General features: G+C 72.2%; 43 protein-coding genes and 1 riboswitch. Of the genes, 26 read left to right on the forward strand and 17 right to left on the reverse strand.

Features of this window, described 5'->3' with window-relative positions; all coding sequences use genetic code 11:
• On the reverse strand, positions 1-595 hold a 595-nt coding region (locus VGL20_10145; protein ID HEY2704040.1), incomplete at its 3' end, for an SLC13 family permease.
• Between the two features lie 169 nt (positions 596-764).
• Between VGL20_10145 and VGL20_10150 the strand changes: the two genes are divergently transcribed.
• Both VGL20_10150 and VGL20_10155 read left to right on the forward strand, forming a co-directional pair.
• The gene (locus VGL20_10150; protein HEY2704041.1) at positions 765-1433 is read left to right on the forward strand and encodes a response regulator transcription factor; all 669 of its coding nucleotides are present in this window, start codon (positions 765-767) and stop codon (positions 1431-1433) included.
• Positions 1430-2662: a HAMP domain-containing sensor histidine kinase gene (locus VGL20_10155; GenBank protein HEY2704042.1), complete on the forward strand. Its 1233-nt coding sequence runs from the start codon at positions 1430-1432 to the stop codon at positions 2660-2662. Before VGL20_10150 ends, VGL20_10155 begins: the two co-directional genes overlap by 4 nt.
• Positions 2663-2674: 12 nt before the next feature.
• On the opposite strand, the gene VGL20_10160 is transcribed toward VGL20_10155, so the two are convergent.
• Both VGL20_10160 and VGL20_10165 read right to left on the reverse strand, forming a co-directional pair.
• Positions 2675-3427 carry a hypothetical protein gene (locus VGL20_10160; protein ID HEY2704043.1) on the reverse strand — a complete coding sequence of 251 codons (753 nt, stop codon included), beginning with the start codon at positions 3425-3427 and terminating at the stop codon, positions 2675-2677.
• 53 nt (positions 3428-3480) lie between these two features.
• Positions 3481-4638, reverse strand: a complete 1158-nt coding sequence (locus tag VGL20_10165; GenBank protein HEY2704044.1) for a VIT1/CCC1 family protein — start codon at positions 4636-4638, stop codon at positions 3481-3483.
• A gap of 97 nt (positions 4639-4735) precedes the next feature.
• Here VGL20_10165 and VGL20_10170 point away from each other — a divergent pair, with 97 nt between their 5' ends.
• On the forward strand, positions 4736-5173 hold the full coding sequence (locus tag VGL20_10170; protein ID HEY2704045.1) for a hypothetical protein: 438 nt from the start codon (positions 4736-4738) through the stop codon (positions 5171-5173).
• A gap of 8 nt (positions 5174-5181) precedes the next feature.
• Here the strand turns inward: VGL20_10170 and VGL20_10175 are convergent, their stop codons facing one another.
• Positions 5182-5508 (reverse strand): putative quinol monooxygenase, encoded by a 327-nt coding sequence (locus VGL20_10175; protein ID HEY2704046.1) that lies wholly within the window; start codon positions 5506-5508, stop codon positions 5182-5184.
• 58 nt (positions 5509-5566) lie between these two features.
• On the opposite strand from VGL20_10175, the gene VGL20_10180 reads away from it, so the two are divergent.
• The 4 genes from VGL20_10180 to VGL20_10195 all read left to right on the forward strand — a co-directional run bounded on the left by VGL20_10180 (position 5567) and on the right by VGL20_10195 (position 10290).
• Positions 5567-6016, forward strand: coding sequence for a MarR family transcriptional regulator (locus VGL20_10180; protein HEY2704047.1), 450 nt, complete (start codon positions 5567-5569; stop codon positions 6014-6016).
• Positions 6013-7728 (forward strand): MFS transporter, encoded by a 1716-nt coding sequence (locus tag VGL20_10185; protein ID HEY2704048.1) that lies wholly within the window; start codon positions 6013-6015, stop codon positions 7726-7728. Before VGL20_10180 ends, VGL20_10185 begins: the two co-directional genes overlap by 4 nt.
• A 39-nt stretch (positions 7729-7767) precedes the next feature.
• Positions 7768-8955 (forward strand): DNA polymerase IV, encoded by a 1188-nt coding sequence (gene dinB / locus VGL20_10190; GenBank protein ID HEY2704049.1) that lies wholly within the window; start codon positions 7768-7770, stop codon positions 8953-8955.
• 873 nt (positions 8956-9828) lie between these two features.
• Positions 9829-10290, forward strand: coding sequence for a MarR family winged helix-turn-helix transcriptional regulator (locus tag VGL20_10195; GenBank protein HEY2704050.1), 462 nt, complete (start codon positions 9829-9831; stop codon positions 10288-10290).
• Between the two features lie 23 nt (positions 10291-10313).
• On the opposite strand, the gene VGL20_10200 is transcribed toward VGL20_10195, so the two are convergent.
• From VGL20_10200 to VGL20_10225, 6 genes are all read right to left on the reverse strand, one after another.
• Positions 10314-11132: a CbtA family protein gene (locus VGL20_10200; protein ID HEY2704051.1), complete on the reverse strand. Its 819-nt coding sequence runs from the start codon at positions 11130-11132 to the stop codon at positions 10314-10316.
• A complete protein-coding gene (locus VGL20_10205) occupies positions 11132-11353 on the reverse strand; it encodes a CbtB domain-containing protein (GenBank protein HEY2704052.1) in 222 nt (73 codons plus the stop codon). Before VGL20_10205 ends, VGL20_10200 begins: the two co-directional genes overlap by 1 nt.
• Before the next feature lie 51 nt (positions 11354-11404).
• Positions 11405-11528: riboswitch (cobalamin riboswitch) on the reverse strand.
• A 410-nt stretch (positions 11529-11938) separates the two neighbouring features.
• Positions 11939-12229, reverse strand: a complete 291-nt coding sequence (locus tag VGL20_10210; GenBank protein ID HEY2704053.1) for a GlsB/YeaQ/YmgE family stress response membrane protein — start codon at positions 12227-12229, stop codon at positions 11939-11941.
• A 100-nt stretch (positions 12230-12329) separates the two neighbouring features.
• On the reverse strand, positions 12330-13976 hold the full coding sequence (locus VGL20_10215; GenBank protein ID HEY2704054.1) for an ABC transporter permease subunit: 1647 nt from the start codon (positions 13974-13976) through the stop codon (positions 12330-12332).
• The gene (locus tag VGL20_10220; GenBank protein ID HEY2704055.1) at positions 13966-14892 is read right to left on the reverse strand and encodes an ABC transporter ATP-binding protein; all 927 of its coding nucleotides are present in this window, start codon (positions 14890-14892) and stop codon (positions 13966-13968) included. The genes VGL20_10215 and VGL20_10220 overlap by 11 nt, the downstream gene beginning before the upstream one ends.
• 12 nt (positions 14893-14904) lie before the next feature.
• Positions 14905-15588, reverse strand: coding sequence for a TetR/AcrR family transcriptional regulator (locus tag VGL20_10225; protein ID HEY2704056.1), 684 nt, complete (start codon positions 15586-15588; stop codon positions 14905-14907).
• 132 nt (positions 15589-15720) lie between these two features.
• Between VGL20_10225 and VGL20_10230 the strand changes: the two genes are divergently transcribed.
• The 3 genes from VGL20_10230 (at position 15721) to VGL20_10240 (ending at position 20533) form a co-directional block, all read left to right on the forward strand.
• Positions 15721-16149, forward strand: a complete 429-nt coding sequence (locus tag VGL20_10230; GenBank protein HEY2704057.1) for a helix-turn-helix domain-containing protein — start codon at positions 15721-15723, stop codon at positions 16147-16149.
• Between the two features lie 165 nt (positions 16150-16314).
• The gene (locus VGL20_10235) at positions 16315-17778 is read left to right on the forward strand and encodes an aldehyde dehydrogenase family protein (protein ID HEY2704058.1); all 1464 of its coding nucleotides are present in this window, start codon (positions 16315-16317) and stop codon (positions 17776-17778) included.
• Positions 17779-17785: 7 nt separating this feature from the next.
• Entirely contained in the window at positions 17786-20533 is a 2748-nt protein-coding gene (locus VGL20_10240) for an AAA family ATPase (protein HEY2704059.1), read from the forward strand.
• Between the two features lie 5 nt (positions 20534-20538).
• Here VGL20_10240 and VGL20_10245 read toward each other — a convergent pair whose 3' ends face one another.
• Together VGL20_10245 and VGL20_10250 are read right to left on the reverse strand one after the other, a co-directional pair.
• Positions 20539-21489 (reverse strand): L,D-transpeptidase, encoded by a 951-nt coding sequence (locus VGL20_10245; GenBank protein ID HEY2704060.1) that lies wholly within the window; start codon positions 21487-21489, stop codon positions 20539-20541.
• 144 nt (positions 21490-21633) lie between these two features.
• Positions 21634-22269, reverse strand: a complete 636-nt coding sequence (locus VGL20_10250; protein ID HEY2704061.1) for a sensor histidine kinase — start codon at positions 22267-22269, stop codon at positions 21634-21636.
• A gap of 172 nt (positions 22270-22441) precedes the next feature.
• On the opposite strand from VGL20_10250, the gene VGL20_10255 reads away from it, so the two are divergent.
• Together VGL20_10255 and VGL20_10260 are read left to right on the forward strand one after the other, a co-directional pair.
• Positions 22442-23041, forward strand: coding sequence for a helix-turn-helix domain-containing protein (locus VGL20_10255; protein ID HEY2704062.1), 600 nt, complete (start codon positions 22442-22444; stop codon positions 23039-23041).
• Between the two features lie 116 nt (positions 23042-23157).
• Entirely contained in the window at positions 23158-23430 is a 273-nt protein-coding gene (locus VGL20_10260; GenBank protein ID HEY2704063.1) for a hypothetical protein, read from the forward strand.
• A gap of 28 nt (positions 23431-23458) precedes the next feature.
• Here the strand turns inward: VGL20_10260 and VGL20_10265 are convergent, their stop codons facing one another.
• Entirely contained in the window at positions 23459-24043 is a 585-nt protein-coding gene (locus VGL20_10265) for a TetR family transcriptional regulator (protein ID HEY2704064.1), read from the reverse strand.
• 157 nt (positions 24044-24200) lie between these two features.
• Here VGL20_10265 and VGL20_10270 point away from each other — a divergent pair, with 157 nt between their 5' ends.
• The 5 genes from VGL20_10270 (at position 24201) to VGL20_10290 (ending at position 28305) form a co-directional block, all read left to right on the forward strand.
• Positions 24201-25154 carry an oxidoreductase gene (locus VGL20_10270; GenBank protein ID HEY2704065.1) on the forward strand — a complete coding sequence of 318 codons (954 nt, stop codon included), beginning with the start codon at positions 24201-24203 and terminating at the stop codon, positions 25152-25154.
• Entirely contained in the window at positions 25151-25459 is a 309-nt protein-coding gene (locus tag VGL20_10275) for a hypothetical protein (GenBank protein ID HEY2704066.1), read from the forward strand. The genes VGL20_10270 and VGL20_10275 overlap by 4 nt, the downstream gene beginning before the upstream one ends.
• A gap of 1 nt (position 25460) precedes the next feature.
• On the forward strand, positions 25461-26426 hold the full coding sequence (locus VGL20_10280; protein HEY2704067.1) for an aldo/keto reductase: 966 nt from the start codon (positions 25461-25463) through the stop codon (positions 26424-26426).
• 95 nt (positions 26427-26521) lie between these two features.
• Positions 26522-27544 carry an ABC transporter ATP-binding protein gene (locus VGL20_10285; protein HEY2704068.1) on the forward strand — a complete coding sequence of 341 codons (1023 nt, stop codon included), beginning with the start codon at positions 26522-26524 and terminating at the stop codon, positions 27542-27544.
• Positions 27545-27546: 2 nt separating this feature from the next.
• Positions 27547-28305: an ABC transporter permease subunit gene (locus VGL20_10290; GenBank protein ID HEY2704069.1), complete on the forward strand. Its 759-nt coding sequence runs from the start codon at positions 27547-27549 to the stop codon at positions 28303-28305.
• Between the two features lie 54 nt (positions 28306-28359).
• On the opposite strand, the gene VGL20_10295 is transcribed toward VGL20_10290, so the two are convergent.
• From VGL20_10295 to VGL20_10305, 3 genes are all read right to left on the reverse strand, one after another.
• A complete protein-coding gene (locus tag VGL20_10295) occupies positions 28360-28926 on the reverse strand; it encodes a YdeI/OmpD-associated family protein (GenBank protein HEY2704070.1) in 567 nt (188 codons plus the stop codon).
• A gap of 94 nt (positions 28927-29020) precedes the next feature.
• Entirely contained in the window at positions 29021-29734 is a 714-nt protein-coding gene (locus VGL20_10300; protein ID HEY2704071.1) for a GntR family transcriptional regulator, read from the reverse strand.
• Between the two features lie 5 nt (positions 29735-29739).
• The gene (locus tag VGL20_10305; GenBank protein HEY2704072.1) at positions 29740-31515 is read right to left on the reverse strand and encodes an FAD-dependent monooxygenase; all 1776 of its coding nucleotides are present in this window, start codon (positions 31513-31515) and stop codon (positions 29740-29742) included.
• Between the two features lie 131 nt (positions 31516-31646).
• Here VGL20_10305 and VGL20_10310 point away from each other — a divergent pair, with 131 nt between their 5' ends.
• Genes VGL20_10310 through VGL20_10320 form a run of 3 tightly spaced genes read left to right on the forward strand, consistent with a single transcriptional unit; the run spans position 31647 to position 34403 of the window.
• Positions 31647-32585, forward strand: coding sequence for a VOC family protein (locus tag VGL20_10310; GenBank protein ID HEY2704073.1), 939 nt, complete (start codon positions 31647-31649; stop codon positions 32583-32585).
• A gap of 4 nt (positions 32586-32589) precedes the next feature.
• Positions 32590-33429, forward strand: a complete 840-nt coding sequence (locus tag VGL20_10315; GenBank protein ID HEY2704074.1) for a fumarylacetoacetate hydrolase family protein — start codon at positions 32590-32592, stop codon at positions 33427-33429.
• A 17-nt stretch (positions 33430-33446) separates the two neighbouring features.
• Positions 33447-34403, forward strand: coding sequence for an LLM class flavin-dependent oxidoreductase (locus tag VGL20_10320; GenBank protein HEY2704075.1), 957 nt, complete (start codon positions 33447-33449; stop codon positions 34401-34403).
• Positions 34404-34543: 140 nt separating this feature from the next.
• Here VGL20_10320 and VGL20_10325 read toward each other — a convergent pair whose 3' ends face one another.
• A complete protein-coding gene (locus VGL20_10325) occupies positions 34544-35281 on the reverse strand; it encodes an ABATE domain-containing protein (GenBank protein HEY2704076.1) in 738 nt (245 codons plus the stop codon).
• Positions 35282-35385: 104 nt separating this feature from the next.
• Here VGL20_10325 and VGL20_10330 point away from each other — a divergent pair, with 104 nt between their 5' ends.
• The 6 genes from VGL20_10330 to VGL20_10355 all read left to right on the forward strand — a co-directional run.
• Positions 35386-35691: an antibiotic biosynthesis monooxygenase gene (locus tag VGL20_10330; protein ID HEY2704077.1), complete on the forward strand. Its 306-nt coding sequence runs from the start codon at positions 35386-35388 to the stop codon at positions 35689-35691.
• A gap of 73 nt (positions 35692-35764) precedes the next feature.
• A complete protein-coding gene (locus tag VGL20_10335) occupies positions 35765-38509 on the forward strand; it encodes a LuxR C-terminal-related transcriptional regulator (protein ID HEY2704078.1) in 2745 nt (914 codons plus the stop codon).
• A gap of 95 nt (positions 38510-38604) precedes the next feature.
• The gene (locus tag VGL20_10340) at positions 38605-39051 is read left to right on the forward strand and encodes a nuclear transport factor 2 family protein (GenBank protein HEY2704079.1); all 447 of its coding nucleotides are present in this window, start codon (positions 38605-38607) and stop codon (positions 39049-39051) included.
• A gap of 15 nt (positions 39052-39066) precedes the next feature.
• Complete coding sequence (locus tag VGL20_10345) at positions 39067-39834, forward strand: enoyl-CoA hydratase/isomerase family protein (protein HEY2704080.1); 768 nt, start codon at positions 39067-39069, stop codon at positions 39832-39834.
• A gap of 19 nt (positions 39835-39853) precedes the next feature.
• Entirely contained in the window at positions 39854-42451 is a 2598-nt protein-coding gene (locus tag VGL20_10350; GenBank protein ID HEY2704081.1) for a molybdopterin cofactor-binding domain-containing protein, read from the forward strand.
• Between the two features lie 63 nt (positions 42452-42514).
• Positions 42515-42804, forward strand: a 290-nt coding sequence (locus VGL20_10355; GenBank protein ID HEY2704082.1) for a hypothetical protein, incomplete at its 3' end; no start/stop codon positions are given.

Consider the following 42804-nt stretch of genomic DNA (forward strand, 5'->3'; position numbering starts at 1 on the left):
GCAGAGCCGGGTTCTCCAGCACCAGCACGAGCACGACGGTCGCCCCGACCGCGGCCAGCCCCAGACCCAGAACCGGCCGATCCCGTCCCGCCGCACCCGCCCGCGGCGGCGCGGGCCGGCGCTCGAGCGCGGCGATCACCACCGCCGTCACCACCACGGCCACGAGCCACGGGAGCCACATCCTCGCGAGGAACCGTCCGCCGGTGAGGTGGAGGTGGCCGAGTACGATCAGGTTGGTGAGGTTCGAGCCGGGGAGCAGCAGCGAGCCCGCGTTCGCGAGCAGCAGGGAGCCGTACAGCAGCCGCGCCTCACCGTCCCCCCGGCTGCGCGCCGCGTGGATCAGCACCGGTGTCAGGAAGGCGACCGAGGTGTCGAGGTTCAGCACCGCCGTCACCGTCGCGACGAGGACGACGGAGCCGGCGAAGAGGAGGCCTCGGTGGCGCGCCGCCCGGGCCAGGGCCCGGCCCGCCGACGAGAACAGGCCGTCGTCGTCGGCGACCAGGCCGATCAGCAGCAGGCCGGCGACGAGCACGAAGGCCGGCCACGCCTGGGCTGCGGCCGAGAGCGCCGCCGGCGCGATGGACGGGTCGGTCACACCGTGCAGGATGCCCGACCGGTCACCCGCTTCAGGTTTCCGCAAGCGAGCGCCGGTACCGTCGGGCCATGGGCGCCGGCCCCGCCGACGGCAGGGTTGCGCACAGGCCGGGCTATGATGCGGCGACGGTGACGTGGTGGGTGTGGAGCGTCGATCGACCGGGGACGGGATGCGCCTGCTGATCGCAGAGGACGACGCACCGATGCTGTCGGTGCTCGTCCGCGGGCTGACGCACCACGGATACGCGGTCGACGCAGCCGAGCGCGGCGACGACGCCCTGGAGCTGCTCGTCGCCAACCCGTACGCGGCCGCGGTGGTGGACTGGCGCATGCCGGGGATGTCCGGACGCGACGTGGTGGCCACGGCCCGCCGCCGGGGGGTCACGACGCCGGTGCTGATGCTCACCGCGAGGGACACCACCGCGGACCGGGTGGAGGGCCTCGACGCGGGCGCCGACGACTATCTGGTGAAGCCGTTCCAGTTCGACGAGCTGATGGCGCGCCTGCGCGCCCTCCTGCGCCGGCCGCCCAACTCCACGGAGCCGGTGCTGCGGCGTGGCGCGGTCACCTTCGATCCCTCGACCCGCGAGGTCACGGTCGCGGGGTCCCCGGTCGCGCTCACCCGGCGCGAGCTCAGCATCCTCGAGGTGCTGCTCCGACGGGCGCCCTGGGTGGTCACCCGCGCGCAGATCGGCAGCAACGCCTGGCAGGAGGAGGCCGAGGGCGCCAGTCAGAACGCCATCGAGGTCCACATCGCGAGGCTCCGCGGCAAGCTGAGCGGCGGACGGGTGCGGATCGTGGCGGTGCGCGGTACCGGGTACCGCGTCCTCGACGAATGAGCTCCCGATCGGCCAGGCACGTCCGTCGCCGTGCGCTGCGCGTCGCCGCGCTGGCGACCGCGATGGTCGCGGCGATCCTCGTCGCCCTCTGCGCCGGCACCGACATCCTCGTCGTCCGCAACCTCACCGATGCGGCGGACCATCGGCTGGCGGAGCGGATCGACCGGCTCCAGGGTCCGGGGCAGCCCACCCCGGACGCGATCCTCGGGGCCGTGCCGGCCGACCACGATCACGACTACGACCAGCCGGTGCTGACCTGGCTCATCAGCGGCAGCCGGGTGGTCGCCGGCCCCGGGGCGCCCCCACTCGCCTCCGGCCTCCGGGCGGTGACCGCTCCGGTGACCGTTTCGATCGCGGGGACCAGCTTCCGGATCGCGGGGGTCGAGGCGCCGACCGGGCACCTGGTCGTGGCCACCACCCTGGCGCCGGTCGCCCAGGCCCTCGGCGGCGCCATCACCGGAGAGGTCCTCTTCGGCGCCCTGCTGCTGCTGCTCGCCTTCGGCGGGGCGCTGGTCATCGGGCGCCGTGTCGCCGCACCGGTCGAGGAGATGCGGCAGCGCCAGCTCGCGTTCACCGCGGACGCGTCCCACGAGCTGCGGACGCCGCTCGGCGTCATCGAAGCGGAGGTCTCGCTGGCACTGAGCGAGGCGCCCCGGATCGACGTCTACCGGGAGGCGCTGGAGCACGTCGCCGGCGAGTCCGAGCGGATGCGGCGGCTCGTGGACGACCTCCTGTGGCTGGCGCGCTTCGACGACCGTCCGCCGCCCCCCGGTGCCGAACCCGTCGACGTCAGCGCCGTGGTCGCCGGCGCCGCCGAGCGCTTCGGCGCCGTGGCCGCGTCGCGCGAGCTGCAGCTGCTGGTGCAGGTTCCCGACGAGGTCGCGACCATCGACGCTCCGCCGGAGTGGATCGACCGTCTCGCCGCGGTGCTCATCGACAACTCCTGCAAGTACTCACCCCCGGGCGGCGCGGTCGGCGTCACCGTCGAGGGGCGCGGTGCGCGGGTTCTGCTGTCGGTCACGGACGAGGGGGAGGGGATCGCCCCGGCCGAGCGTGAGCGCATCTTCGACCGCTTCCACCGGGCGACCTCCACCGGCGACGGGGCCGGGCTCGGCCTCGCCATCGCCGACTCGATCGTGCAGGCGACCAGGGGTCGCTGGGAGGTGGTCCCCGGACCCGGCGCCACCGGCACCCGGTTCACCGTGACCTGGCCGCGCGCGGCCTGCTGAGGGCGCCGCGGGTCACCCCGCCCTGAGGACGATCCCGGGCGGCGGCGGTGTGCCAACGACGGTGTCGCCGCGAGGGTGGTCCCGCCCGCGCTGCGGAGCCTGGGACCCGGGCACGGTCGCGATCGCGAGCACCAGGCCGAAGACGACCGCACCGGCGACCGCGCCCCGGCGGCGGCCCGCCGCTCTCGCCGGACGTCCCGGGTCGGACCCCTCGGGTGCCGGCCTGGCCGCCCGCGCCGTGCGCCACGCCCGGGGCAGGTACGCGAGCAGGTGGATGGCGACGGCGGCGCAGAACACCACGGCGGCGTCGGTGTGCAGCGTGCTCCACGGCTGAAGCCGGCTGTGATCGATCCACATCACCACCCCGCTCACGAACAGCAGCGCGGTGGAGCCGACCAGGACCGGTGCCAGCAGCCGCAGCGCCGGTGCCGGCGGGCCCGCCGTCCGATAGCGGGCGCTCCCCAGGTAGTACCGCGCTGCCCGGTAGCCGGTGCTGGCGAGCTTGAGCAGCACCAGGGGGAGCAGCAGGAAGCCGGCGAAGTAGTGGACCCGCCAGAGCTGGCCGAAGACCAGGCCGCTGCCGGTCACCACCAGCAACGGCAGGAGGAGGACGAGACCCGTGACCGCCGTCAGCCGCGTGTTCTCGCGCACCCCGGGGTCGGCCGGTTCGTGATCGTGGGAGGCGATCGCCCCGCTCCGGCCGGGCAGCTGTCGCAGCGCGCGGCGGACCGCGGCCTCGCGCCGGTCGGCGGCGGGCGTGTCCATTGACGGCCACCGTACCCGCCCAAGCTTTCGGATCCCTGACGAACGCGAGCCGTTCAGGACACGGAGACGCCGATCAGCCGGCCGATCCCGAAGGTGACGGCGGCGGCGAGCAGGCCCAGGATCAGCTGGCGGGTCCCCGAGAAGAGCGCGGAGCGGCCGGTGAGCAGGGTGATCGCGGCGCCGATGGCGAAGAGGCCCACGGCGGCGCTGGCGATGCTGATCACCGCAGCGAGCGTCCCGGTGGTGACGAGGAAGGCGATCAGCGGGACGATCGCCCCCATCGCGAAGAGGAGGAACGAGGCGCCGGCAGCGACGTAGGGCGAGCCGGTGAGCACGTCGGGATCGAGACCCAGCTCCTCACGGCTCAGGGTCTCGAGGGCGGTCGAGCGGTCCGCCATCATCCGCCCGGCGACGGTGCGCGCCTCGTCGGGCGACAGCCCCTTGGCCTCGTAGATGAGCGCGAGCTCCTCCCGCTCCTCCTCGGGCGCCTCGTCGATCTCGTCCGCCTCGATGCCGATCTGGCGCTGCGCCAGCTCGCGCGCGCTCTGCACGGAGACGTACTCGCCCATCGCCATCGAGCAGGCGCCGGCGAGGAGACCGGCGAGGCCGGTGATCACGATCGCACGGTTCTGCAGCTGGGCACCGGCCACGCCCATGACCAGGCTGAGATTGGAGGTGAGCCCGTCGTTGGCTCCGAGCACGGCGGCGCGCAGCGCGTTCCCGCCGATGGCGCGATGACGGCCCTCGAGGCGCGCGATCGTCGGTCCCGCGATGCCGCGGCCCCCCGGACCCGCCAGCAGTGACAGCACCCGTGCATGGGACCGCTCCTCTGCGCGCATCGGCGTGGTCGCGGTCTCGGGCTGGTCGTCGTAGACATGCTGGTCGAGCTCCTCGAGCGTGGCCACGGAGGGGAGCACGAACCGCGGCCCCAGCCGCCGTGCCAGGAAGCGGAGCACGCGCGCGCGGCTGGTCGGTGCCGGAGGCGGCGGCGACACCCCGCTGTCGCGGAGCTTCGCCTCCCAGAACCGCGCGTGCCGGGTCTCGACCTCGGCGAGCCGGCGATACAGCTCGGCCAGCTCGGGAGAGGGCTCGCGCTCGGCCATCGCCTCGTAGATGGCCGCGCTGTCGATCTCGTCCTGGAGGTTGCGCAGGTATCGCGCGACCGCGGTGTCGGTGCTCTCGCGCGAGCCGACGGGTTCCCGCTCGTCCATGCCGCACACTCCTCTTGATATCAGCGATATCATGTCATATGATGGCTGTGGCACCGGGCAGCCCGTGCGCGCCACGGCGCGCCACCATGAGACGGGGGTGGACATCATGTGGAGCGCAGACCAGGACAAGAATGCCGCGGCGGCGTGCGCTGCCGGAGCTGCGGCGCAGAAGGCGACCGCCGCCAGCCGGACCGCTCACGAGGTGGCCGAGGAGGTCGCCGGCGCCGCCACCCTCGCCGCCGCGCTGGCCGCCCAGGAGACGGCGGCGCTCGCCCTGGCCGCGGCGGTGACCGGTCACGAGAGGACCATCGCCGCGGCCGCGCTGCACCGGGCTCAGCTGGCCGCGGCCGCGGCCGCGACCGCCGCCGCCAGCGGGGTGGTGGAGAGCGTCGCCCAGGGCGCCGCCTCGCGGGCCGGCGCCGCCGCCGACGACGCCACCCACGCGGTCGACGCCGCCGCCCGGGCGACCGAGCAGCTGCCGCCGTCGGCGGATCGCATCCGTGCCGCGGCCAGGATGCTGCGGGAGGGCGCGTAGGCCGGGGCTCAGACCTGGCTCGCGAGCTCCGACATCTCCGACCACCCCTCACCGGGCAGCTCGACGTTGACGATCCTGGGCGCCCCGGCGAGGACCCCGGGGACCCAGGTGATGAACTCGGTGAAGTGCTCGGTCCGGGTGTGCCCGTCGCTCGCCTCACGGGACTCGAAGCTCTCGACCATGGTGAAGCGGTTCGGGGTCTCGACGCTCTCGAAGCACTCGAACTCGGGGCCGCCCGGCTCCTGCCGGACCGCCTCCGTGTAGCGCCCGATCCCGGCCAGCCAGTCCTCCCGCCGGTCGGGACGGATCTGCATCTGGACGACGATGAAGATCATGGCAGGTCCTCCGTTGAGCAGATAGTTACATCAGCCTGATTAATGTATCCTTAGCACAGTGCAGGATATCAGGCCACCCGCGGATGGCAATGCCGACCTCGGAGCGGCGCTGGGGCTCGCCGTCGGCCGCATCGCCCGGAGGGTGCGGCAGGCGCACTCGGTGGGGGACGTGACCCTCTCCGAGGTGTCCGTGCTGTCCCGGCTGAACCGTGACGGCGCGGCGTCACCGGGGTCGCTCGCCGAGCTGGAGCGGGTGCGTCCGCAGGCGATGGCGTCCACCCTGGCCACGCTCGAGGAGCGCGGTCTGGTGAGCCGGCGGCCGGACGCCGCCGACGGCCGCCGCGTGGTGATGACGGTGACGGCCGCGGGCCGCAGGCTCCTCGCCGACCGGCGCTCCGAATCGGTGCGCCGCCTGACCACCGTCCTCGAGGACGAGTTCACTCCCGCGGAGCGACGGAGGCTGCTCGCGGTGCTGCCGCTGCTCGACCGGCTCGCGGAGCGGCTGTGAGGGCCGACGGGGCCGGACGCTACCGGTGGGTGGCGCTGTCCAACACGACGCTCGGTGTGCTGATCGCCACCATCGACAGCTCGATCGTGATCATCTCCCTGCCCGCCATCTTCCGCGGCATCGGCCTCGACCCGCTGGCCCCCGGCAACATCGGCTACCTGCTCTGGATGATCCTCGGCTACATGCTGGTGTCGGCGGTGCTGGTGGTGGCGCTCGGCCGTCTCGGCGACATGTTCGGCCGGGTGCGCATGTACAACGTGGGCTTCGCGATCTTCGCCTGCGCCTCGCTCGCCCTCTCGCTCGATCCGCTGAGGGGTGGCGGCGGCGCGCTGTGGCTGATCGGCTTCCGGATGGTGCAGGCCATCGGAGGGGCGATGCTGACGGCGAACTCGGCGGCGATCCTCACCGACGCGTTCCCCGCCCGGCAGCGCGGGATGGCCCTCGGCATCAACCAGATCACCGCCCTCGCCGGCATGTTCCTCGGCCTGCTCGCCGGTGGTCTGCTGGCCGCCATCGACTGGCGTGCGGTGTTCTGGGTCAGCGTTCCGGTCGGGGTGGTCGGCACCATCTGGTCCTACCGCAGCCTGCGCGAGACCGGTTCCCCCACGCCGGGGCGCATCGACTGGGCCGGCAATCTCACCTTCTGTGCGGGGGCGGGCGCTCTGCTGGTGGCGATCACCTACGGCATCCAGCCCTACGGGGGTCACTCGACCGGCTGGACCAGCCCCTGGGTGCTGGGCGGCCTGGGGCTGGGCGTGGTCCTGCTCGCCGTGTTCTGTGTCGCCGAGACCCGGATCGCCGAGCCGATGTTCGACCTCGGACTGTTCCGCATCCGTGCCTTCGCCGCCGGTAACCTGGCGGCGCTGCTCACCTCGATCGCCCGCGGCGGGCTGCAGTTCATGCTGATCATCTGGCTGCAGGGCATCTGGCTGCCGCTGCACGGGTACGCCTTCGAGCGCACCCCGCTGTGGGCGGGCATCCTCATGCTGCCGCTGACCGCCGGGTTCCTCATCGCCGGTCCGCTCTCCGGGTATCTGTCGGACCGCTTCGGCGCGCGGCTGTTCTCCAGCACCGGGCTGATCCTGGTGGCCGCCGCGTTCGTCGGCCTGCTGCTGCTGCCGGTGGACTTCCGGTATCCGGACTTCGCGGCGCTGCTGCTGCTCAGCGGGATCGGGCAGGGGATGTTCTCCTCCCCGAACACGTCGGCGATCATGGGCAGCGTGCCCCCGGGACGGCGGGGGGTGGCGTCGGGCATGCGCTCGACGTTCCAGAACTCGGGGACGGCGCTGTCGATCGGGCTGTCCTTCTCGCTGATGATCGCCGGCCTGGCCGGGTCGCTGCCGCACTCGCTGAGCAGCGGCCTGCAGGAACAGGGCGTCCCCGCGGGCACGGCCGGGCAGGTGGCGGCGCTGCCGCCGGTGAGCACGCTGTTCGCCACGTTCCTCGGCGACGACCCGATCCGCAACCTGCTCGGCCCGAGCGGGCTGCTGCACACCCTGCCGGCGCACGACGTGCAGACCCTCACCGGGACGCGCTTCTTCCCCGAGCTGGTCGCCGGCCCCTTCCACCACGGGCTCGTCGTCGTCTTCAGCGTGGCCACGGCGATGGCCCTGGTCGCCGCGCTCGCCTCGGTGCTGCGCGGCCGCCACCACCGGATCGACGTCCAGCCGGCCATCGTGGCCGCCATGGGCGGGGCGACCCCTCCGGCCTGACCGGCAGGACACCGCCCCGCCGTGTGCGAACATCCGTTCGTGGACGAGGGAACGATCCTGCACGCGGACCTCGACGCGTTCTACGCCTCGGTCGAGCAGCGGGACGACCCGCGCCTTCGCGGCCGGCCGGTGATCGTCGGCGGCGGGGTCGTTCTCGCCGCCAGCTACGAGGCGAAGGCGTACGGGGTGCGAACCGCGATGGGCCTGATCGAGGCCCGCCGCCTCTGCCGGTCGGCGATCGTCGTCCCGCCGCGGATGTCCGCCTACTCCGAGGCGAGCGAGGCGGTCTTCGAGGTGTTCCGGCGGACCACCCCCGTGGTCGAGGCGCTGTCGATCGACGAGGCCTTCCTCGACGTCCGCGGGATGGGGCGGGTCTCGGGAACGCCCTCGGAGATCGCGGTGCGGTTGCGCGGCGACGTCCTCCAGCGGGTCGGCCTGCCGATCTCGGTCGGCGTGGCCAGGACCAAGTTCCTCGCCAAGGTGGCCAGCGCCGTGGCGAAGCCGGACGGACTGCTGGTCGTGCCGCCCGACGACGAGCTGGCCTTCCTCCATCCGCTCCCGGTCGAGCGGCTCTGGGGCGTCGGCCGGGTGACCGCGGGCAGGCTCCACGACGCCGGGATGACGACCGTCGGCGACGTCGCCCTGCGTGCCGAGGCCACCCTGGTCGCAGTTCTCGGGGCGGCGACGGGCCGCCACCTCCACGCCCTCGCGCACAACCGGGATCCGCGGCCGGTGGAGGTGGGGCGCCGCCGCCGCTCGATCGGCTCGCAGCGTGCCCTCGGGCGGGCGCCGACCTCGTCCGACGCCCTGGATGCCGTGGTGGTGGGCCTGGTCGACCGGGTCACACGACGGATGCGCGCCGCCGGGCGCGTGGGCCGCACCGTCGTGCTCCGCCTGCGCTTCGACGACTTCTCGCGGGCGACGCGGTCGCACACGCTGCCCGCGGCGACCGCGCACACCCAGACGATCCTCGCCACCGTGAGGGCCCTCCTGACCGCGGCGACGCCGATGATCGAGCGCCAGGGCCTCACCCTGGTGGGACTGGCGGTGAGCAACCTCGACGAGGACGGCGCCGTCCAGCTCGCTCTTCAGCTCGACCGTCAGAGTGGCGCCGCCCTCGACACCGCGCTCGACACGGTGCGTGACCGGTTCGGAGCGACCGCGGTCACGCGGGCCTCGCTGCTCGGACGCGACCCGGGCCTGTCGATGCCGCTGCTCCCGGACTGAGGCCGTGCGAGCCGGTCACCGGCCCGGCGTCAGGCCGAGATATCGGAGGATCGCCGCGGTCTCGGCCAGATCGGCCGCTCTCTGGCCGTCCCCGGTGCGGGAGCCGTCCGCGGGCCCCTCCACACGGCACGCCACCGTCGTCTCGTGCCACCGCCGGCACAGCGGGCAGGTCCGAATCGTCGCCATGGTCATGTCCTCGTGCTTCCGTGTCCGTCCCACACCGGTGCATACGCGGTCGGTTACCGGTCGGGTCAGACGACGTGAGCCCCGAGGCCCTGCCGCAGGCGGACTGAGAGCCCTCGGTGGTGGCGGGTCGAGGTCCGGCAGCTCCGGCCTGGTCGTGCACCACCAGCACCGGGACGCGGCTGTGGTGCAGGATCGCATGGCTGACGCTGCCCAGGAGGATCGAGGCGGCGTCGCCCCGGCCCTTCGAGCCGACGACGAGCAGGTCGTGTCCCCCCGACCTCGCCTCCTCGAGGATCGCGTCCGCGGGCCGGCCGTCCACCAGCAGGGTGCGGAGGTCGACACCGGGCGGGACCAGGGCGGTCGCCGCGTCCAGGGTCTCCTGCGCCGCGGTCCGCGTGGTGCCGACGAGGTCCTCGATGGTCCGCTGGCTGAGGCCTCCGGGCGCCATCGTCATCAGCCAGGGGACCTGCGAGCTGTAGACGGTGATGAGCGTGAGCCTCGCCCGCTCGGCCCGGGCGATGTCGACCGCCTCCCGGACCGCCGCGCGCGCATGTCTCGAGCGATCGACTCCCACGAGGATGCTCGTGAACATGATCTGCCTCCCAGGGTCTCTGCTGTACATCTCACATGATGCATCATTGGAGATGCTATTGCAACGATGCATCCCTCGGGATCTACACTGCGCCGATGCGGGTCGGAGAGCTCTACCAGCTGGGACGGCGCCTCCAGGACGTGGCCGAGAGGGCGATGGGCTCGGGGCCCGCGCTCGACCTCACCCCCGCGGAGCGGATCGTGGTCGTCGACCTGCTCGACCATGGCACGTCCACGATCAGCAGGGTGTCGTCGCGGACCGGGTTCGCCCAGAGTCGCGTGTCGACGGTGGTCGCCGCGCTGCGTGAGCGCGGCTGGATCGAGACGTCGGTGTCCGAGGCCGACCGCCGCCACACCCACGTCGCGCTCGCCGAGGACGGGCGGCGCCGGGCCACCGAGGCGAGGACGAAGGTCGCCACCCCGGCGCTGACCGCGGCACTCGCCGGCATGAGCGCCGACCGCAGGGGAGAGGTCCTCGCGGCCCTCGAGGAGGTGCACCGAGCGCTGGCACCGCCCGGCGCCGCGATCACCGCCACGAGACCACGGCGTCGCGGCTGACGCCCGCGGCGAGTACGCTCCGGTCAGCCTCGGGAGGCGACCCGGTCCCGCGATGCGAGGGGCTGCGGTGCGCGGGCCGCCGCCGCCTGGGTCAGCAGGCCGAAGGTGGCGCCGATCACCAGCCACAGCAGGACCTGCACGCCGACCGACCGGAGCCGGAAGTCCCAGAGCAGGTCCGCGGGCACGCGGATCGGGTCGGTGTTGGCGGGCAGCGCCACGTACTCGGCGACCAGCGTGGCGGTGAGGATGAGGGCGGCGGCGATCTGTCGCACCGCGACCCCGGCGCCGCGCTCGCGCAGGTGGAGGGCGAGCCGCCACGCCGACCACACCCCGAGGCAGCCGATGGCGATGGCGAGAACGTAGGCGTAGGTCCGACGGTCGATCGTCGCCGGATCGCCGACACCCGGGGGGTTGGCGGGGAAGCGGAGGAAGGGGAGCACGTACACGCCGGTGCACATCGCCGCGGCGAGCCCGACCGAGCGCTGCCATGGCGTCCGGGGCGCGGTGCGCCGTCCCACCACCAGGTAGGCGACCGCGAAGAACCCCCCCGCAGCCAGTCCGAAGAGGGTGGTGGCGAGGACCAGCCCGAGGTGCTGGGTCTGGCGGGAGAAGACCTCGGGAGGCGGTGCGGGCACCTCCCTCACCGCGGCGGCGACGTCACCGTGGTGGTGGAGGATCGCCGCCTGCAGGGCCTGCTGGTGCTCGGCGGTGACCCGCTGCGACTCGAGGCCGACCGCCCGATCGATCACCGGCTCGACGAGGAGGAACGCGGCGACGCCGACGATGAACCCCGCGATCAGGCCCGCGACCACCCCGCGCAGGAGGTGGGCGCGGACGCTCATCAGTGGCAGGGGAACCCGAGCAGGTGGCGGCCGTCGTGCATGAGCTCGTGCATGTAGTTCGCCGAGCGCGAGGCGGCGCCGAGCAGCGGCTGGAGCAGCGCTCCCTGGTCGTAGCCCACGGCGTACACGGCGAGGACGAGGAGCGCCATCAGCGGCCAGGCCCATCGCGGAATCCCGGGAACAACGGATGCGGCGCTCGTCGGGGGATTCACCATGTCCATGGCAGCCTCCTCGGGGTCTCCGCCCCGTGATCGGAAGAGGTCCGCCGGCGTCAGTATCCTGGCTCCCGGATCGGCGCTCCCCCCGGCCTTCCAGCCCCGTCGGGCCGTGACCATGGGTGGGAGGAGCTCCCCGGCTACAGTGGCGGGACCGCGTCGGATTCCGACCGACTTCCTGCCCACCGGCGGTGTCGGGCGAGAGGGTAGCACGGGCCGTGGGGCCCGGCCAGCCCCCCGCGGAGCGGTGGGACGGGCTCCGCACACGCCGTGCACGACCCCCTCGGGTCGTGCAGCGGCGCTGCGAGGAGTGAGCATCTCAGCGTGCGTTGACCTGTGGGAGAACGGTGGCACGCCGCCTGCCGTTCGGCGTGCCACCGCGGCGCGTTGCAGCCCCCGGCGAGGACGTCCTAGGTCCGTCGCCCTCCGAGGGCGACCCAGTCACCCCGATAGACCCTCATGGTCGGATCGATCTGGAGAACCATCGCGCTGTTCCTCTGATGAATCCGCGGTTCCAGCAGGGGTGAAGTCTGACCCCGGACCGGCACCGGCACATCCCGCAACCGGCTAGTTGTCGGGCCCGCATCCGGGTCAGCGCCCGAAGGTCGCGGTCGCCCCCCGTCCGCCGCCGGAGCCGCGTCGCAGCGCCCGGACCAGGCCGAGCAGGAGGCAGGCGCCGACGAAGGCGACGACGCACTCGCCGACGAAGCTTCCGGCCACGTCGCTGCGGGTGATCGCGTGGAGGATCAGCCCGCCGATGACGGCGCCGACCAGCCCCACGACCATGTCGCCGAGGAGGCCGAGGCCTCGGCCCTCGACGACCCGCCCCGCGAGTGCGCCGGCGATGAGCCCGACGAGAAGCCAGGCGATCACGTGACCCATGGTGATTCCTCCGTGCCACCGGTGTGCGTCTGTGTGCCTCCAGCGTGCTCAGAACCGAGGCGACGGCACATCACGCGAGCTGGTGGTCGGCGGACCCGGGCTATGCCGGGATGTCCTTGCGCGTGAACCGCAGCGCGCCCAGGCCCAGTGCCAGAACGCTGACGGCGAGGACGCCCGCGATCGAGGCCGGCGCCAGGCCGTGCAGCAGCGGGGTGCCGTAGTAGTAGAACGGCGACAGCCGGAGCGTCGCACCGGGCAGGCTCAGCTCCGGGCCGATGTAGCTGATGAAGAACCAGGCCAGCAGCAGGAAGCTGAGCAGCCCGGTGTCGGCCGCGGTGCGCAGCCAGCCCGACGACAGGTAGCCGAGCGCGGCGATCAGCAGCCCCAGCGGGATCATCCCCAGGGTCGCCGCCACCAGGTGGCCAGGGTCCAGCCTCAGGCCGGTGGCCGCGGCGGCCGCGGCCGAGGCGGCCAGGGTGATCACGCCGATGATCACGGTGGCGGTGGCGAGCGCGGCGAAGCGGCCCAGGATCACCGAGAGCCGCGACTGAGGGGTGGCGAGCACCAGCTCGAGGCGGCCGTTCTGCTCGTCCGCGGACCAGCGGTTGACCTGGGTGACCGCGAACGCCATCAGGAGCAGCGGCAGGAGGCCGAACAGGGTGCTGAGAAGGCCGGCGTCGAGGCTGGCGCCGCCGCCGCCCAGGTCCCGGATCAGCGTCTGCATCGCCGACCCGGCGAGGAGGCTGGTCATCCTCGTCTCCAGCTGCTGGGCGGCGATCACCATCCACCCGGCGAAGCCGGCGATGCCCAGGGTCCACCACACCGCCGGCATCGCGATCAGGCCGAGGCTGCGCGCGTAGACCGAGCGCAGCGACCAGTCGTGGACCGGCAGCGCCCGGCTCCGGTCGCGATGGCGTTCCGGCAGCCGCAGCCAGCGCGGCAGCGGCACCGTCCCGCCCACGTCGCGGCGTGCGAAGAGCCACACCGCCGCGACCCCCGAGGCCATGGCGAGGCCGAGCAGGATGAGGATGGCGCCGGCGTCGGCGCCGTGGGCGGGGACCAGGGGCTTGCTGAGGTTGTAGAGGAAGACGGGGGAGACCCGCGAGATCCACTCGGTGCCGGCGATCACCCGGTGGACCATGTCGAGGACGATGGCGACCAGCAGCAGCGCCGAGGTCACGCCCGCCGCGGTGCTCCGCTGCCGCGTGAACTGCGAGATCAGCAGGGCGAGGCCGCCGAACACCGCGCAGACCATGGCGAGGTTCAGCCCGAAGAGCAGCGCGCCGCCGAGCCCGAAGTCGGCGCCGAACCTGCTGCCGCCGGCGAACGCCAGCAACCCGATCAGCAGCCCCATGCAGAGCAGCGCCGTCCACATCGCCACCAGCTTCTCGAGCGCCACCAGCGTCCGCCGCTGCGGAAGCGAGAGCAGCACCTCCAGCGAGCCGCTCTCCTCCTCACCCCGCAGCATCCGGCTGGCGGCGAGGATGGGCCAGATCGCGATCAGCAGGATGAAGACGCCGATCTTGAAGGTCGCGTAGCCGCCGATGGTGTCGACCGCGACCACGTCGGCGTTCCAGGCGAAGGTGCGGGCCAGGCCGACCAGCTGCTCCCGCGCCTGCGGAGTGGTGAGCAGCGTCCCCACGGTCGCCATCGGCGACACCACCACCAGCCCCATCCCGATGCCCCAGCCCAGGATGGCGACGCGGTACTCGTGGAGGCTCTTGAGATAGACGTTCCTACGCCACATCCCGGGCCTCTCCGCCACCCGGGCCGTCGCCCTCGTAGTAGCGCAGGAAGATGTCCTCCAAACTGGGCTCGTGACTGCTGAGCGAGACCACCGGATAGGTGGCCGCCGCCTTGATCACCGCGTCCGGCGCGCCCTGCATCGCGATCCGCAGCGCATGGACGCCGGCCACCTCCTCGACCCCGGCCACGCCGTCCAGGGTTGCGAACACCGCGGCGGGAACGGCGGCGCCGAACGTGATCGTGATCTCGTAGCGCTTGATGTCCTTGATCTCGGCCATGCCACCGACCAGCACCAGGCGGCCGTCGCGGATGATGCCCACCCGGCTGCAGAGGTGCTCGACCTCACCGAGGACGTGGGAGGAGAGGAAGACGGTGCTGCCCGCCTCTCGCGCCTCGTGCACCATCCCGGCGAACTCCTGCTGGATCAGCGGGTCGAGCCCGTTGGTCGGCTCGTCGAGGATGAGCAGGCGCGGGCGGTGCATGAATGCCTGCACCAGCACCACCTTGCGCCTGTTCCCGGTGGAGTACTGGCGGAACTTCCGGCCGGCGTCGAGGTCGAGCCGCTCGATCAGCCGCCGGAGATGCGCCTGGTCGACACCGCCGCGGAGGTGGGCGAAGTACTCGAGGATCTGCCCACCGGTGAGATCGGGGTCGAGCGCGGGCTCGCCGGGTGCGTAGCCGGTCAGGCGCTTGACCTCGAGCGACTGCTCCCAGCAGTCGAGGCCGGCGACCCGCGCGGTGCCTGCGTCGGCGCGCAGCAGCGCCATGAGCAGCCGGATGGTGGTCGTCTTGCCGGCGCCGTTGGGGCCCAGGAAGCCGAAGACCTCACCCTCCTCCACCCGGAGTGAGACGCCGGCGATGCCGCGTTTCCCCCGGTAGCTCTTGGTGAGCTCCTCGGTCTCGATGATCGCTGCCATCGGTGTCTCTCCTCAGCCGAACCAGAACCGCAGGGTCGCCTCGTCGGTGAGGGTGACCGACCCCGTGGGGACGCCCAGGATCCGCTCGAACGCCTCGGTGAAGGCCGCATGGGTCCGCCGCACGACCTCGAAGGTGACGGTGCCCGCCCGGCGGCCGAGGAGGTGCTCGAGGGCCAGCTCCTGGTAGCCCTGGAGGAGGCACACCAGGATCGTGGCCGTCTCGTCGGGGGATGAGGTGGTGATCACGCCCTCGTCGACGCCCTGGGTGATGACCGCGGACAGGAGCGGCTGCAGGTGGGTCCCGGACATGCGGCGGACCTTCTCACGGACGATCGCGTTGCCGTCCGAGTTCCACACCTCGACGATCGCCAGGGTCAGCTCCCTCTGCTCGGCCTTCCACCGGGCGATGGCCCCGAACACCCTCTCCAGCTTCCGCAGCGCGGGCAGGTCGGGGTCGGCCAGGAGCGGGGCCACGGCCACCATCGCGCCGTCGGCGAAACGGTCGACCACGGCCTCGAGGAGCGCCTGCTTGGAGTCGAAGTAGTGGTAGAGGGCCCCCCGTGAGGTGTCGAGCGCGTCGAGCACGTCCTGGATGCTCATCCGCTCGTAGCCCTTGGTCTGGATGAGCCGCTGGGCGACGTCGAGGTACGCCTCCCGGCGGACCCGGTGTGCCGCCTCGTTGACCGTCCTCGGCATGCCGCCAATAATAAACCGATCGTCGGTCTATGTATATTTCCCGGTCTCCGCACGTGCCGGGCCCAGGCCACGCCGTCCGTGAGGATGCCTGGTTATTCGACATGCCATCCTGTATCTGCGATACTCGTCATCGTGGCGATGTATGGGATGGGCCAGGCGGCTGAGCTGCTCGGGGTCAGTCCCGACACCGTGCGACGCTGGGCCGACGCAGGCCGGCTGGCGACGCTCCGCACCCGGGGTGGTCACCGCCGTGTCAGGGGAGAGTCGCTCGCCGAGTTCGCCGCGTCGCAGGCGGCCGGTCATCAGCCCACCGCGATCGTCTCGGAGTCCGCGCGCAACCGCTTCACCGGTCTGGTGACCCGGGTGGTCCGGGATACCGTCATGGCCCAGGTCGAGATCCAGGCCGGCCCCTTCCGGGTGGTGTCCCTGCTGAGCCGGGAGGCCGCGGACGAGCTGGACCTCGCTCCCGGCGTTCTCGCCGTCGCCTCGGTGAAGGCGACCAACGTCGTCGTGGAGCTTCCCGCCCAGAGGGAATCGGAGCGGACCGGCACGCAGAGCTAGGGAGATTCCATGGTCAGGGCTGTCCGTGTTCTCGGCCTCGTCGCCCCGGCGCCGAGGTCTGGGTGTCGGTGAAGGCGACGGAGGTCGCGGTCTTCCCCTCCTGAGTATCGTGTCGGGGCCGGCGGGAATCGCGCCGGGGTCCACACCCGGCAGGAGGTCGCGACGATGACGGAGACCGGAACCCGTGGCGGCGTCGCCAGCGCCCTCCACCGCGACGCGCTCTTCGTCGACGGCGCCTGGGTGCCGTCCAGCGGGACGGGACGCCTCGAGGTGCTCGGAGCCGCCACCGAGGAGGTGATCGGCAGCGTGCCGGAGGGCACCGTCGCCGACGCCGAGCGGGCCGTGGCCGCCGCCGCCCGCGCCTTCCCGGCATGGTCGGCGACCGCGCCGGCGGAGCGCGCCGAGCTGCTGCGCCGACTCCAGGCGGGGCTGGCGGCGCGTGCCGACGAGCTCGCCCGGCTCATCGCCACCGAGGTGGGAATGCCGCTGCGGATGTCGACGATGATCCAGGCCGGGCTGCCCGCGATGGTCGCCGGCCTGTACGCCCAGCTGGTCGAGGACTTCGCCTTCGAGGAGCGCGTCGGCAACTCCCTGGTGGTGCGCGAGCCGGTGGGCGTGGTGGCCGCCATCACGCCGTGGAACTACCCTCTCCACCAGACCGTCGCCAAGCTCGCCCCGGCGCTCGCCGCCGGCTGCACGATGGTCCACAAGCCCAGCGAGGTGGCGCCGCTGAGCGCCTTCGTGCTCGCCGAGGTGCTCGACGAGATCGGCCTCCCGCCCGGCGTGTACAACCTCGTGACCGGCACCGGGCCGGTGGTCGGCGAGGCGCTCGCCACCCACCCCCAGGTCGACATGGTGTCGTTCACCGGGTCGACCCGGGCGGGCCGGCGCGTCGCCGAGCTGGCCTCGCAGTCGGTGAAGCGGGTCGCCCTCGAGCTCGGCGGCAAGTCGGCGAACGTCCTCCTCGACGACGCCGACCTGGCGCGCGCGGTGGGCAGCGGCGTCGGCAACGCGTTCCTCAACAGCGGGCAGACCTGCACCGCGCTGACCCGCCTGGTGGTGCCCCGCGACCGCCAGGACGAGGTCGTGGCCCTGGCGGTGAAGGCGGCCGAGCGGCTGCCCCTCGGCGACCCGCTCAGCGAGGACTCCCGGCTCGGGCCGCTGGCCTCCGCCGCGCAGCGCGAGCGGGTTCGCGGGTACATCGAGCGCGGTCTCGCCGAGGGGGCGCGCATCGTGACCGGCGGCGCCGAGGCGCCCGAGGGGCTGCCGCGCGGCTACTACGTGCGTCCCACGATCTTCGCCGACGTCACCCCGGAGATGACGATCGCCCAGGAGGAGATCTTCGGACCGGTGCTGGCGATCATGCCCTACGACGACGAGGAGGACGCGCTGCGCATCGCCAACGGCACCGTCTACGGCCTCGCCGGCGCGGTGTGGTCGGCCGACGAGGAGCGCGCCCGCGCCTTCGCCCGGCGGATGCGCACCGGCCAGGTCGAGGTCAACGGCGGCAGCTTCAACCCGCTCGCCCCCTTCGGTGGCTACAAACAGTCGGGACTCGGACGCGAGCTGGGGCGGTGGGGCCTCGAGGAGTTCCTGGAGACCAAGTCCATGCAGCTGCGCGCCCTGTAGGCCGCGCATGCCGCCGGTGAGCCCGGGGAGGCTGCGCGACCGCCGCAGCGAGTGCGACGCTCTCGACGGCCTGCTCGGCGCCGTCCGCGAGGGGCGGAGCGGCGTGCTGGTGCTCCGGGGCGAGGCGGGGATCGGCAAGACGGCGCTCCTGGACCATGCCGTCGACACCGCGTCCGGCTGCCGCGTCGCCCGAGTCACCGGCGTGGAGTCCGAGATGGAGCTGTCGTTCGCCGGGATGCACCAGCTCTGCGGTCAGATGCTCGACCGGCTCGATGACCTGCCCGGACCCCAGCGCGCCGCCCTGGACTCGGCCTTCGGGCTGACCGCGGGCGCGGCACCGGACCTCTTCTTCGTCGGCCTCGCCGTGCTCAGCCTCCTCGCCGGCATCGCCGAGGAGCAGCCGCTGCTCTGCGTCGTGGAGGACGCCCAGTGGCTCGACCAGGCGTCGGCCCAGGTGCTGGCCATCGCCGCACGCCGGCTCCACGCGGAGTCGGTGGTCATGCTCGTCGCCATCCGCGAGCCCTGTGCGGCGCCCGCGTTCGAGGGTCTCCCGGCGCTGCTCGTCGACGGGCTCCCGGTGCGCGACGCCCGCGAGCTGCTCGACTCGGTCACCCCGGGCGGGCTCGACCCGCGGGTGCGCGACCGGATCGTCGCCGAGACCCAGGGGAACCCGCTCGCGCTGCTCGAGCTGCCCCGCGGCCTCGAGCCGGCGCAACTGGCCGCCGGGGTCGGCCTCCCGGGCACGCCGCGCGTCCCCGACCGGATCGAGGAGAGCTTCGCGCGACGGGTCGAGCAGCTGCCCGCCGCGACCCGGCTGCTGCTGCTCGCGGCGGCGGCCGAGCCCACCGGCGAGGCGGCGCTGCTGTGGCGGGCGGCGGCCGGTCTCGGCATCGGCGTCGAGGCGGCGGCTCCGGCCCGGGCGGAGGGCCTGCTGGAGCTCGGCGCGCGCGTCGCCTTCCGCCATCCGCTGGTGCGCTCCGCGGTGTACCGGGCGGCGTCGCCGGAGGCGCGCCGCCGCGTCCACGGGGCCCTCGCCGGCGCCATCGACCCCGATCTCGATCCCGAGCGCCGGGCATGGCACCTCGCCCACGCCGCGCCCGGCCAGGACGACGCGCTCGCGGACGAGCTGGTGCGGCTGGCGGGCCGCGCCCAGGGTCGAGGCAGCGTGGTGGCGGCGGCGACCCTGTTCGCGCGCGCGGTCGTCCTCACCGCCGACCCCGCCCGCCACGGCGAGCGGGTGCTCACCGCCGCCGAGGCCCACCTGTTCGCGGGATCTGCGGTCGCGGCGTCGGGGCTGCTCGACACCGCGGACCCCGGCCGCCTCGACGAGCTCGGACGCGCCCGGCTCGAGCGTCTGCGCGCCCGGATCGCGTTCGTCACCGGGCGTGGCCGCGATGCGCCGCCCCTGCTCCTCAGCGCGGCGCGCCGGCTCGAGGCGCTCGACGTCCGGCTGGCACGGGAGACCTACCTCGAAGCGCTGGAGGCGGCGACCTTCGCCGGCTCGCTGGCGAGCGGGCGCGGGGTGCTGGAGGTGGCGGAGGCGGCGCGTGCCGCCCCGCCGGCGCCGGGCCCGCCGCGGGCGAGCGACCTGCTGCTCGACGGTCTCGCCGCCCTCCTCACCGAGGGGTACGCCGCCGGCGTGCCCACGCTGCGGCGGGCGCTCGGCATGCACCGCGACAGCGACGACCTCCGCTGGCTCGGGCTCTCGGTGCGCATCGCCACCGACCTGTACGACGACGACGCCGTGCTGACCCTCGCCACCCGCGAGGTGCAGCTCGCTCGCGCGAGCGGCGCGCTGACCGTGCTTCCGCTGGCTCTCACGTACCTGGCCGGGTGGACCGTGGCCAGCGGCGACTTCGCCGGGGCGAGGTCGCTGATCGAGGAGGCGAGCTCGATCACGGCCGCGACCGGGAGCCCGCCGATCACCTCCGCCGAGCTCTACCTCGCCGCCTGGCGCGGCCACGAGGCGGAGCACGCCCGGCTCGCCGCAGAGATCCGCCGGGACGCCGAGGCTCGGGGCGAGGGCTGGGCGATCGCCACCATCGAGTACGCGACCGCGATCCTCCACAACAGCCTGGGAATGCATCGCACCGCGCTCGCCGCCGCACAGCGCGCCTGTGCGACCGGCGAGACCATCGCGAGCGGCTGGGCGCTCCCCGAGCTGGTCGAGGCGGCGGTGCGAGGTGGTCAGCGCGAGCTGGCGCTCCCGTACCTCGAGCGGCTGTCGGAGCTCGCTCGATGCAGCGCGACCGAGCTGGCACTGGGATTCCGCGCCTGCTGCCTGGCATTGATGGCGGAGGGACGCGACGCCGAGGACCTCTTCGGCGAGGCGGTGGACCGGCTGGGCCGCACCCGGGCGACGCCCCACCTCGCCCGCGTCCATCTGCTCCACGGCGAGTGGCTGCGCGGCGAGCGCCGGCGGCTCGACGCCCGCCGGCAGCTGTGGATCGCGCACGGGATGTTCGTGTCGATGGGCGCGGAGGCCTTCGCGACCAGGGCCGCGCGCGAGCTGCTCGCCACCGGTGAGCGCGTGCCCGAGGCGAGGGTCGAGACCCGCAGCCGCCTCACCGCGCAGGAGGCGCAGATCGCGCGGCTCGCCCACCACGGCCTCTCCAACCCGGAGATCGGCGCCCGCCTCTTCCTCAGCCCGCGCACGGTGGAGTACCACCTCCGGAAGGTCTTCACCAAGCTCGGCATCGGCTCACGCATCGAGCTCGGGCGGGTCCTCCCGGGCGTCGACGTGGATCCCGGATGAACCCCTCAGGACACCGACCGAGCGGGCGCGCTCGACCCTCCCCTCCCGGCGAACTGATCGAACGGCATCTGCCAGTCGCCCTCGCCGTCCTCCCCGGTCGCCGGCTTTGTGGATCCCCGCACCATCACGATGTCTCCGGGACGGCTGAGGTTGAAGAATGCCTCGGCATGCTCGGGGCTGAGATTGACGCACCCGTGGGAGACGTTGGTGACGCCCTGGGCCGCGAGCGACCACGGTGCTCCGTGCACGTAGTACCCGTCGGTCGAGATCGCGGTGTTCCAGTACACGTGCTCGTAGTACCCGTCCCAGGCCTCGCGGGGGATGCCGATGGACGTCGAGTCCATCAGCACATCCTGGTTCTTGTACCGGACGTACAGCGTCCCGTTGATCGTCTGCAGGTCGGAGCGACCGGCGCTGAGCGGCCACGTGCCGACGAGCCGGTCGCCGTCGTACACCCGCATCCGGTGGGTCACGGTGTCGACGATCGACACGTGCTTCGCTCCGATCGTGAAGGTCCTCCACCAGCTCTCGTGTCCCGGCGCACCGCCGCCGGCGGGAACGCCGTCGAGGTCCGCGGTCACGGCCACCCGCGTCCCGGGCGACCAGTACGACGCGGGACGCCAGTGCACCTCGTCGGCGGCGAACCAGTGCCATGCGCCGGCGACGGCGGGCACGGAGGTCACGCGAATGTGATCGACGAGCTCGCGCCGGTGCTCGGGCGCCACGTCCGCACCGAATCGGATGATGATCGGCATTCCCACGCCGACCGTGTCCCCGTCCTGGGGACGCATCGTCGTCCCCGGCGCGCTCACCTGGGGGGCGGCGACGGCACCGGTGGCCGGCAGGCTTCGACCCTGTCCACCGCCCGCGGCCTGGTCGCCACAGCCGGCGACGGCGACGGAGAGGGTGCCGAGGAGCAGCACCGGGAGGCGATCGGGGAATGGGAAGGGCGTCATCAGGAGGTCCCCGGGATGCAATCGTTCGGCCCGGAGTGTACATGCCGGCACCCGACGCCCTGGTATGTCAGTCCGCGGGGACCTCATCGACCGTGACCTCCGCCGCGTCTGGCTCAGCAAGCTCCGTCGGTCGGGGGTGGACGGCTAGCGCCCCGAACCGACCGGGATCCGCGCCTCGACCACCGTGCCCTGTCCCGGCGCGCTCATGACCGTGAGCTGACCGCCCGCGAGCTCGGCGCGCTCCCTCATCGAGCGCAGCCCGAAGCGGCGAGCTCCGGCCTGCAATCCCGTGGCGCGCTCTCCCGCCACCTCGAACCCCCCGCCATCGTCGACGACCCGGAGGCAGAGGGCACCACCGTCCTCCCGCAGCGAGACCTCCACCGTGCTCGCCCCGCCGTGCTTGCGCACGTTGGTCAGCGCCTCCTGGGCGATGCGGTAGAGGCCGAGCGCGACCTCGAGGGGCGGCTCGGACCTGAGGCGGACGCTCATCCGCAGCTCGAGGCCGGCCCGGAGCGCCTGATCACGCGCGGCGGCACGGAGCGCCGCCGCCAGTCCCTCCTCGAGGTGGTCGGAACGGAGCTCGAAGACGATCGAGCGGAGGCGCTCCGACGCATCCCTGGCGAGTTCGCGCTGGTCCTCGACCACCCGACGCTGCCGGGGGTCCAGGATCTCCTCGCACAGGAGGTCGAGGCGGAGCGCCATCGCACCCAGGGTCTGCAGCGTGTCGTCGTGGATGTCGCGCGCGATCCGCCTGCGCTCCTCCTCCATGGCCGCGGCCATGCGCCGGCAGTCGCTGTGATCGGAGGCCGCACCGCGTGGATGCCCGGCGTCCACCGGATGCGGTGAACGTGGCACGCTCGTCGCAGGCCGTTCCATCGTCTCCCGCCGTTGTGAACCGATCGTTGCAGAATATACTCTACGACCGGTTCCGACCGCTCAGAGAGATGCACGCATGACGCGACCACGGGGGTACGACCTCGACGCTGTGGTGGAGGCGGCCAGGGGCGCCTTCTGGGAGCGTGGCTACCAGGACACGGGCATCGCCGACCTGGAGCGGCTCGCCCGCGTCAACCGGTCCAGCCTCTACAACGCCTTCGGGAGCAAGGAGGGCCTCTTTCGCGACTCCCTCAATGCCTACATCCGGGAGTTCATCAACCCCCTCCTCACTCCCATGGAGGCTCCGGGGGCCGGAATGCGGGATGTCGAGGGGTTCTTCACCCGGCTCGCCGCCCTGTTCCGTGACGCCACCTCGCCCGCCCGGCACGGCTGCCTGTGGGTGAACACGATCGCCGAGTTCGCAGGCCGCCCCGCGCCGGTGGACGCCCGAGCCGCCGAGCTTCGGGATCGCCTCCGGGCGGCGTTCTGCAACGCACTCGGGGGCACCGGGTCGCGCCGCACCCGAGGCTCCGCGGTGGTCCGGCGGAGGGCTCAGATCCTCGGGCTGGCGACCTGGGGGGTGTGGATCGGCGCCCGCGACGATCCCGCGGATGCGGCGCTGCTCTGCGACGCCCTGGTCGCCGAGGTCCGGTCCTGGAGGTGCTCCCCGTCATAGTTGTGGCCGGTCATGGCCACATGTGGCGGCCCTGGCGCCGGGTAGCCGAAAGTCATGACGGAGCATGGTCAGGTCTGGTGATGGCAGGCCCGCAGCCTCCACCTAGACTCGCCGCGATGGCACTCCTCGACCACCACGCCACCCCCGAAGACCAGGCGACCACGTTCGCGGGCCGGACCCGCTACCGCGTCCAGGATGCCGGCCCGGCATGGTGGCCCTGGCGCTGGCGGGTCTGCGCCGTCCGCCCGACGGGTGCTCACGCTGTCCCCGTCGCCCTGCCCGTGGGCCGCCGCATGCGGCGCGAGGAGGCCGAGCACGAGGCGGCCTGGCAGAACGCGTGCGAGACCAAGCGCCTCAACAAGGCCCTCCTGCTGGGGGTGCGCGCGTGACCGCGTCGAACCGATCGCATCCATGGATTCAGCCCGGTTCCCTCGCGCTGTGGCGCAGGCCGTCGACGAGCAGGTCGAGGAGCCGACCGGCCTGCGCGCGCTGCGCCGGCTCGCCGGCGGCAAGGGACAGGCCGCTCAGGCCCAGGAGCACGTCGTTGGGCTCGACATCCGACCTCAGGGTGCCGGCGGCGACACCGGCGTCGAGGAGCGGGGTGATGGCCGCGATCAGCCGGTCGCGGCTCTCGGCGTACGGGTTCCCACCCGAGGCGATGACGGCGCGGAGCGCCCCGGCCATGCCGCGCTTGGTGGTCATGTAGTCGATGAAGCGATCCATCCAGGCGCGGATCGCCTGGTCCGGCGGCAGTGACCGCAGGAGCTCGGGCACCGCGTCGCACAGACGGGCGAGCTCCTGGCGATAGGCCGCCTCGACCAGCGTCTCGCGCGTCGGGAAGTGGCGGTAGAGCGTGCCGATGCCGACGCCGGCCGCCCTCGCGACGGCGTCGAGGGTCACGTCCGCCCCGTCGCTCGCGAAGGCGCGCACCGCGGCATCGAGCAGCCGGGCACGGTTGCGCAGGGCGTCGGAGCGCACCGCTCGGCCGCCGGTCTCCGACACGGGGTCCTCCTCTCGAGCCTGCATCGTTGGTGGGGCGCGGGTTGCGAAACGGAGGTGGCTCCGGTTAGACTGTGGCGTAACGGAGGCTCCTCCGATTCAGAGCATACCGGGTTCCGGCCCGGTCCGCACCGCCGGACCCACGGGAGAGAGCATGAATGTGACCGCGCCTGTCAGCACGCCCATCGTCGCCGGCACGACCCCCGCCGGGACGAAGGTCTGGCTCGTCACCGGCAGCTCCCGCGGCCTCGGCCGTGCCCTGGCGGAGGCGGTCCTCGCCGCCGGTCACCGGCTCGTGGCCACCGCCCGGGATCCCGGCCGGCTCGCCGACCTCGTCGAGCGGTACCCGGACCGGGCCGTCGCCGCCGCCCTGGACGTGACCGACCGGGCCCAGGCCGAGGCCGCGATCCGGGCCGCGGTCGACAGCTTCGGCCGTCTCGACGTCCTCGTGAACAACGCGGGGTACGCGAACGTGAACGCGATCGAGGACTTCACCGAGGAGGACTTCCGCGCCCAGATCGAGACCAACCTCTGGGGTGTCATCACCGTGACCCGCGCCGCCCTGCCCGTTCTGCGCCGGCAGCGCAGCGGTCACATCATCCAGATCTCGTCCGTCGGCGGCCGCGACACCGCCCCCGGGGTCGGCCCGTACCAGACCGCCAAGTGGGCGGTCGAGGGCTTCTCCGGCGTTCTCCAGAAGGAGGTCGCGCCGCTGGGCATCCAGGTGACCCTCATCGAGCCCGGCGGGTTCCGCACCGACTGGGCCGGGTCGTCGATGACCGTGCACGACATCCGTGAGGACTATCGCCCCACCGTCGGCAGGCTCGCCGAGCTGCGGGGGTCCGGAACGACGGCGATGGGTGACCCCGTCAAGGCCGCCGGGGCGATCCTGGCGATCAGCGAGGTGCAGGCGCCCCCGCTGCGGCTCCTCCTCGGGAGCGACGCCTACGCGATGGCCCGCGCCGCCGACGAGGCCAGGATCGCGTCCGACGAGGAGTGGAAGGAGCTGACGCTCTCCACCGACGCCGACGACGCCGAGCTGCGGCTCGACGAGCTGCGCCGGCTGACCGGGAGCCCGGTCCCCGGACCGGTGCACCCAGGAGGAACGACATGACCCCGGTGGCGACCACGACTCTCGAGCTGAGCTTCTTCGACAACCTGTCCGCGGGCCGGCTCGACCTCGCCCTGGCATCGATGGCCGACACCGCCGGCTGGTGGGTTGCCGGCGGTCCGGAGCAGTTTGCGCTCGCGGGCTCGTGGACCAGGGCCGAGTTTCTCGAGATGCTCGCGGTGATGGGAGCGGCGATGCCCGATGGCGTCCGGGTGTCCATCGACTGCCGCCTCCTGCGTGGGGTCTCCGAGGTTGCGGTGACCGCCACCTGGGATCTCGACTCCCTCGACGCTGCGGTGAGCCGGTAGCGTGGCGCGAACATCGACGATCACCGTCGGCGGCGACCTGCAGGTCGGACGCGTCGGCTACGGCGCGATGCGGCTCACGGGCCCGAAGCGCTGGGGCGAATACCCCGACCGCGACGGCGGAATCGCGCTGCTGCGCCAGGCCGTCGAAGCGGGTGTGACCCTGATCGACACCGCCGATGTCTACGGACCCCACACCAATGAGCTGCTGATCCGTGATGCGCTGCATCCCTACCCCGAGCACCTGGTCATCGCGACCAAGGGAGGCTTCGTCCGCGGTGGCGCGGAGTACTCGTCGCTCGAGGCGATCGGCAACGCCAACTACCTGCGACAGTGTGCCCACCTGAGCGCTCGGCGCCTCGGTGTCGAGCAGATCGACCTGTACTACCTGCACAGCGGATGGGCGACGGATGCGTCGTTCGAAGACCAGGTCGGCACCCTTGCGGAGCTGCGCCAGCAGGGCCTGATCCGCCATGTCGGTCTCTCCAACGTGACTCCCGACCAACTGCGTGCCGCACGTCGGATCGTCGACATCGCCGCCGTCACCGCCCTCTACAACGTGATCGCTCGCCAGCATGCCGCGCTTCTCGACGCGGCCCTCGAGGCGGGCGCTGTCTTCTCCCCGTGGCAGCCGGTGTCACTCACCGCGCCGGGCTCAGCCACCGACACCGGCGGTCCCGGGGCGGTCCGTCGCGTCCTCGAGCCCATCGCCGCCCGGCACGAGGCGACCCTGTCGCAGATCGCGCTCGCCTGGCTGCTGGCACGCTCGCCGGCGATCATGCCGATTCCCGGCACCACGAGCATCGCACACCTGCGCGAGAACCTCGCCGCGCAGGAGATCGAGCTCAGTGGTGAGGAGATTCAGTCGATCGACAGCGTGCAGCTCGACCACGGACAGCTCGCGACCGTCCACGAGGGGCGGAGCGGCGTGCTGATGCTCCGCGAGGGCCCGAATTTGACAATTCCGTAATCACGGCGCATGATCCACCGGCCAGCGGACCCCGGTGCCGCGGTCACGGCTGGAGGACGGCGTCGGTGCGAACAGACCGTCCACCCGAGGGGGCCATGAAGGTGGCCGCCGGTCATGGGCTCGAGCAACCGCTCGCGGTCGGGGAGCGTCGCGCCCCGGCGGTCCGCGGAACGACCGGTCAGGCCGCTGTCGTCGCCAATCAGCTGACCAAGCGCTTCGGTGACCGGACCGCCTTCTCCGAGGTGTCCTTCGAGGTCGCCTACGGCGAGGTCTTCGGCTTCCTCGGCCCGAACGGTGCCGGGAAGACGACGACGGTCCGCACCCTGGGCACGTTGATCGCGCCGACCTCCGGCTCGGCGACGGTGGCGGGAATCCCGCTCAGCTCCGAGAACGGGGTGGAGATCCGTGAGCGGATCGCGATCATGCCCGAGGCCCCCGGGCTCTACCTGCGCCTGACCGTGACCGAGAACCTGGAGTTCTTCGCCGGTCTCCACGGTCTGCACCGGCCCGCGAGGCGCATCGAGGACGCCCTCGAGGCCGTCCACCTCGCCGACCGGGCGGCCGATCTGTGCGGTGGCCTGTCCAAGGGGCTCCGCCAGCGGGTCGCACTGGCGCGAGCACTGCTCAGCAACCCGGCGATCCTGTTCCTCGACGAGCCGACCTCCGGTCTCGACCCGGTGGCGGCACACGAGGTGCACGAACTGATCAACGGCCTTCGGCAGAGGGGGGTGACGATCTTCCTCACCACCCACCGGCTCGACGAGGCCGAACGGCTCTGCGACCGGGTCGCCATCATGAGCACGACACTGCGAACCATCGGCCGCCCTGCGGACCTGCGCGACCAGCTCTTCACCAGGGCGCTCGCCGTCACGACCCTCGCGCCTCTGAGCGACCCCGGCCAGGTCTTCACCCGGATCCCGGGTGTCGACGGCTGGCGCTCCGAGGGCGCCGGTGCGTATGTGCTCACCGTGTCCGATCCGATGGTCGCCGCGCCCGCGCTGACCCGTGCCCTGGTCGCCGCCGGCGCGGACGTGCTGTCGATCACCGAGTCACGCCACTCCCTGGAGGACGTCTACCTCAAGCTGATCGACGAGGATGCCGGGGCAACCCGTCCATGAGAATGAGCACCGGCCGCATCGCCGCGGTGGTCCGCAAGGAGCTGCGCGAGTACCGCCGCAGCCCCTCCGTCATCGGGACCATGGCGGTGCTCCCGCTGGCCTTCCTCGTCGAGCCGATCGTCCTCATCCTCAAGCTCGGCTCCTCGATTCCTGCCGGCACTGTGCAGAAATCGGTGGGGGCGACGTTTCTCCTGCTGCTGGTCGCCCCCGCCCTCCTCCCCGCCGTCATCGCCGCGTCCTCCGTGGTCGGGGAGCGCGAGCAGGGGACCCTGGAGCCGTTGCTGACCACCCCACTGCGCCGGGAGGAACTGCTGCTCGGCAAGGCGGTGGCCGCGATCGTTCCCTCGGTGGGCATCGCCTACGTCGTCTTCGCCGCCATCGAGGTGACCGCCCGGCTCGTCGCCCGCAACCCGGCGGTCGCTCCCGCCCTGTGGCAGGGCCCGCACGTGCTCGCCGAGATCCTCTTCGCGCCTCTCCTCGCGGCCTGGTCGATCTGGGTCGGCATCGGCATCTCGGCGCGGTCGAGCGACGTGCGGGCCGCCCAGCAGCTCGGAACCCTGGCCAGCCTCCCTCCGCTCGGGGTGGTTGCCCTGATGTCCTTCAACGTCTTCACGCCGAGCCTCACCCTCGCGGTGATCTTTGCCCTGGTCCTCCTCGCCGCCGACGTCCTCCTCTGGCGCATCGTCTCGGCGATGTTCGACCGCGAGCGGCTGATCACCGGTGCCAGGGCCAGGCGGTCCACCGGGGCGACGAGCTCATGACGCCGGCCTCGCCCACCGCCCCGACGTGACGATCCGCATCCACGAGTCGGACAATCACTTCTTCTTCATCGGCACCGGTCCGTCGACGGCAGCTGGCTCGATCAGCCTGCCGTTTCTTGACAGGTGGGGGTCGGTGCATGCCGAAAGATTGAAACAGCAGGGCCGTCGCTTGCCGCTCTTCATTTTCGAGATACTCACGTCGACCCGTCGTCTGCGCGTGTCAGGGTTCTGCGTTGCATTGACCCAGCGAACCCATTCCCAGCGCGCCATCGGCGTGATCTCTCTCCAGAGGTCCTGGATCTTCTGAGGGGCCGCCGCCAGAGCTGTCTCGAGATCCTGCGGCACGTTCGGCTCCGGCCAGTCCTTGAGGGGCTCGATCTCGAGGATCGCGGTGTCACCCGCGCTGACAGCGGCGGCTTGCTGTTGCCTCTCATCAACCCGCATCCAGTGGCCAGAACAGCCGTCCGGTTCCAGCACCGTCTGGAACCCGTGGCCATTGATCGTTCCCTGTACCGCCACCTGCCCGCGCGACGGCAGTTGCGCGCTCGCTCCCTCAGGCAGCCGCACAACGGTCCATTCGTCGATCGTGTGCAGTGTGGCATCGAACCGAATTGCTGGCACTCCCTCATGCTAGCTCAAGGTCGTCACATGGCATCGACCAGCGACGGTGTCGGGAACCGAGGGGAAGGTCACCTTGCCGGAACCGGACGGAACGTCAGGCGGAGCGGCGTCCCAGCCCGTGTTCCTGCGCGTAGGCGCTCAGCTCACGGGGTGCGCGCTCGATGTGCTCGGTCAGCACCGCGATGGCCGGTTCCGGGTCCCGGCCGACCGCGAGGTCACGGAGCCGGCGATGTTCCCCGGCGATGTCCCGGGCATGGTCGTCGGTGAGCGCCCAGTACCAGCGTCGATACAGCTCGGCGCTGTCCCGCAGTGAGGTGACGATACCCTCGAGTCGCGGACTGCCGCACCCCGCGAGCAGGGTCTGGTGGAAGTCACGGTGCGCCGCCGACCAGCCGTCGTTGAACTCCCCCGTCGCGTCCGCGACGGGGGTGCGCTCCAGGGTGTGGTGGGCGGCGACCACGGCCGCCTCCCACCCCACATCCCCGTTCTGGAACGCCTGCCGAAGCGCGAGGGACTCGACCTCGACCCGTACCCGGGTGAGGTCGGCCAGGTCGGCCGTGGACACCTCCCGCACGCTGAAGCCGCGCTGGGGGGTCGCCACCACCAGGCCCTGCTCGGCCAGCCGTGTGAGCGCCTCCCGGATGACCGACAGGCTGGCGCCGAACCGCTCGGCGAGCGGGAGCGACTTGAGCCGGTCGCCCGGCCCGAACGGCCCGTGGAGGTCGAGCAGCTCGCGACGCAGCTCGTCGTAGACCTGCTCCGTGCGCGTGCTCGCCCGTCGCTCGGCTGCGCCTCGCCCTGGGGTCACGCCGGTCACTGTACCGACAATTCGTACCTTTTGCCGATATTCAACAGAAGTTGCCGCATCACGTCGCACAGGGCGGCAGCGGCGCCGGCGGTGTACCGCTCGGCGCGCCAGGCGACGTGGCGGTCGGGGCGAACCAGCACCGCCCCAGAGCTGGCCACCTCTCGCAGGTCGGCCCAGTCGCCGTAGCAGTCGCGCAGGCCGTCGCGGGTGCCGATGTGGTGGACGTCGACCGCGACGCCGCTGACGTCGGTGGCGCGCCGAGCGGCGGCGGTCCAGCCCTCCCCTCCGATCCCCGTGATGAGGCTGAAGTGGGTGGCGGCGACCAGGTCCAGGGTGGAGATCCGCCGGCCATGCCCGTCCAGCCAGGCGTGGGGGAGGTGGGCGCCGGGCCAGGTGGTGGGCTGGTAGTAGAGCTGCGGATCACGGACGGCGGCGGGTTCGGGGGTGCCGTCCAGCACGATGGCCCACGAGCGGTAGCGGTAGCCGAGCTCGACCCCATGGGCGTTGAACTGGTAGTTCATCAGCGCCAGCGCCTCGCGCAGAGCGGCTCGGCGCCGGTCGCCGGCCGGCCCCGGTTGATAGAGCCCGTCGAGCGCCGCCCAGCCGTCGGCCTCGGACTGGTCGGGCACGAAGCCGAGCGCCTCCTTGACCGCCGCCATCTCGCCGGCGCTCTGCATGGCGCGGTCCACCACCTGGCGTCCGACCGGCTGGCGTTCACTGCTGTAGCTGTCGAGCAACGCGGGACCGGCCTGACCCCGCAGCACCATTGCGAGCTTCCAGGCGAGGTTGAAGGCGTCGGCGATGGACGTGTTCAACCCGAGTCCGTTGGTGGGTGGGTGCCTGTGGACCGCATCGCCGATGGCGAGCACGCGCCCGTCGTGGTAGCGGCCCGCCACCTGATGGTTGATCGTCCAGGTGGAGAAGCCCTTGATGACCGGCGTGATCGTGGGGTCGCCGACGATCTGGCGGATCCGCTCGACGGCGAACGCGTCGCTGTGCGGGATGGTCTCGGTGGCGGGGTCGTAGGAGCAGACCATCACGAACTCGTCCCACGGTCGATGGCAGATGAGCGTGCCGGCGCCGGTCAGGAACGGCGTGCCGGGTGCGGCGTGCCAGTAGAGGACCCCGGGCCGGTGGGCCAGGTACCGTGACAGGTCGGCCTCGAACCACACGTTGACGGCGGTGGCCAGCCCGGATTCGCCCTCGAGCGGGAGTGCCGCCTGTTCCACGACGCGGCTCCGCCCCCCGTCGGCTCCGATCAGGTAGTCGCAGCGGACGTCACAGGTGGCGTCCGACGCACGGTCGCGCACCGTCGCCGTGACGCCGTCCGCGTCCTGGGCGAAGGAGAGGAATTCGTGTCCGAACCGGATGTCGGCCTCGGGCCGCTCGCGGGCCGCCTCGAGCAGCACCGGCTCCAGCACCGTCTGCGGGCAGTTGACCATCGGGCACGGGCTCGCCCTGCGGTAGTCGGCCGCCCGGTCCGGGCTGCTGCCCCATGCGTGCAGCCTGGCGACCTCCTGGCCCGCGAGGCTCGTGTGCCACACGTTGTTGGCCATCAGCTCGTTCGGGGTGGCGACGGCGCGCAGCCGTTCCTCGAGCCCCATGTGCCGGAAGATCTCCACCGTGCGCTGGTTGACGATGTGGGCTCGAGGGGTGTGCGCGGTGTCCGGGTGCTTCTCGACCAGGAGGTGGCGCACTCCCTGGCCGGACAGCAGGTTGGAGGCGGCCAGCCCGGCGGGGCCCGCTCCGACGATCAGCACGGGGACCTCGATGTCGGCCATCACCACTCCTTCATCCGCCGGCACCGGGAGGAGCTGGATCCCCCGAGGAGGCTTGCCGCGACATTATTTCGATATTATATTCCAGTATCGATGAACAGACCAGCCCCCGGCCCCGCCTCTGGAGCTACGCGATGAGCCTGCATCGGTTGACCTCGATCACCGTCGGTGTCCCCAACGTGGAGGGGACGGCGGCGTACTACGCGGACTTCGGTCTCCGGCGAACCGGGACGTCCCCGGGAGGAGCGGTGCGGTTCGCGACCCGCGACGGCGGCGAGCAGCTGGAGATCGTCCCCGCACCCCGTCGCGGGCTGGTGCGCATCGGCGTCGGCGCCCATGACCGGGACGACATCGCCCGGCTGCGGGCCGGCCTCGACCGGCTGGACGTCATCGGTGAGGGCACCGACGACGCGCTGTGGGCGGTGGACCCGGGCTCCGGCCTGGAGGTCACCGTCGCCGTCGCCCCGGAGATCACCGAGCAGCCGGCGGCGCCGGAGCCGACCAACGGGCCGGGCCGGGCCGACCGCCCCAACGGACGCGCGCAGGCGGTCGAGCGGGAGGGCCCGGTGCAGCCCCGCAAGCTCGGACACGTGGTCATCGGTTCGGCCGACCGCCCCACCACCCAGCGGTTCTTCGTCGAGGGACTGGGGTTCAAGATCAGTGACGAGGTCCCCGGGCTGGCCAGCTTCATGCGCTGCTCGACCGACCATCACAACCTGCTGGTGCAGCAGGCACCGCTGAACTTCCTGCACCACACCGCCTGGGAGGTCGACGACGTCGACGAGGTCGGCCGGGGTGCCACGAAGATGCTCGAGGGCCATCCCGAGCGCCACGTCTGGGGACTGGGCCGCCACCACATCGGCTCGAACTTCTTCTGGTACCTGCGTGATCCGGCCGGAAACTTCAGCGAGTACTACAGCGACCTGGACTGCATCGTGTCCGACGCGCTGTGGAAGCCGTCGGTCGTCGAGGGCGCGCGCGGGCTGTACAACTGGGGGCCGCCGCCCCCGCCCTCCTTCATCCAGCCCGAGGATCTCGCCGAGCTGATGACCGCCTCGCACGGTCGCGGGTGACGCCATGCGTGTCGCCAGGGTATCTGGACGGTTGTCCCTCCTCGTGGAGGGCGGAGCGGTGGACGTCGAGACGGCCAGCCGTGGCCGGTTCCCCAGCGATCCCGACGATGTGATGGCGCGATGGGACGAGCTGAGCGACTGGGCCGCGAGGTACGGAGGCGGGGACGTGGCGCCCTACACGCCGGCCGACGTGGGCGCCCCGCTGTTGCGCCCGGCCCAGGTCTTCGGCATCGGCCTGAACTACCGGGACCACGCCGCCGAGTCCGGCGTCGACGTGCCGCTCGCACCGGCGGTGTTCACCAAGTTCCGGACGTGTCTGACCGGGCCATACGACGCCGTGCTGCTCCCCAGCGGCAGGGTGGACTGGGAGGTCGAGCTGGTCGTGGTCGTCGGCCGGCGGGCGGAGAACGTCGCCAGGGAGCACGCCTGGTCCCACGTGGCGGGTGTGACCGTCGGACAGGACCTGTCGGAGCGGACGGTGCAGCTGGCCGGCCCCGTGCCCCAGTTCTCGCTGGGCAAGTCCTTCCCCGGGTTCGGCCCGATCGGGCCGGCGATCGTGACCCCGGACGAGCTCGCCGATCCCGACGATCTGGAGCTCGCCTGTCGCCTCGATGGCGAGGTGCTCCAGACGGGTCGCACCCGTGACATGGTGTTCTCGGTGCCCGAGCTGGTGGCCCGGCTCTCCGCCGTCTGCCCGCTGCTGCCGGGCGACCTGATCTTCACCGGCACGCCGCCCGGGGTCGGCATGGCCCGCACCCCGCCCCGGTTCCTGAGCGGCGGCACGACGCTGGTCAGCACCATCGAGGGCGTCGGCGAGCTGCGCAACCCTTTGGTGGCTGCATGAGGACCACGCGCCGCGCAGTGAGCTGTCTCATCCCGCCCCGGGAGTCCTTCGCCGCCGCGGCGGGCCACGCCGAGCTCGCCGAGGAGCTGGGCTACGACTCGGTCAACTGCACCCACATCGCGGCGCGCGACTCCTTCACCGTGCTGGCCGCACTCGCGATGCGCACCGAACGGATCTCCCTCGGCACCGCGGTGGCCCCGATCTACCATCGTTCGCCGGCCTCCATGGCCCAGACGGCGGCAACCCTCGACGACATGTCCGCCGGCCGGTTCCGCCTCGGGCTTGGCGTCGGGCACCGGGTCACCATGGGTGGCTGGCACGGCCAGGAGATCGGACCACCCGTCGCCGAGATGCGCGAGTACCTGGCCATCGTCCGTGCCATCCTCGCCGGCGACCCGCCGCCGGAGGGCCGGCGCTGGCGCTCCACCTTTGCCTTCAACGGGCTCACCCCCCGCGCCGACCTTCCCATCTATCTGGCCGGGCTGTCCCCGGCGATGCTTCGACTCGCCGGTGAGCTGGCCGACGGTGTGATCCTGTGGGCCTGTCCGCACGAGTACGTGCGCACCGTGGTCGTCCCCGAGGTCAGCCGGGGCCGGCGCGAGGCGGGCAGGGATCTCGACGGCTTCACGATCATGGCCGCGGTGCCGGCGGCGGTCGGCGGCGACCGCGGCCGCGTGCTCGACGGGGTCCGCAGCGAGCTGCACCGCTACTTCAGCCTGCCCTTCTACCGCGCCATGTTCGACGCCGCGGGGTTCGGTGCGAACCTCGCCGCCTATGACGCCGCCGCGCCCGATGTGCAGGCGCAGAAGCAGGCGATCAGCGAGGAGTTCGTCGAAGCGCTCTGCGCGCTCGGCGACGAGCGCGACGTCCGAGCCGGCATCGAGCGCTACCGGGCGGCCGGCGCCACCGATCCGCTCGTGTCCGCCGTCTCCGGCAGCGACTTCACCGCCACGCTGCGCGCCGCCGCGAACTGATTCCTCACGTTGCAGGCTGCCGATCCCGTGCAGACACGGTGGCGACGGCGCGCGCGCAATCTCATCGACACAAGGCTCGGCGATGCTGTCGCTGAGCGCGCCGACCCCGTTCCGCCGGGGTGGACCCAGGGCGGCAACCTTCAGGGGCCGCCTTCCCCGCGGGTGCGACGCTTGTGCCGCGCGACTCGGACACGGTTCCCGCACAGGTGAGGCGCGCACCAGCGGCGCCGTGGATTCGTCGCCACGAACAGCAGGGTGCAGCCTGGCCCGTCGCACCGGCGCAGCTTCTCGCGAGCGGGGCCTCCGAGCAGCTCGATTCCCGATCGAGCGATCGCCGACAGGACTGCGGCCCCGGGGCCGCCGCCTCCGCGGCGCTCGGGGCGTGCGCGGGTCCGCGGTCCGCCCGCGGCGGTCCACTCGAGGTCGAGGTAGCGTGCGCCCGCGCGGCTGGCGGCGCTCACCGTCCTGAGCGGCACTCGGAAGGGCGCCCTTCCGTCCAGGGCTGCGTCGAAGAGCGCACGCAACGCCTCCCGCAGCGCAACCAGGGACGTCACGGCGGGCGCCCGGCGGGCATCCGCGGGGAGCCGGTCCGCCTCAATCCGGAGCCACTCCACGACCCGCTCGGGTGTTGCGATGAGGTCGCCACCCACGCCCGGCGGGACCAGCGTGTTGACGAGATCGATCGCAATCGGCTCTCCGAGGAGGAGAAACGTCGGGTGGCGTTTCTGGCGAGCGGCCGAACCAGCCCCGCCTGCAGCGCCGCGGGCAGCACCGCGCTCGGCGGCGGCCGCCAGTGCGTCGACGCCGCCGTAGGTCGCGACCAGCTCGAGGAGACGCGGCACGTCGGCGCCGTCCACTCCGAGCGGGGAGGCGGTCATGCATGTGGATGGTAATGCGCGAGAGCGTTACTATGGGGCTCCCGATGTCCACGGTGCCGGCGGTGACACCCGCCACCCCATTCGATCAGCAGGAGGTTGGGCCCATGGTGAACGTCGCCCTGTTCGTGCGCCTCGAGGCGAAGCCCGGCAAGGAGGCCGAGGTGGAGAGCTTCCTCCGGGGAGGCCTGTCTCTGGTCGAGGCTGAGCCGGCCACCACCACCTGGTACGGGATCCGTCTCGGGCCCTCCACCTTTGGCATCTTCGACACGTTTCCGGACGACGCCGGTCGCCAGGCGCACCTCTCCGGTGCGGTCGCCAAGGCGCTGATGGAGAACGCCCCGGGACTGCTCGCCGAGGAGCCATCCATCCAGATGGTCGACGTGCTCGCGGCCAAGCTGCCGGGATCCTGAGCCCGCCCGTCGGCCCGGCCTCAGGAGCAGGAGGGTGGTAGCCTGACGCGTCCGGATCAGCGGGGGACTCGGCGTGTTGCTCGGTCGGCGCAGCGAGCGCGAGGTCCTCGGCCGGCTGGTTCTGGCCGCGCGTGGCGGCGAGGGCGGGGCGATCGTGGTGCATGGAGAGCCCGGCATCGGGAAGACGGCCCTCATCGAGGCCGCAGTCTCATCCGCGCAGGGGTTCCAGGTCGTCCGCACCGTCGGCAACGAGGCGGAGATGGAGCTGCCGTTCGCGGCACTGCACCAGCTCTGCCGGCCGGGGCTCGACAACCTGGAACGGCTCGCGGGGCCGCAGCGCGACGCCCTGCGTGTCGCCTTCGGGCTCAGCGCCGGGGATCCGCCCGACCGCCTGCTGGTGGGCCTGGCGGTGCTCAGTCTCCTCGCCGAGCTGGCCGCCCGGCAGCCCGTCCTCTGTGTCGTCGACGACGCCCAGTGGCTCGACACATCGTCCGCGCAGGCTGTTGCGTTCGTGGCGCGTCGGGTGGCGAGCGACGCGGCAGCGTTCGTGTTCGGGACGCGCCGGCTCACCGACGAGCTCACCGGCCTGCCAGAGCTGGTGGTCGCGGGACTGGGCGAGCGTGACGCGCGGGCGTTGCTGGATTCGGTGCTGCCCGACCGCGTCGATGAACGTGTCCTCGAGCGGATCCTCGCCGAGACGCACGGCAATCCGCTCGCGCTGCTCGAGCTGCCACGGGGCCTGACCCCGTCGCAGCTCGCGGGGGGGTTCGGCCTCCCGGGATCACTGCCGCTGGCGGGTCGGATCGAGGAGAGCTTCCGGCGGCGACTTGCCGGGCTCCCGTCGCCGTCCCGGCGCCTGTTGCTGCTCGCAGCCGCCGAACCGACCGGTGACCCGGTGCTGATCTGGCGCGCGGCCGAGCTGTTGGGCATCCCCGAGTCGGCGGCCGACGCGGTCGAGGCCGAGGGCCTGATGGACCTCCGCGCCGCCGTGGTCTTCCGCCACCCGCTGGTCCGCTCCGCCGTGTATGGCGCGGCCTCCCCGGGGGCTCGGCGGGAGGCGCACCACGCGCTCGCGGAGGCCACCGATCCCGCGGTCGACCCCGACCGGCGTGCGTGGCACCGCGCGCAGGCGACGTCGCGCCCCGAGGAGGACGTGGCCGTGGAGCTGGAACTCTCGGCGGGTCGAGCCCAGGCGCGGGGCGGGTTCGCGGCGGCGGCTGCGTTCATGGAACGGTCGGCCACGTTGACGGCCGATCCCGCCCGGAGGGCGCGCCGGGCGCTCGTGGCTGCCGAGGCAAAGCGTCAGGCCGGTGCCCTCGATGCCGCCCTGGGGCTGGCGGCCACGGCGGAGCGAGGACCGCTGGACGACTTCCAGCGTGCCCAGCTGGACGTGCTCCGAGCCCAGATCTCGTTCGCGACGCAGCGGGGGAGCGACGCCCCGCCTCTGCTGCTGAAGGCTGCCAACCGGCTGGAAGGCCTCGACGTGCGGCGGTCGCGCGAGACCTACCTCGATGCACTGACAGCGGCGATGTTCGCAGGCCGGCTGGCGAAGGGCCCCGACGCACGCGCCGTCGCCAGGGCGGCGCGCGCAGCGCCGCGGCCTGCCGACCCTCCCCGCGCGTCGGACCTGCTGCTCGACGGCCTCGCGCTCCTCATCACCGATGGATACGCAGCAGGGACACCGGTCATGCGGCAGGCGCTGGACGCGTTTCGCGGCGGCTCCGCCGCCGTGGACGAGCGGTTGCGCTGGTCGTGGTTGGCCGGGCGAGCCGCCGGATTCATCTGGGACCATGACAACTGGGACGTGCTCACCGCCGACCAGATCCAGGTCGCGCGCGATGCAGGCGCGCTCTCGGTCCTGCCGCTGGCCCTGAGCACCCGCGCCGGCGCGCACATCTTCGCGGGCGAGCTCTCGGCGGCCGCGTCGCTGGTCGAACAGAGCAGGGCCGTCGCCGATGCCGTCGACAACCGCACCGTCCCCTACGCAGCGGTGGTCGTCGCCGCCTTCCGCGGGCGCGAGGACGACGCCCGTCCGCTCATCGACGCCGGCGTCGAGGATTTCGTCGCCAGAGGAGAGGGCATGGCGCTCAGCATGGCGCGCTGGGCCACCGCCGCGCTGTGCAACGGGCTCGCCCTCTACGACGAGGCATTCGGTGCTGCTCGGCAGGCGCTCGAGGACCCCGATGAGGTCTGGTACTCGCCGTGGGCCACGGTCGAGCTCATCGAGGCGGCGAGCCGCACCGGACATACCGTGGCCGCGGCGACCGCACTGAAACGCCTGGGCCAGGGCACGGACGCGAGCGGGACGGACTGGGGCCGTGCGGTCGAGGCGCGATGCCGGGCCCTCGTCGGCGAGGGTGAGGTGGCCGAAACCCTGTACCGCGAGGCGATCGAGCGGCTCGCGCCCACGGCGATGCGGCTCGACCTGGCACGCACCCATCTCGTCTATGGGGAGTGGCTGCGGCGCGAGCGCCGGCACGTCGATGCGCGCGAGCAGCTGCGCGCCGCCGACGAGCTCTTCACCGGGTTCGGGATGGAGGGGTTCGCCGAGCGTGCGCGCGTCGAACTGCGCGCCACCGGAGGGAGCGCTCGCAAGCGGACCCCGGAGACCAGCGACGACCTCACGCCACAGGAGGCACAGATCTCACGGCTCGTCGCTCAGGGGGCGACCAACCAGGAGATCGCCGCCCAGCTGTTCATCAGCCCGAGCACCGTCGAATATCACCTCTACAAGGTGTTCCGCAAGCTCGGCGTCAAGTCCCGAACCCAACTTGCAACTCGCGTCCACGCATCGAGGGCCTTCACGGGAAGTCCATAGTCGACACCTGCCGACCCGCAGGACTATGGGTTTCCCGGATGCCAGCCCGGCCTCAGCCCTCCGACTATGTCCACAGGGACAAAGCGCGAGAGGACATGGCAGTGGACAACGAGCAGATCATCCGGAAGGCCTACAAGTACGCGGAGGACTACGACGTCCCTGGCTGGGTCGCCTCCTTCGCGGAGGGTGGGACGTTCACAGACGAATCCACGGGCATCGTCTACCGTGGCCCGGACGAGTTGGGGATCCTGGTCGAGGTCTACAAGACGGCCTTCTCGGACATGCATCGGGAGCTGTACCGCTTCTATACGACCGGTGACATCGTGGTCGTGCAGCTCGCCCTGCAGGGGACCCACGACGGTCCGCTGAAGCTGCCCCAGGGAACCATCTCGCCCACCGGCAGGCGGATGGACGCGCCCTGCGCCGACGTCTTCGAGGTGGTGGACGGCAGGATCAAGCGTTTCGACTGCTACCCGTCTGGGACGGTCATCCTCACGCAACTCGGCGTGCTCGGCGATCTCGCCGCCGCCCTGGTGCGCTGAGAAGGAGGGATATCCGTGGGCGACACCCCGGCGTACTTCGACAACTATGAGAACTTCGCGATCACGCGATCTTCGAGCGGTGTTCTCACGGTGCGATTCCACACCCAGGGCGGGGAGCACACATTCAACGGGACCACCCACCACGACTTTCCACGGCTCATCGAGGACATCGGCTACGACCGGGACAACAAGGTGCTCGTGCTGACCGGCACCGGAAGCACCTTCATCGACAGCATCGACGGCCCCAGCCTCGGCGACATCACCAAGCCGTGGAACGCAGACGTCATGTACGTCGAGGGCCGGCGCGGTCTCCAGCGGTTGGTCGACCTCGAGATCCCGATCGTCGCCGCCGTGAACGGCCCCGTCTCGGTCCACAGCGAGTACGCCCTCCTGGCCGACGTGGTCGTCGCCAGCGACACCGCCGTCTTCTCCGACGTCCCCCATCTCGCCTTCGGCATCGCCCCCGGAGACGGGCTCTTCGTCGTCTGGGAGGAGGTCCTCGGGCTGAACCGGGCCCGCCACCTCGAGATCACCAGCGGCTCGTTCACGGCCCAGGAGGCGCTCACCTGGGGGGCCGTCGCCGAGGTCGTACCTCAGTCGGAGGTGCTCTCCCGTGCCCACGCGCTGGCGGAACAGATGACCGCCCGACCGCAGCTGACCAACCGATACATGGCGGTGGTCTTCCGCCAGCGGATCAGCCGCCGTCTGGCCGAGGGCACGGCGCTCGGGATGGCGCTCGAGTGCCTGACCGCCGCGAACCTGGCCTACGCGGGCCAGGGCTGACCGCGTACGGACGCCGTCGATGAAGCTCAGGGTGAATGGCGCGGACATCGAGGTCGACGACCGCCACGCGAAGACCCCGCTCCTCTGGGTGCTCAGGGACGTGCTGGGGATGCACGGAACCAAGTTCGGCTGCGGAGCCGGCTTCTGTGCGGCGTGCACGGTGCTGATCGACGGGCGGAACACGAAGTCGTGTCAGACCGCGACCGAGCGGGCCGTCGGAAGGGCCGTCACGACGGTCGAGGGGGCGTCGGGCCGCGTCGTCGACGCGATCCGAAGCGCGTGGCATCGCGGCAACGTCGTGCAGTGCGGTTACTGCCAGCCTGGCCAGACCCTCGCGGCGGTGGCGCTTCTCAGCTCCGAGGCTTCGCCGGACGACGCGACGATCGACGAGTGGATGAGCGGAAACCTCTGCCGGTGCGGGACCTATCCGCGAATCCGGGCCGCCATCCACGAGGCGGCGGGCATGCTCGCCGCGGGGACCGACCCCGGCCCTCTCACCGCGCCAGCGGAGCCGGAGGTCCGGCGACTGACCGCCGAGGAGATGGCCGACCCCGTCCATCCGTACATCCGGATCCGCGACGACGGGATCGTGGTCGCGTTCTCCAGCCAGATCGAGATGGGACAGGGCGCCCACACCGGGCTGGCGACGATCGTGGCGGAGGAGCTCGACGCGGACTTCGACTCGGTGCGCGTGGTCAACGCGGCCAACGGGGCGGGCCCCAAGGGCGACGTGTATGCGACCCCGTCAGGGGGCGGCGTCTTTCAACTCACCGGGGCGTCCACCACCACCATGGGAAACTGGGGCCGGTACCGGCTGGCGGCGGCCCAGGCCCGGGCCCGTCTCGTCGAGGCGGCGGCGGACGCCTGGGACGTGCCCCCCTCCGAGGTGGAGGTCGAGCGCGGCGTCCTGCGTCACCCCACCGGGAAGGAGGCGACCTTCGCCGGGCTGGCCGCGCCGGCCGAGCAGCTCCCCGTTCCCGACGGCGTGCAGCCGAAGGACCGGCCGCAGTACCGGCTGATCGGACGCGAGGGGCGGCTGCGCGTCGACACCGCCGCCAAGATCCTCGGTGACACCCGCTTCACCATCGACGTGACCCTCCCCGGGATCCTGACCGCGGTCGTGCTGCACCCGCCGCGCTTCGGGGCAGCGATCGCATCGGTCGATAACAGGACGGCGCTGGCCGAGCCCGGAGTCGTCGCGGTGGTTGCGATCGAGGAGGGAGTAGCCGTTGTCGGCGAGACCTACGCCGATGCGTGGCGTGGCGTCCACGCGCTGGTCGTCGACTGGGATGACACCAACGCCGAGCGGCGCAGCTCGGAGGAGCTGCTGGCCGAGCACGTCCGGTTGGTGGAGTCCGGCGAGAAGGCGGTGGTGTCCCGCGACGACGGCGACGTCGACCAAGCCCTGGCCGGCGCCGCCACCGTCGTGGATGCGCTGTACCAGCTGCCCTATCTCGCCCACGCGCCCATGGAACCGAACAACGCGGTGTGCCGGATGCGGGAGGACGGCGTCCTCGAGGTCTGGGCGGGCACCGAAGGGCCCATGTACACGCAGATGTCTGCCGCGCAGGCGGCGGGCATCGAGCAGGCCTGGGTCGAGGTCCACGTCACGTACGCAGGAGGCTCGTTCGGGCTCCACAGCACAGCCGAGCACGATCCGACCGCGGAGGCCGTGCAGGTCGCGCGCGCCCTGGGCTGGAAGCACCCGATCAAGCTGCAGTCGTCCCGGGAGGAGGAGTTCAAGGCCGGCTGGTATCGCCCGATGGTGGTCCATCGCGTGCGGGCCGGCGCGGACTCGACAGGCCACCTGACAGCCTTCCACCAGCAGATCGCCGCTGCTCCGGTGTCGGTGAACATGCCGGGCGTCCGCGACGTGATGTTCACCAACGGCGTGGACTTCTTCACGATCACCGGCGCCTCCGAGCCGCCATACGCGTATCCGAACTTCAGACTCGAGTCGACCAACGTCGAGACGGGCGTCCGGACGATGGTGTGGCGGTCGGTGGGGAACTCGCACACCGAGTTCGCCCGCGAGTCGGCGATCGACGAGCTCGCGATCGCCACCGGTCGCGACCCCGTCGACCTGCGCCGAGAGCTGCTCGCGGGCAGCCCGCGAACTCTGCGGGCGCTCGAGCTCGCGGCCGAGCTCTCCGGTTGGGGTTCCCCGATGCCGGAGGGCAGGGCGCGCGGCATCGTCTCCTCCGGCTTCCTCGGCCACAGCGCCCACGTCGTGGAGATCTCGCTCGACGACCGGCAGCGCATCCACATCGATCGGGTCGTCGCCGTCATCGACTGCGGGATCGTCGTCAACCCCGATCTGGTTCGCGCCCAGGTGGAGGGCGGCCTCGTCTTCGGGTTGAGCGCGGCCATGTGGGGCGAGGTCGTGCTCGGCCCGGGAGGCGAGATCGTCACCCAGAGCTTCGACCGCTATCCGGTCATGCGCATGCGCTCGGTGCCGCGGATCGAGGTCCACCTCATCGAATCGGCGGAGCCGCCGACCGGGGTCGGGGAGATCAGCGTCCCCTCGTCGGCGCCGGCGCTGGCCAACGCGGTCGCCGCGCTCACCGGGACCCGGGTCCGCCGGCTGCCCCTCTCGAACACAGTCAAGTTCCACTGAAGGGAGGAACCCATCATCGCCGACGTCAACCGCCGAGACGCGATCAGGATGGGAGCCGCTGGCGTGGCCCTCGCGGGATTGGGGGTGCGCGGGGCCGGGCAGGCGTACGCGGCGACCACCAGCGGCGTCCACGTCCACGGAACCCTGCGCGTGCTCACCGACACCGCCGGCGGACCCTTCGCCACCACGACGGCGGAGCCGGGTCCCGAGATCCCCGTCGACATCCCGTTCATCATCAGCATCGACGCCTGGGGGCCGGACTCCGATCTCAGCGGTCAGGGATGGGGCGAGCTGGCCGATCTCTCCGACAGGACGCAGCCGGCGCGCGTCGACCCCATCCAGCGCATCTACAG

This window comes from Candidatus Dormiibacterota bacterium (assembly GCA_036495095.1).
Taxonomy (GTDB): Bacteria; Chloroflexota; Dormibacteria; order Aeolococcales; family Aeolococcaceae; genus CF-96.

What these genes read in the sequence shown, in the direction of transcription:
- VGL20_10150 (HEY2704041.1), top strand. Translation starts at nt 765, where the DNA reads ATGCGCCTGCTGATCGCAGAGGACGACGCACCGATGCTGTCGGTGCTC.
- VGL20_10155 (HEY2704042.1), top strand. Translation starts at nt 1,430, where the DNA reads ATGAGCTCCCGATCGGCCAGGCACGTCCGTCGCCGTGCGCTGCGCGTC.
- VGL20_10160 (HEY2704043.1), bottom strand. Translation starts at nt 3,427, where the DNA reads ATGGACACGCCCGCCGCCGACCGGCGCGAGGCCGCGGTCCGCCGCGCG.
- VGL20_10165 (HEY2704044.1), bottom strand. Translation starts at nt 4,638, where the DNA reads ATGGACGAGCGGGAACCCGTCGGCTCGCGCGAGAGCACCGACACCGCG.
- VGL20_10175 (HEY2704046.1), bottom strand. Translation starts at nt 5,508, where the DNA reads ATGATCTTCATCGTCGTCCAGATGCAGATCCGTCCCGACCGGCGGGAG.
- VGL20_10195 (HEY2704050.1), top strand. Translation starts at nt 9,829, where the DNA reads ATGCGGGTCGGAGAGCTCTACCAGCTGGGACGGCGCCTCCAGGACGTG.
- VGL20_10200 (HEY2704051.1), bottom strand. Translation starts at nt 11,132, where the DNA reads ATGAGCGTCCGCGCCCACCTCCTGCGCGGGGTGGTCGCGGGCCTGATC.
- VGL20_10205 (HEY2704052.1), bottom strand. Translation starts at nt 11,353, where the DNA reads ATGGACATGGTGAATCCCCCGACGAGCGCCGCATCCGTTGTTCCCGGG.
- VGL20_10210 (HEY2704053.1), bottom strand. Translation starts at nt 12,229, where the DNA reads ATGGGTCACGTGATCGCCTGGCTTCTCGTCGGGCTCATCGCCGGCGCA.
- VGL20_10215 (HEY2704054.1), bottom strand. Translation starts at nt 13,976, where the DNA reads ATGTGGCGTAGGAACGTCTATCTCAAGAGCCTCCACGAGTACCGCGTC.
- VGL20_10220 (HEY2704055.1), bottom strand. Translation starts at nt 14,892, where the DNA reads ATGGCAGCGATCATCGAGACCGAGGAGCTCACCAAGAGCTACCGGGGG.
- VGL20_10225 (HEY2704056.1), bottom strand. Translation starts at nt 15,588, where the DNA reads ATGCCGAGGACGGTCAACGAGGCGGCACACCGGGTCCGCCGGGAGGCG.
- VGL20_10235 (HEY2704058.1), top strand. Translation starts at nt 16,315, where the DNA reads ATGACGGAGACCGGAACCCGTGGCGGCGTCGCCAGCGCCCTCCACCGC.
- VGL20_10240 (HEY2704059.1), top strand. Translation starts at nt 17,786, where the DNA reads ATGCCGCCGGTGAGCCCGGGGAGGCTGCGCGACCGCCGCAGCGAGTGC.
- VGL20_10245 (HEY2704060.1), bottom strand. Translation starts at nt 21,489, where the DNA reads ATGACGCCCTTCCCATTCCCCGATCGCCTCCCGGTGCTGCTCCTCGGC.
- VGL20_10250 (HEY2704061.1), bottom strand. Translation starts at nt 22,269, where the DNA reads ATGGCCGCGGCCATGGAGGAGGAGCGCAGGCGGATCGCGCGCGACATC.
- VGL20_10255 (HEY2704062.1), top strand. Translation starts at nt 22,442, where the DNA reads ATGACGCGACCACGGGGGTACGACCTCGACGCTGTGGTGGAGGCGGCC.
- VGL20_10260 (HEY2704063.1), top strand. Translation starts at nt 23,158, where the DNA reads ATGGCACTCCTCGACCACCACGCCACCCCCGAAGACCAGGCGACCACG.
- VGL20_10275 (HEY2704066.1), top strand. Translation starts at nt 25,151, where the DNA reads ATGACCCCGGTGGCGACCACGACTCTCGAGCTGAGCTTCTTCGACAAC.
- VGL20_10285 (HEY2704068.1), top strand. Translation starts at nt 26,522, where the DNA reads ATGAAGGTGGCCGCCGGTCATGGGCTCGAGCAACCGCTCGCGGTCGGG.
- VGL20_10290 (HEY2704069.1), top strand. Translation starts at nt 27,547, where the DNA reads ATGAGCACCGGCCGCATCGCCGCGGTGGTCCGCAAGGAGCTGCGCGAG.
- VGL20_10305 (HEY2704072.1), bottom strand. Translation starts at nt 31,515, where the DNA reads ATGGCCGACATCGAGGTCCCCGTGCTGATCGTCGGAGCGGGCCCCGCC.
- VGL20_10310 (HEY2704073.1), top strand. Translation starts at nt 31,647, where the DNA reads ATGAGCCTGCATCGGTTGACCTCGATCACCGTCGGTGTCCCCAACGTG.
- VGL20_10315 (HEY2704074.1), top strand. Translation starts at nt 32,590, where the DNA reads ATGCGTGTCGCCAGGGTATCTGGACGGTTGTCCCTCCTCGTGGAGGGC.
- VGL20_10325 (HEY2704076.1), bottom strand. Translation starts at nt 35,281, where the DNA reads ATGACCGCCTCCCCGCTCGGAGTGGACGGCGCCGACGTGCCGCGTCTC.
- VGL20_10330 (HEY2704077.1), top strand. Translation starts at nt 35,386, where the DNA reads ATGGTGAACGTCGCCCTGTTCGTGCGCCTCGAGGCGAAGCCCGGCAAG.
- VGL20_10340 (HEY2704079.1), top strand. Translation starts at nt 38,605, where the DNA reads ATGGCAGTGGACAACGAGCAGATCATCCGGAAGGCCTACAAGTACGCG.
- VGL20_10350 (HEY2704081.1), top strand. Translation starts at nt 39,854, where the DNA reads ATGAAGCTCAGGGTGAATGGCGCGGACATCGAGGTCGACGACCGCCAC.